The organism is Paenibacillus sp. FSL F4-0100 (assembly GCF_037993005.1).
Lineage (GTDB): Bacteria > Bacillota > Bacilli > Paenibacillales > Paenibacillaceae > Paenibacillus_AQ.
In genome coordinates, this window is the sequence record NZ_CP150303.1 from 15,001 (window position 1) to 72,671 (window position 57,671).

Annotated in this window: 55 protein-coding genes, 2 rRNA genes and 1 riboswitch (2 of these 58 only partly in view); of the genes, 54 read left to right on the forward strand and 3 right to left on the reverse strand. The window is 50.0% G+C overall.

What is annotated here, in order from left to right:
* The 3 genes from MHH48_RS00055 to MHH48_RS00065 all read left to right on the forward strand — a co-directional run.
* Nucleotides 1-1,567, forward strand: a 23S ribosomal RNA gene (locus tag MHH48_RS00055) (it extends 1,364 nt beyond the left edge of the window).
* A 66-nt stretch (nt 1,568-1,633) separates the two neighbouring features.
* Nucleotides 1,634-1,750 (forward strand): 5S ribosomal RNA (gene rrf / locus MHH48_RS00060).
* A 358-nt stretch (nt 1,751-2,108) separates the two neighbouring features.
* Entirely contained in the window at nt 2,109-2,546 is a 438-nt protein-coding gene (locus tag MHH48_RS00065) for a hypothetical protein (RefSeq protein ID WP_076326560.1), read from the forward strand.
* A 98-nt stretch (nt 2,547-2,644) separates the two neighbouring features.
* Here MHH48_RS00065 and MHH48_RS00070 read toward each other — a convergent pair whose 3' ends face one another.
* Nucleotides 2,645-3,166: a hypothetical protein gene (locus tag MHH48_RS00070; protein WP_076326559.1), complete on the reverse strand. Its 522-nt coding sequence runs from the start codon at nt 3,164-3,166 to the stop codon at nt 2,645-2,647.
* 232 nt (nt 3,167-3,398) lie between these two features.
* Here MHH48_RS00070 and MHH48_RS00075 point away from each other — a divergent pair, with 232 nt between their 5' ends.
* The 10 genes from MHH48_RS00075 (at nt 3,399) to rsmI (ending at nt 11,480) form a co-directional block, all read left to right on the forward strand.
* Complete coding sequence (locus tag MHH48_RS00075; RefSeq protein WP_071221101.1) at nt 3,399-3,584, forward strand: sigma factor G inhibitor Gin; 186 nt, start codon at nt 3,399-3,401, stop codon at nt 3,582-3,584.
* 139 nt (nt 3,585-3,723) lie between these two features.
* A complete protein-coding gene (locus MHH48_RS00080; RefSeq protein ID WP_076326558.1) occupies nt 3,724-5,391 on the forward strand; it encodes an aminotransferase class I/II-fold pyridoxal phosphate-dependent enzyme in 1,668 nt (555 codons plus the stop codon).
* Between the two features lie 89 nt (nt 5,392-5,480).
* Nucleotides 5,481-6,125 carry a dTMP kinase gene (gene tmk, locus MHH48_RS00085; protein WP_076326562.1) on the forward strand — a complete coding sequence of 215 codons (645 nt, stop codon included), beginning with the start codon at nt 5,481-5,483 and terminating at the stop codon, nt 6,123-6,125.
* A gap of 64 nt (nt 6,126-6,189) precedes the next feature.
* Entirely contained in the window at nt 6,190-6,519 is a 330-nt protein-coding gene (locus MHH48_RS00090) for a cyclic-di-AMP receptor (protein ID WP_006207400.1), read from the forward strand.
* 335 nt (nt 6,520-6,854) lie between these two features.
* Complete coding sequence (locus MHH48_RS00095) at nt 6,855-7,298, forward strand: YaaR family protein (protein ID WP_076326561.1); 444 nt, start codon at nt 6,855-6,857, stop codon at nt 7,296-7,298.
* Nucleotides 7,299-7,379: 81 nt separating this feature from the next.
* On the forward strand, nt 7,380-8,366 hold the full coding sequence (gene holB, locus MHH48_RS00100) for a DNA polymerase III subunit delta' (protein WP_076326557.1): 987 nt from the start codon (nt 7,380-7,382) through the stop codon (nt 8,364-8,366).
* A 56-nt stretch (nt 8,367-8,422) separates the two neighbouring features.
* Nucleotides 8,423-9,223, forward strand: coding sequence for a stage 0 sporulation family protein (locus MHH48_RS00105; protein ID WP_076326556.1), 801 nt, complete (start codon nt 8,423-8,425; stop codon nt 9,221-9,223).
* 32 nt (nt 9,224-9,255) lie between these two features.
* Nucleotides 9,256-9,624 (forward strand): DNA replication initiation control protein YabA, encoded by a 369-nt coding sequence (yabA, locus tag MHH48_RS00110; RefSeq protein ID WP_076326555.1) that lies wholly within the window; start codon nt 9,256-9,258, stop codon nt 9,622-9,624.
* Nucleotides 9,625-9,825: 201 nt separating this feature from the next.
* A complete protein-coding gene (locus MHH48_RS00115; protein WP_076326554.1) occupies nt 9,826-10,593 on the forward strand; it encodes a tRNA1(Val) (adenine(37)-N6)-methyltransferase in 768 nt (255 codons plus the stop codon).
* On the forward strand, nt 10,590-11,480 hold the full coding sequence (rsmI, locus tag MHH48_RS00120) for a 16S rRNA (cytidine(1402)-2'-O)-methyltransferase (RefSeq protein ID WP_076326553.1): 891 nt from the start codon (nt 10,590-10,592) through the stop codon (nt 11,478-11,480). The genes MHH48_RS00115 and rsmI overlap by 4 nt, the downstream gene beginning before the upstream one ends.
* Before the next feature lie 270 nt (nt 11,481-11,750).
* Here the strand turns inward: rsmI and MHH48_RS00125 are convergent, their stop codons facing one another.
* A complete protein-coding gene (locus MHH48_RS00125; protein WP_006207408.1) occupies nt 11,751-12,005 on the reverse strand; it encodes an AbrB/MazE/SpoVT family DNA-binding domain-containing protein in 255 nt (84 codons plus the stop codon).
* A gap of 322 nt (nt 12,006-12,327) precedes the next feature.
* Here MHH48_RS00125 and MHH48_RS00130 point away from each other — a divergent pair, with 322 nt between their 5' ends.
* The 13 genes from MHH48_RS00130 (at nt 12,328) to MHH48_RS00190 (ending at nt 24,951) form a co-directional block, all read left to right on the forward strand.
* Complete coding sequence (locus MHH48_RS00130) at nt 12,328-13,617, forward strand: HD domain-containing protein (protein WP_076326552.1); 1,290 nt, start codon at nt 12,328-12,330, stop codon at nt 13,615-13,617.
* A gap of 95 nt (nt 13,618-13,712) precedes the next feature.
* Nucleotides 13,713-14,477 (forward strand): TatD family hydrolase, encoded by a 765-nt coding sequence (locus tag MHH48_RS00135; RefSeq protein ID WP_076326551.1) that lies wholly within the window; start codon nt 13,713-13,715, stop codon nt 14,475-14,477.
* Between the two features lie 205 nt (nt 14,478-14,682).
* Nucleotides 14,683-14,897: riboswitch (cyclic di-AMP (ydaO/yuaA leader) on the forward strand.
* A 271-nt stretch (nt 14,898-15,168) separates the two neighbouring features.
* Nucleotides 15,169-16,356: a 3D domain-containing protein gene (locus MHH48_RS00140; protein ID WP_076326550.1), complete on the forward strand. Its 1,188-nt coding sequence runs from the start codon at nt 15,169-15,171 to the stop codon at nt 16,354-16,356.
* Nucleotides 16,357-16,542: 186 nt separating this feature from the next.
* Nucleotides 16,543-17,094: a ribonuclease M5 gene (gene rnmV / locus MHH48_RS00145; protein ID WP_076326549.1), complete on the forward strand. Its 552-nt coding sequence runs from the start codon at nt 16,543-16,545 to the stop codon at nt 17,092-17,094.
* Entirely contained in the window at nt 17,091-17,975 is an 885-nt protein-coding gene (rsmA, locus tag MHH48_RS00150; RefSeq protein WP_076326548.1) for a 16S rRNA (adenine(1518)-N(6)/adenine(1519)-N(6))-dimethyltransferase RsmA, read from the forward strand. Before rnmV ends, rsmA begins: the two co-directional genes overlap by 4 nt.
* Before the next feature lie 113 nt (nt 17,976-18,088).
* On the forward strand, nt 18,089-18,991 hold the full coding sequence (gene yabG, locus MHH48_RS00155; RefSeq protein WP_076326547.1) for a sporulation peptidase YabG: 903 nt from the start codon (nt 18,089-18,091) through the stop codon (nt 18,989-18,991).
* 290 nt (nt 18,992-19,281) lie between these two features.
* Nucleotides 19,282-19,557 carry a Veg family protein gene (locus MHH48_RS00160; protein WP_006207415.1) on the forward strand — a complete coding sequence of 92 codons (276 nt, stop codon included), beginning with the start codon at nt 19,282-19,284 and terminating at the stop codon, nt 19,555-19,557.
* Nucleotides 19,558-19,790: 233 nt separating this feature from the next.
* Nucleotides 19,791-19,973, forward strand: a complete 183-nt coding sequence (locus MHH48_RS00165; protein WP_076326546.1) for a small, acid-soluble spore protein, alpha/beta type — start codon at nt 19,791-19,793, stop codon at nt 19,971-19,973.
* Between the two features lie 178 nt (nt 19,974-20,151).
* Nucleotides 20,152-21,006: a 4-(cytidine 5'-diphospho)-2-C-methyl-D-erythritol kinase gene (ispE, locus tag MHH48_RS00170; protein WP_076326545.1), complete on the forward strand. Its 855-nt coding sequence runs from the start codon at nt 20,152-20,154 to the stop codon at nt 21,004-21,006.
* 109 nt (nt 21,007-21,115) lie between these two features.
* Nucleotides 21,116-21,943, forward strand: coding sequence for a pur operon repressor (gene purR / locus MHH48_RS00175; RefSeq protein WP_071221086.1), 828 nt, complete (start codon nt 21,116-21,118; stop codon nt 21,941-21,943).
* A gap of 183 nt (nt 21,944-22,126) precedes the next feature.
* A complete protein-coding gene (gene spoVG, locus MHH48_RS00180; RefSeq protein WP_006207419.1) occupies nt 22,127-22,411 on the forward strand; it encodes a septation regulator SpoVG in 285 nt (94 codons plus the stop codon).
* A 110-nt stretch (nt 22,412-22,521) separates the two neighbouring features.
* Nucleotides 22,522-23,916, forward strand: a complete 1,395-nt coding sequence (gene glmU, locus MHH48_RS00185) for a bifunctional UDP-N-acetylglucosamine diphosphorylase/glucosamine-1-phosphate N-acetyltransferase GlmU (protein WP_076326544.1) — start codon at nt 22,522-22,524, stop codon at nt 23,914-23,916.
* A gap of 81 nt (nt 23,917-23,997) precedes the next feature.
* Complete coding sequence (locus MHH48_RS00190) at nt 23,998-24,951, forward strand: ribose-phosphate diphosphokinase (protein WP_006207421.1); 954 nt, start codon at nt 23,998-24,000, stop codon at nt 24,949-24,951.
* 153 nt (nt 24,952-25,104) lie between these two features.
* Here the strand turns inward: MHH48_RS00190 and MHH48_RS00195 are convergent, their stop codons facing one another.
* On the reverse strand, nt 25,105-25,305 hold the full coding sequence (locus MHH48_RS00195; RefSeq protein WP_006207422.1) for a hypothetical protein: 201 nt from the start codon (nt 25,303-25,305) through the stop codon (nt 25,105-25,107).
* 106 nt (nt 25,306-25,411) lie between these two features.
* Here MHH48_RS00195 and pth point away from each other — a divergent pair, with 106 nt between their 5' ends.
* The 28 genes from pth to pabA all read left to right on the forward strand — a co-directional run.
* Nucleotides 25,412-25,975: an aminoacyl-tRNA hydrolase gene (pth, locus tag MHH48_RS00200; RefSeq protein WP_076326543.1), complete on the forward strand. Its 564-nt coding sequence runs from the start codon at nt 25,412-25,414 to the stop codon at nt 25,973-25,975.
* Nucleotides 25,976-26,102: 127 nt separating this feature from the next.
* Nucleotides 26,103-26,333 carry an anti-sigma-F factor Fin family protein gene (locus MHH48_RS00205; protein WP_076326542.1) on the forward strand — a complete coding sequence of 77 codons (231 nt, stop codon included), beginning with the start codon at nt 26,103-26,105 and terminating at the stop codon, nt 26,331-26,333.
* Between the two features lie 187 nt (nt 26,334-26,520).
* Complete coding sequence (mfd, locus tag MHH48_RS00210) at nt 26,521-30,048, forward strand: transcription-repair coupling factor (RefSeq protein WP_076326541.1); 3,528 nt, start codon at nt 26,521-26,523, stop codon at nt 30,046-30,048.
* Nucleotides 30,032-31,117, forward strand: a complete 1,086-nt coding sequence (locus MHH48_RS00215; RefSeq protein WP_076326540.1) for a peptidylprolyl isomerase — start codon at nt 30,032-30,034, stop codon at nt 31,115-31,117. The genes mfd and MHH48_RS00215 overlap by 17 nt, the downstream gene beginning before the upstream one ends.
* A gap of 324 nt (nt 31,118-31,441) precedes the next feature.
* Nucleotides 31,442-31,984, forward strand: a complete 543-nt coding sequence (spoVT, locus tag MHH48_RS00220; RefSeq protein ID WP_071221080.1) for a stage V sporulation protein T — start codon at nt 31,442-31,444, stop codon at nt 31,982-31,984.
* A gap of 203 nt (nt 31,985-32,187) precedes the next feature.
* The gene (locus tag MHH48_RS00225; RefSeq protein WP_076326539.1) at nt 32,188-33,867 is read left to right on the forward strand and encodes a polysaccharide biosynthesis protein; all 1,680 of its coding nucleotides are present in this window, start codon (nt 32,188-32,190) and stop codon (nt 33,865-33,867) included.
* Between the two features lie 92 nt (nt 33,868-33,959).
* Entirely contained in the window at nt 33,960-35,474 is a 1,515-nt protein-coding gene (gene mazG, locus MHH48_RS00230; RefSeq protein WP_076326538.1) for a nucleoside triphosphate pyrophosphohydrolase, read from the forward strand.
* Between the two features lie 166 nt (nt 35,475-35,640).
* The gene (locus tag MHH48_RS00235) at nt 35,641-35,913 is read left to right on the forward strand and encodes an HU family DNA-binding protein (protein ID WP_009591918.1); all 273 of its coding nucleotides are present in this window, start codon (nt 35,641-35,643) and stop codon (nt 35,911-35,913) included.
* A complete protein-coding gene (locus MHH48_RS00240; RefSeq protein ID WP_076326537.1) occupies nt 35,913-36,191 on the forward strand; it encodes an RNA-binding S4 domain-containing protein in 279 nt (92 codons plus the stop codon). The genes MHH48_RS00235 and MHH48_RS00240 overlap by 1 nt, the downstream gene beginning before the upstream one ends.
* 217 nt (nt 36,192-36,408) lie before the next feature.
* Complete coding sequence (gene yabP / locus MHH48_RS00245) at nt 36,409-36,690, forward strand: sporulation protein YabP (RefSeq protein WP_009591926.1); 282 nt, start codon at nt 36,409-36,411, stop codon at nt 36,688-36,690.
* Nucleotides 36,687-37,256, forward strand: coding sequence for a spore cortex biosynthesis protein YabQ (yabQ, locus tag MHH48_RS00250; protein ID WP_076326536.1), 570 nt, complete (start codon nt 36,687-36,689; stop codon nt 37,254-37,256). The genes yabP and yabQ overlap by 4 nt, the downstream gene beginning before the upstream one ends.
* Nucleotides 37,257-37,267: 11 nt before the next feature.
* On the forward strand, nt 37,268-37,618 hold the full coding sequence (locus tag MHH48_RS00255) for a septum formation initiator family protein (protein WP_076326535.1): 351 nt from the start codon (nt 37,268-37,270) through the stop codon (nt 37,616-37,618).
* Between the two features lie 114 nt (nt 37,619-37,732).
* A complete protein-coding gene (locus MHH48_RS00260) occupies nt 37,733-38,221 on the forward strand; it encodes a S1 domain-containing RNA-binding protein (protein WP_076326534.1) in 489 nt (162 codons plus the stop codon).
* 345 nt (nt 38,222-38,566) lie between these two features.
* On the forward strand, nt 38,567-41,077 hold the full coding sequence (gene spoIIE, locus MHH48_RS00265; protein ID WP_076326533.1) for a stage II sporulation protein E: 2,511 nt from the start codon (nt 38,567-38,569) through the stop codon (nt 41,075-41,077).
* A gap of 167 nt (nt 41,078-41,244) precedes the next feature.
* Nucleotides 41,245-41,985 carry a vWA domain-containing protein gene (locus MHH48_RS00270; RefSeq protein WP_076326532.1) on the forward strand — a complete coding sequence of 247 codons (741 nt, stop codon included), beginning with the start codon at nt 41,245-41,247 and terminating at the stop codon, nt 41,983-41,985.
* Entirely contained in the window at nt 41,969-42,889 is a 921-nt protein-coding gene (locus tag MHH48_RS00275) for a serine/threonine protein kinase (RefSeq protein WP_076326531.1), read from the forward strand. The genes MHH48_RS00270 and MHH48_RS00275 overlap by 17 nt, the downstream gene beginning before the upstream one ends.
* Nucleotides 42,890-43,297: 408 nt before the next feature.
* Nucleotides 43,298-44,728 carry a tRNA lysidine(34) synthetase TilS gene (gene tilS, locus MHH48_RS00280; RefSeq protein ID WP_076326697.1) on the forward strand — a complete coding sequence of 477 codons (1,431 nt, stop codon included), beginning with the start codon at nt 43,298-43,300 and terminating at the stop codon, nt 44,726-44,728.
* A gap of 68 nt (nt 44,729-44,796) precedes the next feature.
* Complete coding sequence (gene hpt / locus MHH48_RS00285) at nt 44,797-45,336, forward strand: hypoxanthine phosphoribosyltransferase (RefSeq protein WP_076326696.1); 540 nt, start codon at nt 44,797-44,799, stop codon at nt 45,334-45,336.
* A 99-nt stretch (nt 45,337-45,435) separates the two neighbouring features.
* A complete protein-coding gene (gene ftsH, locus MHH48_RS00290; protein ID WP_076326695.1) occupies nt 45,436-47,511 on the forward strand; it encodes an ATP-dependent zinc metalloprotease FtsH in 2,076 nt (691 codons plus the stop codon).
* 229 nt (nt 47,512-47,740) lie between these two features.
* A complete protein-coding gene (gene nadA / locus MHH48_RS00295) occupies nt 47,741-48,679 on the forward strand; it encodes a quinolinate synthase NadA (RefSeq protein ID WP_076326694.1) in 939 nt (312 codons plus the stop codon).
* Nucleotides 48,680-48,717: 38 nt separating this feature from the next.
* Entirely contained in the window at nt 48,718-50,334 is a 1,617-nt protein-coding gene (gene nadB / locus MHH48_RS00300; RefSeq protein ID WP_076326693.1) for an L-aspartate oxidase, read from the forward strand.
* Nucleotides 50,324-51,199 (forward strand): carboxylating nicotinate-nucleotide diphosphorylase, encoded by an 876-nt coding sequence (gene nadC / locus MHH48_RS00305; RefSeq protein WP_076326692.1) that lies wholly within the window; start codon nt 50,324-50,326, stop codon nt 51,197-51,199. Before nadB ends, nadC begins: the two co-directional genes overlap by 11 nt.
* Nucleotides 51,196-51,960 carry a type III pantothenate kinase gene (locus MHH48_RS00310; RefSeq protein WP_076326691.1) on the forward strand — a complete coding sequence of 255 codons (765 nt, stop codon included), beginning with the start codon at nt 51,196-51,198 and terminating at the stop codon, nt 51,958-51,960. The genes nadC and MHH48_RS00310 overlap by 4 nt, the downstream gene beginning before the upstream one ends.
* 57 nt (nt 51,961-52,017) lie before the next feature.
* On the forward strand, nt 52,018-52,902 hold the full coding sequence (hslO, locus tag MHH48_RS00315; protein WP_076326690.1) for an Hsp33 family molecular chaperone HslO: 885 nt from the start codon (nt 52,018-52,020) through the stop codon (nt 52,900-52,902).
* 20 nt (nt 52,903-52,922) lie between these two features.
* Nucleotides 52,923-53,858 (forward strand): peptidyl-prolyl cis-trans isomerase, encoded by a 936-nt coding sequence (locus MHH48_RS00320; protein WP_076326689.1) that lies wholly within the window; start codon nt 52,923-52,925, stop codon nt 53,856-53,858.
* Nucleotides 53,859-54,285: 427 nt separating this feature from the next.
* Complete coding sequence (gene cysK, locus MHH48_RS00325) at nt 54,286-55,221, forward strand: cysteine synthase A (RefSeq protein ID WP_076326688.1); 936 nt, start codon at nt 54,286-54,288, stop codon at nt 55,219-55,221.
* A gap of 270 nt (nt 55,222-55,491) precedes the next feature.
* The gene (locus MHH48_RS00330; RefSeq protein WP_076326687.1) at nt 55,492-57,156 is read left to right on the forward strand and encodes an anthranilate synthase component I family protein; all 1,665 of its coding nucleotides are present in this window, start codon (nt 55,492-55,494) and stop codon (nt 57,154-57,156) included.
* A 1-nt stretch (nt 57,157) separates the two neighbouring features.
* Nucleotides 57,158-57,671: the 5' portion of an aminodeoxychorismate/anthranilate synthase component II gene (pabA, locus tag MHH48_RS00335; RefSeq protein ID WP_076326686.1), read on the forward strand. Its footprint extends 68 nt past the window's final position; 514 of the gene's 582 nt are visible here — the first part of the coding sequence; its start codon is at nt 57,158-57,160; its stop codon lies off the right edge, out of view.

A 57,671-nucleotide genomic window follows, 5' to 3' on the forward strand; every position in this document is an offset into this window, starting at 1 on the left:
GGAAGGCTCGTCCGCTCAGGGTAAGTCGGGACCTAAGGTGAGGCCGAAAGGCGTAATCGAAGGACAACAGGTTGAAATTCCTGTACCACCGTAAACCGTTATGAACGATGGGGTGACGCAGGAGGGTAGTGACGCGGACTGATGGATGTCCGTCCAAGCAGTGAGGCTGATGTGTAGGCAAATCCGCACATCGATAAGGCTGGGCTGTGATGGGGAGTGAAAATTATAGTAGCGAAGGTCATGATCTCACACTGCCAAGAAAAGCCTCTAGTCAGGTGAAGGTGCCCGTACCGCAAACCGACACAGGTAGGCGAGAAGAGAATTCTAAGGCGCGCGGAAGAACTCTCGTTAAGGAACTCGGCAAAATGACCCCGTAACTTCGGGAGAAGGGGTGCCTCGGTAGGGTGAATAGCCCGAGGGGGCCGCAGTGAAAAGGCCCAAGCGACTGTTTAGCAAAAACACAGGTCTGTGCGAAGCCGTAAGGCGAAGTATACGGGCTGACGCCTGCCCGGTGCTGGAAGGTTAAGGGGAGCGGTTAGGGAGTAATCCCGAAGCTGTGAACCGAAGCCCCAGTAAACGGCGGCCGTAACTATAACGGTCCTAAGGTAGCGAAATTCCTTGTCAGGTAAATTCTGACCCGCACGAATGGCGTAACGACTTGGGCGCTGTCTCAACGAGAGATCCGGTGAAATTTTAATACCTGTGAAGATGCAGGTTACCCGCGACAAGACGGAAAGACCCCATGGAGCTTTACTGCAGCTTGATATTGGATTTGGGTACGATCTGTACAGGATAGGTGGGAGCCTTTGAAGCATGAGCGCCAGCTTGTGTGGAGGCGACGTTGGGATACCACCCTGATCGTATCTAGGTTCTAACCTGGTACCGTAATCCGGTACGGGGACAGTGTCAGGCGGGCAGTTTGACTGGGGCGGTCGCCTCCTAAAGAGTAACGGAGGCGCCCCAAGGTTCCCTCAGAATGGTTGGAAATCATTCGAAGAGTGCAAAGGCATAAGGGAGCTTGACTGCGAGACCTACAAGTCGAGCAGGGACGAAAGTCGGGCTTAGTGATCCGGTGGTACCGCATGGAAGGGCCATCGCTCAACGGATAAAAGCTACCCTGGGGATAACAGGCTTATCTCCCCCAAGAGTCCACATCGACGGGGAGGTTTGGCACCTCGATGTCGGCTCATCGCATCCTGGGGCTGAAGTAGGTCCCAAGGGTTGGGCTGTTCGCCCATTAAAGCGGTACGCGAGCTGGGTTCAGAACGTCGTGAGACAGTTCGGTCCCTATCTGTCGTGGGCGTAGGAAATTTGAGAGGAGCTGTCCTTAGTACGAGAGGACCGGGATGGACGTACCGCTGGTGCACCAGTTGTTCCGCCAGGAGCATGGCTGGGTAGCTACGTACGGAAGGGATAAGCGCTGAAAGCATCTAAGCGTGAAGCCCCCCTCAAGATGAGATTTCCCAACTAGTAAGACCCCTTGAAGACCACGAGGTAGATAGGTTGGAGGTGGAAGTGCAGCAATGCATGGAGCTGACCAATACTAATCGGTCGAGGGCTTATCCAAAACATATTTCAATGTGCTGCAAATTCGTTTCGTATCTAGTTTTCAGGTGATCAAGCATCTGAAGCGTTTGGTGGCGATGGCGGAAGGGTTCCACGCGTTCCCATACCGAACACGACCGTTAAGCCTTCCAGCGCCGATGGTACTTGGACCGAAGGGTCCCGGGAGAGTAGGACGTCGCCAAGCGAAAAACCACTGTCGATGTAATCGATGGTGGTTTTTATTTGTTTTTTATGAGATTTTTTTTTGATATTTAGATGAAATGCAGATTTAGAGATTGTCCGACTAAGGATGTATGCTGTAGCGTGATGTCAGCAGCTTCTCTGTTATATAACATAATCATAAAATTGACGTAAACAGATGAAAATTTTGTTACCGATACCATGCCAAAAATCAGTATAATTGAATTAGGCAAAATCGGGTAGTGATTACCGATTTGCGCAGGCTGTAGGAAATAAGGCCTGATTGGAAGGTTCTCCATTAACCAACCAACTACGAATACTCATCTGGAGACCGGTTATTGTGGGGGAAGGAGGACAATTACATGTTGTGTAAACGTGGTCTGCATGTGGCAGAGATGATCTGTGCGGTTACGATATTGTTGATCGGATCCGGATGTGGGGCATCCGCAGAACCAAGCTGGGAAACCTTTGACGGCGCGGCGAATGTGAAGTCATTCCCGGTTCCGAAGGAAGCGAATAAAACGGAGCAAACAACAGGCAATAGTGACTTGGATTATGTACGGTATGCGCTTCCAGGCTTAAAGGGAGACGACAGCATCCCTGAAGCCTACCTGGAAGAGATTGAGTCCTGGGGATGGAAGCAGAAGGAAGTTGAAGATGGCGGTTCTTCGTTAGTATTTGAAAAAGGGAAAAGTATCGTCCACCTATCGGTGCATGACGATTTTCTTATAATTACGGTTCCGAGTCAGCTAAAAAAACAAGCCATACAAGGATTGGAAAGCAATAAAGCCAATGAATAAAGACCTCTTCCCGACTTCGGAATGAGGTCTTTTATTCATTGATGAAACGAAAAATAGGGTTTATAGCGCTATGTAGTGATGGACGCAGAACTCTAATATTATTGCTGGTAGTAGGAGATGTCCTGCTCATTCATTTTCAACATGCCATCTTTACGCTGGCCGCTTAGACGCAGCATGGTATAGCCGCGCGGGAGAAGGAACCACAGATGCCAGACCAGAAGCGTGATGGCAAAAGGCAGCGGTGACCAGAAGGCCATGATAGCGCTTAAGACAATCCCTACCCAACAGGTATAGAACTGCACTAAATTAAATACGCGACGGCTGACGTGTTGATCCGGTATATAACCAAGCCAAGGGAACCTCAGACGGAAGCGCCAACGTTTCCGGTAGCTTGTTCCCAATAGGACGAGCACGGTATGCCCGACGACATATTGGATCCATAACATAAGCGGAAAGGCGATTAGCAGATAGAGCAGGAAATACGGTGACACCCAAAATGTCCCTGCAGCCGCAGCAAGCCAAGGCAGAGTTAAGTAGAGGATGAGCAAGCTTTTGGAAAGTTGGATTTTCTTAATTAATCGATAGTGATAAAAGGTGGCTTGACCATGTGGATCTGCCATTGGGCTATACTGTCCCCCTTTAAGTAGAAGTAAATTACGATAGACGGGAAATTTAAGTCTTTTATGTTTTTATCGGACAAAATCATATTTTTATTAAGCTGAAAAAAAAGGTACAGACACAAGGCCACCAAGGGGTACATATACATAAAGCGTAGACCGATATCCTATGAAAAGGTTTAAAATAATAGAAACTGTGTCATACTAATAGGAAAAGGATCAAGGTGGGATGGTTATGGAAGAATTGACCGAACACGTGTGTATCATATGCAATCAGACGAAGACAGAGGGGATTACCATTGTTTCGCAATTCGTATGTGAGGAATGTGAATCCGAAATCGTTCATACCAGCGCGGAAGATGCCAAATATCATTTTTTCATCCGTCAATTAAAACAAATTGCCATGCCGAAAAATGCATAGGCGCGGGTACACGCGTCAAATGGGCCTGAATAAAAGGCCTTTTTTTGTTTAGAGGGGACTTTCCGTGCTTGGAGATGTAGGCGTAGGTTTCAAATTGCGTTAAAATAGGTTAGAGAATGTAATCCGAAGGGATATATCGATGACTACACATAGAGAGCGTGCCCCACTAGCAGAGGCTATAATGTTGTATCGAGAACGTGGGGCTTCATCTTTTCATGTACCTGGTCATAAAAATGGCAGGGCATATGCGGGAGAAGGTAAGACTACGGAGATGCTGCGAGAGGCCATGCGCATTGATGTGACGGAAATTACCGGAACCGATGATTTATTTCATCCTGAAGGCGTTATTCAGGAAGCGCAGGAACTGGCCGCAGATTGTTTTGGTGCAGAGGAAAGCTTCTTCCTAGTGGGCGGGAGTACAGCCGGCAATTTGGCATTAGTTCTGACGGTTTGCCGTGAACCGGGCGATATCGTGCTTGTACAGCGGAACGTACATAAGTCCGTGTTGAACGGATTGATGCTGGCCGGTGCCAGGGCGGTGTTTCTTCAACCGGAGCTGGACAAGCAGAGCGGTTTAGCCGTTGCTCCCTCTGCAGCTACACTCGTAGCGGCTCTTGAGGCTTATCCAGAGGCCAGGGGGGCGATCATCACGATGCCGAACTACTATGGGATGGGGAGCGACTTAAAGCCGCTAGCGAAAGCTTGCCATGAGTTCGGCATTCCACTACTCGTGGATGAAGCGCATGGAGCTCATTACGGACAGCACCCCCAGTTGCCTATGAACGCTTTGTCATGCGGCGCGGATGGTGTGGTTCAATCCACACACAAGATGTTAGCCGCCATGACGATGGGAGCCATGCTGCATGTACAGGGCGGGCTGCTCGACCGCAGCCTGCTGCGCCAGCGGCTGGCTATGGTGCAGAGCTCCAGCCCCTCGTACCCGCTCATGGCTTCGCTGGACTTGGCGCGGCGCCTGCTGCACAAACAGGGCGCAGACGCCTTCACGGCTGGCCTGGCCGCCGTGAAGGCCTTCCGGCGCGGCCTCGCGAAGCTGCCGCGGTTCGGGCTGCTGCAGCCGCCGCAGCCCAGGGGCCACGCCGCGGGCACAGCCGCAGCGGCGTATACCCGCCAGGACCCGTTCAAGGCGGTCATATATGACCGCACCAGGTCCCTGAGCGGGTATGCACTCCAGCGCGAGCTAGAGGCGCGCGGCTGTGTGCCGGAGATGAGCGACGAGTTGCACGTAGTCTTATTGTTTACGCTGGGATCCACTCGGGAAGATGCGAATCACGTCTTATGGGCTCTTGTGCATATTGTAGAGCAGGGGGAGAAGACAGAAGGGATCGGAACCGAACCAGGCACTACGGCAGAGAGCACGGAATTACTGATCCGGACATTGCGGGATCAGGGGGATTTCATGAGTTATGAGCCGCGAGTAGCCCACAAGAATATGGATTCTATCCATTTCGATGTCGATGCTAATTTGTTAACTGAAGCAAGACCAGTCTCCGATGTTTCCACGTGGAACAATTTGCCCTCGGAGATTCCTTATTCGGCCCCAATTCCTTTCTCACTGAAGCCGATTGACAGGGAGAGGTTAGAATCGGTGCCGTTAGAGGAGAGTGCTGGGCGTAAGGCAGCGGAGATGGTTATTCCCTATCCGCCAGGTATACCGATCTTATACCCAGGTGAAGAAATCTCAGCGGGAATGAAACAGAGGATCCTGGCATTAAGGAATGCAGGGGCGAAATGCCAGGGGATATCCGATCCAGCGCTGCAAACCATTGTCGTTTATAAGGAAACGTGAAGGAAGAGACTCCACTATACGTTGGTAAATATACCGGAGCGTATAATATCGAGCTCCACGATCAACAAATGATGAAAGCAGGATACGCTATGAATAATCGCAGACCACTATTTATTACCATCGAAGGAGGAGACGGATCCGGTAAAACGACTATGATGGGCAGACTCGCCGCTTTTATGCAGAATCATTCGATCCCGTATCTGATTACACGCGAGCCCGGCGGCATTGAGATTGCGGAGAAGATCCGCTCTATTATTCTCGATCCGCAGCATACCGCGATGGATGCACGTACTGAAGCATTGTTGTATGCGGCTGCCCGCCGCCAGCATCTTGTGGAGAAGGTGGAGCCAGCTTTGAGTCAGGGCTTGACTGTGCTGTGTGACCGATTCGTGGACAGCAGTCTGGTTTACCAGGGATATGCACGCGGACTGGGCATGGAGGAAGTATGGAACATCAATCAATTTGCGATCGATACCCGCATGCCGGATCTAACGCTGTTGTTCGATGTGGAGCCGAAGATTAGCATGTCACGGATCACGGCGAATGCAGAACGGGAATTAAATCGGCTGGATATGGAGAACATGGCATTTCACGAGAAGGTTAGGGAAGGCTATCTATTGGTAGCAGAGCGTAATCCGGATCGAATTCGCATTGTAGATGCTTCCAAGACGCCGGCTCAGGTGGAAAGAGAAATGATTCGTCACTTGGAAGACGCGATATTAAAGGATTTTTGAGGTTGTTTGTCAAATAAGTAGTGTTAAGGACATATGATGTCCAAATAAACAAGGAGGGTTTACCATGAAATTGATTGTTGCGATTGTCCAGGATAAAGATAGCAACCGTCTCTCCGCCGCATTGGTCAAAGCTAATTTTCGGGCAACAAAGCTTGCAAGTACAGGCGGCTTCTTGAAGGCGGGGAACACCACTTTTATGATCGGGGTAGACGATTCACAGGTTGAAAGTGTGCTCAGCGTCATTCGCACAAGCTGTAAGGTTCGTGAACAGCTGGTCACTCCGGTAACCCCAATGAGTGGTACAACCGATTCCTACTTGCCGCTTCCGGTCGAAGTACAGGTTGGTGGCGCAACGGTGTTTGTCCTCCCTGTAGAACGATTCGAGCATTTCTAAATTCATTTTCTGGATCTGCGATAGATACGTAACGGATGTTTTTATTGGGATATTTGACGGCTGTGTTCTCCTGTAACCAAAGTCTTCTGAAGCACTTCTGTATCATAATAAAAATAGTTACCGTAGATCGCTGCACTCGGGAGATGCTTTTAATAGATGGATGATCTCGATGGATTCCGGAAAATCACCCAATTCATCGATAATTATCGATGAATTGCTTGACAAGCAAACCATTTCAAGGTACGTTCACGTGAGGCATAGGTTTGTTCGATATGAACGTACCAGGTGCCTCCGTTTTATTAGATGCAAAGAATACGCAACAGGCGGTGGATCAGATGAAAATCAATCCGGGCTTTCGGCCCATGAAAAGTGAACTCACGGTGCCGGATGGCAACGCCAGACCGATTCAGCAGCGATCGTTCTCGGATATGATGCAGCAGCAGGGAGAACGCGCGACCCATGAAGAGTTGAGTCGTCAAATGCGTGAAATTGCAATGCAAGGCGATCGTTTGGCAAAAGTGATGACCGTTCGGGAGCTAAAAGCGTATAAATTGATGGTTCGCCGATTCCTGGAGGAAACGGTTCGTCGCGGTGTGAAAATGAAGGAAACGCGCGGCTGGGACCGCCGGGGACGCGGCAAGCGTTATAATGTAATTGATGAAGTCGATTCTGCGCTGCTCGCGATGGCGGATGAACTGCTGGATACGGAGCAGGGGAGAATTGATCTATTGAACAAGGTTGGAGAAATTCGAGGCATGCTGATCAATCTTGTATTCTAATCGCAAGAAGCAAGGAAGCGGATCGTGATTCATGACTGCTAAGTCTGGAGGATCATGAGGATTGATAGAAAGTGAGGACTTATGTCTTTTAATGATATCGTAGGTCAAGAGACTGCGAAGCAACTGCTGCAAAATGCCTTGCGCCGTAATGCGGTCAGTCATGCCTATCTGTTTAGCGGCCCCCATGGTGCCGGACAGATGCAGACGGCGCTTACGTTTGCCAAGGCATTGTTTTGTACGGAACTTGAAGACGATGCCTGCGGGCAGTGTTTGGAATGCCGCAAGGTAGATCATGGCAATCATCCCGATCTGACGTTGGTTGAGCCTGATGGAGCCAGCATTAAGATCGATCAGATCCGTGATCTTCAGCGTATATTCTCCTATCGATCGGAGAATCGAAATCCCAAAGTCTATATTATTGACCGGGCGGAGAAGATGACCACGCAGGCAGCCAACAGTCTGTTGAAATTTCTGGAGGAACCCCAGGCGCCGGCTGTAGCTATTCTGATTGCCGAGAATGGACAAGCCCTTCTGCCTACCATTCAATCGAGATCCCAGCAGGTTCCGTTCCGGGCTTTGGATCCGCAGATGATGGAGAAGGTTCTTGTAGGGGAAGGTTATCCTGCCGCACTTGTACGCTGCGCAGTTCATCTTTCGTCAGGACTTGATGAGTGCAGGAAAATATTGAGTGAGAATTGGTTTGCAGAAATTAGAAACCTAGTGTTACAATTAGGTAAGGAGTCTTTGAACCGCAGTGGCTCAGCAATTATCACAGCGAGTCAAAAAGTGTTCAAAACCGAGCTCTCTGATCATCTGGACCTATTGTTCAGTATGTTTCATTTATGGTTTAAGGACATGATCCATGTCCAGTATGGAAGGAAAGAGTCTCTCGTTTTCATAGATCAGGCAGAGTATATCTCTGGTCATGCATCAGCCCGCAGCACAGCACAGTGGGTGTCATACATGGATTTGGCCGCAGAGTGTCAGAAGAAGTTACGCTATAATGTCAATGGACAGCTCAGTTTAGAGCAGTTATTGATGGGTTTGGGCGGTAACACTCCGGCGTGAGCACACCCCCAGGCCCGCAGAATGGCCATTATGTACAGGCACAAGGGGGTTTATTTTTGTACAGTGTAGTAGGTGTCCGCTTTAAGAAAGCGGGCAAAATATATTACTTTGATCCGCTCGACCTGCCCGTGGAGAAGGAACAATCCGTCATTGTGGAAACCGCGAGAGGCATTGAGTATGGTCAAGTTGTGATAGGAAAGAAGGAGGTCGGTGAATCGGACGTTGTCCTTCCACTCAAGAAGGTCATTCGGATCGCTGGTGATTCTGATGCCCGTGTGGTTGAAGAGAACAAACAAGCGGCCAAGGATGCATTCACCACCTGTTTAAATAAAATTCGGGATCACGAACTGAAAATGAAGCTGGTTGATGTGGAATTTACGTTTGACCGCAACAAAATCATTTTCTACTTCACGGCCGAAGGCCGTGTGGATTTCCGTGAACTGGTCAAGGATCTGGCCAGTATATTCCGTACAAGAATCGAACTTCGCCAGATTGGAGTTCGTGATGAAGCAAAAATGCTCGGCGGTCTTGGACCTTGCGGACGCGTACTGTGCTGTTCCTCATGGCTTGGTGATTTTGAGCCGGTATCGATCAAGATGGCAAAGGATCAAAGCCTATCGCTCAATCCGACTAAAATTTCCGGGCTATGCGGAAGATTGATGTGCTGCCTGAAGTTTGAGCATGATAATTATGAAAGCGTGAAAGAAGAGCTTCCATCCGCGGGGAAATTGGTCATTACTTCGCTTGGAGAAGGCAAAGTAGTCGGACTGAATGCGGATAAGCGGACGGTTCATGTTCAGCTGTTTGAAATTGGAAAGGTTAAGGAACTTCCAATGGACGACGTTGTCATCAAATAGTCCAATAGAATGTTTATTTTCGGGGTGTAGACTTGGAGAAGAAAAACATTTTTGTGCTCATTCAAGAGTTGGAAACACAGATGGGAAATATACACAGTGAACTGGGTGGACTTAAGCTGGTCATCAAGGAACTGCTGGAAGAGAACCATCGCCTCAGTCTTGAAAATGAACAGCTCCGGAAAATTTTAAAGCGGGAAGTCAATCCGGCAGAATTGGAAAACCCAGTGGCTTTACAACCTCAGCCTCATGTGAAGGATGAGGCACATGAAGATGTGGTCGGCGAGGGGTATGATAACCTGGCTCGGCTGTATCATGAAGGCTTCCACATCTGCAATGTCTATTATGGACATCTGCGGACGGAAGGGGATTGCCTGTTCTGCTTGTCTTTTTTGAATAAATAAGAAGCCGTAGGAGAAACTGCCTACGGTTTTTTTCTAGAATGGAAAGGTTATACTGTAAGGATCGCGATTGAACAAATACCGGCTGCTTGTCATGCAATGTGAAGAGCAGCCTTTTGTGTATTTCATTTTATCAGGTACTATGTAGAGAGCCGATACACCAAAAACGCGTGTTTGGAATTTTGGAGATAAAGGGTTGAAACTATGAAATTGAAAGAAGTGTTATTGCAATCATCCGAGCGGATTGATGATCTGCTCACCCATGAGCTTGGCATCATCCAGAGTGAGGAGGTATTCAGCTTTTCCATGGACGCCGTCCTGCTCGCCAGGTTTGCCAGCATACCGCGCAGGGGCCGTATTTTGGATATGTGCACGGGAAACGGAGTTGTTCCAATCCTGCTGTCGACTCGTACAGGTGCGCTGATCGAGGGGATTGAGATTCAGCCCAGACTTGCGGACATGGCCAGACGGAGCGTCGAGATGAATAATCTCCAGGACCAGATCACGATCCATGAGGGCGATCTGCGGGAACTATACAAGGAACAAGGATATGGAGCGTACGACCTGATTACGGTCAACCCGCCTTATATGCCGATGAATGGCAGCGACTTGAAGCTGAATGAGCACCAGGCGATTGCCAGACATGAAATCCACTGTACGCTTGAGGAAGTGATTGAATCCTGTGCAAAGCTGCTTCGCCAAGGCGGAAAAATGAGCATGGTCCACAAGCCCCTACGACTAGCGGAGATCATCACCTTGATGAGCAAATACCGGATTGAGCCCAAAGTCATCCGATTTGTCCATCCGCGCGTGAATATGGAAGCAAACATGGTGCTTATCGAGGGTATTCGGGACGGGAAGCCGGAGGTTCGGCTGAAGCCCCCGCTGATCGTATATGATGAGCAAGGAAACTACGGACCAGATTTTATGGAAATTTACTATGGAACACATAAGGATGAGACGAAAGAATGAGAAATCTTGTGCAACAGAGTTATGCCGATCAGGGAGAGGGAAGCCCGGGTTCTCTGTATTTGGTGGGAACACCGATTGGTAATTTGGAGGATATGACCTATCGCGCTGTACGCATCCTCCAGGAATGCGATATTATCGCGGCAGAGGATACACGGCAGTCACGCAAGCTGCTGACCCATTTCGAAATTCCGGCTAAGCCGCTGTTTAGTTATCACGAGCATAATAAGGCGGCCAGTGGACCTGAAATTATACGTTATATAATAGAAGGAAAAAATGTGGCACTCGTCAGCGACGCCGGTCTGCCGGCGATTTCGGACCCTGGCAGTGATCTGGTTTCACTTGCGATTGAGGCGGGAATTTCGGTCATTCCGATCCCGGGGGCCAATGCCGCCCTTTCCGCCTTAATCGTGTCGGGTTTGCCGACCGAACGATTCACGTTTATCGGCTTTTTGCCGCGGGAGCGTAAAGATATCATTCAGCAGCTGCAAGCTTTGCAAACGGCGCAGGGAACGCTATTATTTTATGAATCTCCGCATCGCGTGAAAAAGACGCTGGAGATCTTGCAGGAGGTACTGGGAAATCGGAAGGTGACCTTGGCTCGTGAACTGACTAAACGCTATGAGGAATTCTTGCGCGGGAGCATTTCCGAATGCCTGGACTGGCTCACGGAGCATCCGCCGCTGGGGGAATATTGTTTGGTGGTGGAAGCCGGTAGTGCAGAAGAGGAGCTGAAGGAGAAAAATGCCTGGTGGCAGGAGCTTTCGCTGGAGGAGCATGTGGAACATTATGAGCGGGAAGGACTAAGCCGCAAGGATGCCATGAAAAAAACCGCGGGTGATCGCGGTGTATCGAAGAGGGATATCTATAATGCGCTCCTGACGGAATAGTGATAATACTTAACTTGGTGCAGGGGGATAACAAAATAGCCCCACAAAGTGGAGCCTATGCTTCGATGTTTATTCCAAATACTTTGCGGGGACCCCAAAACCAATAAATGAGAATAAAGAATGGCTTACGCTTCGCTGAAAACTTATAAATTCTTTAAACTCAAAAAAAGACCCTCCTGCGGCCGGGTTCATAGCCGAGGAAGGCACCAAGGAGATATGAAAAAGGTTAGAATTAACAAAATGTAATAATGCTATTATATACTAAAAATCTTAATTTGTCACAGGTGTAGGGATTTCCGAGATACATTCATGGCAAACAATTTTACCTTTGAAGTAAGTGACATTCTCAGCGTTACCACAGAAGATGCAGGCAGGCTCATATTTCTTAAGCATGATGCGTTCGCCGTCTACATAAATCTCCAATGCATCTTTCTCACCAATTCCGAGCGTACGGCGTAATTCGATCGGAATGACGACCCGTCCAAGCTCATCGACTTTCCTTACAATTCCTGTTGATTTCATCATAACTTATAAATGCCCCTCTCGCCATAATTTAAAAAAGTCATAATTCGACATAGTTCTAGTTTTTATGTTATTTATAGTACCAACGATTCCCAAAACAGTCAACCTATATTTTTGAAAAATCGGAACCTATTTACGAAAGTATAGTGAATAAAACCCTTATATAGCAACGTAATTACCATAATCGAACCAATTATTGCTGCGAATTTTGATTTGTCGATTTGGAAAGCGCAATTTTCCCTTATTCGACACGGTTCGACATTAGATGTCAAAAGAAGTGTTTATCGGCTAAAACCCAATCGAAACGATAAGGAGTTGAGATGGAATGTATTCACCAATTTCGGAAGAAAAAGTGTTTAAGGATCCCGTCCACAATTATATTCATGTGCAAGACGACATCATCTGGCGATTAATCGATACCCCGGAATTCCAGCGACTCCGCCGGGTTAGACAGCTTGGGACCTCTTTTCTGACCTTTCATGGGGCCGAACACAGCCGATTCTCCCATTCACTGGGAGTCTATGAAATTACGAGAAGAATCATCTCTCAATTCGAACGGAGGGGGTATTCCGATTGGCCTGCCGAGGAAAGGCAAGTTGCGCTCTGCGCGGCTCTGCTGCATGATTTGGGGCATGGCCCTTTCTCTCATTCTATAGAAGAAGCTTTTCATATGAATCACGAGGATTGGACATGCCGGATCCTGCTCGGGGATACTTGCGTCAATCAGGTACTGCGAGAGCTCGGAGCGGATTTCCCCGAGAAAGTGGCTTCCGTGATTAACAAAACCTACGATAAGCCGATTGTGATAAACCTGGTCACTAGTCCGCTGGATGCAGACCGGATGGATTATTTGCTAAGGGATGCGTATTATACGGGAGTTAATTATGGAACGATTGATATTGACCGGATCTTGCGGATGCTGCGGCCATACCGCGATCGGGTCGTTGTGAAGGAATCGGGCATGCACGCCGTGGAGGATTACCTGATGTCACGGTATCAGATGTACTGGCAGGTATATTTTCATCCCGTCACTCGAAGCTCCGAAATCATCCTGCGCCAAATCTTTCGCCGGGCAAAGGAACTGCATGACAGCGGATATGCCTTTCGGTTCATGGTCGAACCGCTTCCTGCGTTGTTTGCGGGCCATATTGACGTGAGTCAATACCTGCGTCTGGATGAAGCCCTGATCCAAACGGCCTTTCTGCAATGGACGGAGGAGGAAGACAAGCTCCTTAGCGAATTATGCGGTCGTTTCATGCACCGAAAGCTCTACAAATATGTAGAAATCGACAATATTGATCTGGAAACCATCGACCGGATACGCCAAGCGTTCCGTGCCGTGGGATTACATCCGGAATATGACCTGGAGATTGATTTTCCAACCGATCTTCCTTATGATAAAGTTCATTCCGATATGCCGCTTAACGAGAAACAGATTCTGCTTCTGGATCGGCATGATGAGCTGAAGGAAATCTCGGAGGTTTCCGATATTGTACGCTCGATCAGCGGTATTCATAAAGGACGGTACCATCTATATTATCCGGAAGAGAAAGTGACTCCGCTGCTGGCTCAGATGCCGGAGAAGATAGCCGATGTTTTCAAGCAACAACATTAACCTAGAGGAATAGTCAAAGCTTGGTACATCTGCAATTTACCCAGCTAATGGAAAATATACGACACAGAAACGACAGGAAGGAGAGTGTGGATCTTATGTTGTTCGACACGCACACTCATATGGACGCTCCCCAATTCGACGAAGACCGGGAGGAAGCAATTCAGCGGGCGCTTGAAGCTGGCGTGACCCGGATGATCAATATCGGATTTAACCGGGAGACGATCCCGACTACGATGAAGCTGGCAGAGACTTATGATTTTATATATGCGGCAGTGGGCTGGCATCCTGTAGATGCGATTACCATGGAGGATCAGGACCTGGATTGGATCGCCTCTTTATGCAGTCATGAGAAAGTGGTGGCTATTGGAGAGATCGGCTTGGACTATTATTGGGATACGTCCCCGAAAGATGTCCAGCACCGGGTCCTTCGACGTCAGATCGGACTTGCCCGGGAACTGAACATGCCGATTGTCATTCATAATCGGGATGCGCATGAAGATATTATCAAAATTTTACGGGAGGAAAAGGCCTCCGAAGTGGGCGGTGTCATGCATTCCTTCTCCGGAAGCTGGGAAACCGCCAAAATATGTCTCGATATGGGATTCCATATTTCATTTGGCGGGCCGATTACCTTCAAGAATGCAAAGCAGCCCAAAGAGGTATTGGCGCAGGTTCCGCTGGATCGATTATTGATCGAAACGGACTCCCCTTACCTGACGCCTCATCCCTTCCGTGGGAAAAGAAATGAGACCGCTTATGTGAAATTGGTGGCGGAGACAGCAGCCGAGATTAGAGGGTTGTCTTATGAGGAATTGGCCCAAATTACCACCAAAAATGCACTGGAACGATTTGGTATTTAACGAAAAAGAGAGCAAAAGCGATGAAAAAGGGAGCAATCGCGATTAATTAAAGTTTTTTAATCAGAAAAGGCGTCAATATTACAATAATTTAACCTTTTACATGAGAAAATGTGGTTGAATGTTGCTTTACAACCTGCATGTAAACAGGATATCATCTTTTCAGTGATAAGAAGCTGCGATGTGCAGATCGTAGCCGAATATTTCATGAACCGTCTCGCTTAATCTCCGGAATTCTGGAGAACGGGGGAACCGATACCGCCGTGCATACTGGTCTGAATGCACGCAGCTGTATTTGATTTCTTTTTCGGGTCTTTGGGGTGAATTTGAAGGATCTCGCCATGAGCGGGTATCCGGATCTAGGGCGTCTCTCTTACGTCCGAACCCGACAGCTAACTCCGTAAGCGAAATAAGAGGGGAAATCTCGTGCATACCATTTCCATGATTCTAATCATCAGGAAGCCACGTTAGAGCCTCTAGTACTCTTGCATTGGCTTTCTTTTATTTTTGAATAATGGAGAAGGGACCATCATACTCTTGGTAAACAAGGGGTGGTGGTATATGGACGAAATGACGGGAATTGACGCAGGGTGTAGATAGATAGCAGGGCGCCTTGTGAGAAAAATTGCTATAGTCACGTCAAATGCATTCATGCGTTTACCTAGACGGCGGGACTATGAAGGAGGATGGAATAGTGGGCATTTTTCAACCTGAAGAAACCCATGAATCACAATCATCCAGCATGTCTTACGCATTGAGATGGAAGCATGACAATTTGCGTCAACTGATGTTGCTCGGTGCCATGGGTGCCGTTACGGTATCACTTCTCATATCGTTGGTCGTACATGATCAGGCAGGCAAGGAGGTTCAGCTTGTCGTCGATGGTCGTGTCACCACAGTAGAAACACGTGGATCATTGCTGCAGGAATTGCTGGAGGAGCAAGCGATCACGTTGAGTCCTCAGGATCAGATTTCGATGCCTTTAAACGGCGCGATCCAGGATGGAGATCGGATCATCATTGAACGGGCAATTCCAGTTAAAGTTACAGTAGGCAGCACAACTAAAACCATATTTACATCCCAGGATACGGTTGATCATGTACTTAAAGAGGCTGGTATTACGATCCAGGGTGAAGATATAGTACAACCGGCACAGAACACGAAGCTGACCAGCAATATGAATATCCATGTCGTTCGCGTCACGAAACAAAAAGTTAAGGAGACGGAAGACCGGGAATTCCGTGTGATCAAAACAGCCGACCCATCGCTTGAAAGAGGGGATAACCGCGTGATTCAGCGGGGCGAGTCCGGTCTCATGGTGAACCATTATGAGAAGGTCTACCACAATGGCAAGCTGGTTTCGAAGACGAAGGTCTCCCAAAAAGTCGAGCGCAGAACGAAGGATAAAATTATTGCCGTAGGCACGAAAAAGGTGGAGAAGCCCGTCATTGTTCAGGCGGCCGCCACCGATGTGAAAGCCACACCGGCCAAATTGTCCGGCACGAAGAAAGTAACAACCGCCAAGGCTGTTGAGAACAACGTGGTTTCTCGGGCAGGCGTTGATTTTAAATACAACAAGGTATTGAACAATGTGTCGATGACGGCGTATTCTTCTGAGCAACAAGGAATCGGTACACGCACTGCATCCGGCACACGCGTTACAGAAGGGCGCACCATCGCCGTTGACCCTAATATCATCCCGATCGGATGGTGGGTCTATATCGAAGGCATTGGCTTCCGTCGTGCAGAAGATACGGGCGGCGCCATCAAAGGCAACAAAATCGATGTTTATTATGATTCACTCAAATCGGCCACGAGTTTCGGCCGGAAGAGCGGCCGCACCGTTTATGTGATCGGTCCGGTTAAACCTGAATTGAACTAGACGCATGAATTCCAATTTACAATGCCATTCTAATGCTATACTATTTAGCTTATAATATATAATGATGAAGAAGAGGGAGTGTTTCCTCTTCTTTTGTTTTGTTAAGAACGGAGTATACAGAGCTAAGATGGTTGAATCTAAAGTTGTACAAGCGTGGCTTTGCTTGGGAAGGAAGAGAACAAACGCATGATTAAAGAAGTGATTGTTGTGGAAGGCAGAGACGATACCGTTGCCATTAAACGGGCCGTAGAAGCGGATACGATCGAAACGGGCGGATCAGCGATCAACAAGCAAATCCTGAAACGCATAGCGCTTGCTCAGGAGCGCAGAGGCGTCATTATATTAACGGATCCTGACCATGCAGGGGAGCGGATCCGCAAAATCCTGGATCAGGGCGTACCCGGCTGTAAGCATGCCTTTATCCCGGAAGCGGATGCTACCCGCAAAGGGGATATCGGCGTGGAGAATGCCTCGCCAGAGGCGATACGGCGTGCGCTGGAGCGGGTCCATACCTCCTTCGAGGGTGGAGAGAGCCTGATTAGTCTGGAGGACATGCTGGAGGCCGGATTATCGGCTCATCCGGAAGCGGCGGCAAGGCGTATGACGATGGGTAATCTGCTGGGGATCGGTTATTGCAATAGCAAGCAGTTCCATAAACGACTGGCCATGTTTCAAATATCACGTGAAGAATTTCTGGCCGCACTTGCACAGTTGGAAGAAGGGGGCGTAAGCCAATGAATCGGATCGAGGATATATCAACACCAAGACGGACGAAGGAGATCATCTCACGGCATGGATTCTCCTTCAAGAAGAGTCTGGGTCAAAACTTTCTTATTGATCAGAATATTCTGTATAAAATTGTGGAAGCTGCAGGACTGGATGAGGATAAGGGAGCCCTTGAGATCGGCCCTGGTATCGGTGCATTAACGGAGAAGCTGGCGCAGACGGCAGGGACCGTCACCGCGGTCGAAATTGATCAGCGCCTGATTCCCATCCTGAGGGAGGTCCTGGAGCCCTATGAGAATGTGAAGGTGCACCATGGAGATGTACTGAAGGTGGATCTTCATGAGCTGTTCCGTCAGGATTTTGCGGGCGTATCGAAGGTAAGTGTGGTTGCGAATCTGCCGTATTATGTGACGACGCCGATTCTCATGAAACTGCTGGAGGAAAAGCTGCCGCTGGAGAATATCGTGGTGATGATTCAGAAAGAAGTGGCAGAGCGGATGGCAGCGGCGCCGGGAAGTAAGGATTATGGCAGCCTTAGCATTGCCGTTCAATATTACAGTGAGCCTAAACTGGTCTGTATTGTGCCGCATACGGTGTTTATTCCGCAGCCGAATGTCGCTTCGGCCGTGATTCGCCTGGCGGTCCGGGAACAGCCTCCTGTTAGTGTAGAAGACGAAGGATTCTTCTTCGAGGTGGTTCAGGCTTCTTTCGCACAGCGGAGGAAGACGATTGCCAACAATCTGAAGAGCCGGTTCTTTCCGGGAGAAGGCCGTGAACGGCTGGAACAGCTGCTGAAGGAAGCGGGCATTGAGCCCTCACGGCGCGGTGAGACCCTTAGTATTGAAGAGTATGCCCGGCTCAGCAACATATTGTACAACGCGGATATTCGTTAATACAGCCATTAGAGAGCCCATAGGGCCCGCGAAGGCCTTAACGCGATAAATTGATGTTTCGCAAGAACCAATAGTCACAGTGGCCCATACCATAGGGTAGGGGTGATGTTGTGATGAACTTGGGAGACTTGGTCGTTCGTAAATCCTACGGCGGCGATGTAACGTTCCGGGTAGAAGGCATGCGGCAAAATAATAATATCGTCATCAAAGGGACAGAATTCCGGTTACTTGCCGATGCTCCCATTGATGATTTGGTCACGGTCCCGCATCCCAACTTAAGCGAACGTACAAAGCAGGCGCAGATCAAAGCCAATGAGTCGCTGGACCGTCTGCAGAAGCACAGACAGGAGCAGAGTGAGCGTCAACTGGCCAGCCTGCGCAATATTGAAGGCGGACAGCTTGCGGAAAAAGGATATTTTGACGTGCCGGGCAAGGTGCTGCATTTGGATGGAGATCCCCAATACCTGAAGAAGAGTTTGACCTTGTACAATCAGCTTCGGGTCCCAGCGGAAGGCCATTATATCAATGAGTCGGGGATGGCCGATTCATTATATCGTCTTCTTCCGCGGGTAAGACCTGATATCGTGGTAATTACAGGTCATGATGGAGTTCTGAAGAGACGACAGCCATACGATTTATATAGCCTGGACAGCTATAAGAATTCACACAACTTCGTCACGGCGATTCAGGTAGCGCGTCAATATGAGCGGAATCTGGATTCCCTGGTCATTGTGGCTGGGGCGTGCCAGTCGCATTTTGAAGCTCTGCTGCAGGCGGGAGCCAATTTTGCCAGCTCGCCAGGGCGAATCCTCATCCATGCGCTGGATCCTGTCTACGTTGCCGCTAAGGCAGCCTATACGTCAGTCAGGGATACCGTCAACATCCATGATGTCGTTCATCATACGATCAGCGGCAGTCAGGGCGTGGGCGGAATCGAGACGAGAGGCAGCTACCGGATCGGTCTGCCAAAGCTGCAGGATTTGTCCACGTTGAAGGTTACGCCTTCGGTCAGTTAGCTCATATTGCGTTCTAAAAGAGGTGTAATAGGCCGTTGTAGAAAGAACAGAGAAGAACCCCACAAGTTGGGGTTTTTTTATTTTTTGTTTCAATTCTTTAAGAAAGTTGTCAAAAAAAATACATAAAGCTTGTCAATTTAGCGCATATTAAAGCAAATGCACACGAGAAATCCAGGGTCAAAAAAAATACGTTGACAATATATTTTTGATGCTGATATAATTAATGTTTTTGAATTGACAAATGACTGAATCTTTTGTATAATGGACAAGGAAAGAGGTGGTCGTCGACAATGGCTAAAAACGCGCTGTTGGAAATCAAACGCAGTCTCGATGCCCATTTAGGGCAAAAAATTACGCTTCGGGCTAACGGTGGCCGTCGGAAGACCGTCGAGCGTACTGGTGTTTTGGAAGAAACGTACCCTTCTGTTTTCATTGTGAAGCTGGATCAAGACCAGCAAACTTTTAAACGTGTGTCCTACAGTTATGCCGATATTCTGACCGAAACCGTGGAAATCATGGTAACCGGTGATGACAACGAGATGCGAATCACCTATATCAAGTCATAACGATATGTCATGAGAGAGCAGTCTCCACTAACAGGGAGGCTGTTTTTTGTTGCCATCGATCCGGGGAATGACAAGCGGGGGTTGAACACATACTAAGGCTGCGCGAGGCCTTCTTCATTCGTTTCATATGCGGTGAAGGAGGTTAGCTTGCAGGGGTTCGTAAAACGCCACTGCAATCGCGCCGGATGCTGTTCATGCCATACTCAATTACATTTTCCAAGGAGGCGGGATTGATGAGCAGGAGAAGACGAAGCATTATGTCCGATCAATTGAAGACCGAATTGGCTAAGGAATTGGGGTTCTACGATACCGTGGAAAAAGAAGGCTGGGGAGGCATTAAGGCCAAGGATGCCGGCAACATGGTAAAGCGGGCGATTGAGCTCGCCGAGCGGGCAGCCAGCAAATCCGATCTGTAAGAGAAAGACCATAATGCGGCAGGGGCTTCCGGTTAAGCGGAAGCCCCTGTTTGTTTACCCCATCAAACGGTCCCATGACTTCAAAGCCTGAGTTTGTTAATATAGAGGCATTAGATGTTTTTCCTCGAATATGTTAAGTTCAAGCATATGGGGAAAAGCTAAGGATAGGTGAACGTTCTTGAAAATATACGAAAAAGCACCGGCCAAAATCAATTTGATGCTGGATGTACTTCATAAACGTCCTGACGGCTTCCATGAGGTAGAGATGGTCATGACGATGATTGACCTCGCCGATCGGCTCGAAATGTCCGAACAGAAGCGGGACACCATCATCATCACCTCACAGGCAGGGTACATACCGCTGGACGAGAAGAATTTGGCCTTTCAGGCAGCAAGACTAATTAAAGAGCGCTATGACGTGAAAAAGGGTGTGCATATTCACCTGGACAAAAAAATTCCCGTTGCCGCTGGACTCGCAGGAGGCAGCAGTGATGCAGCGGCAACACTGCGCGGCTTGAACCGCCTCTGGGGACTGGGTATCCCCCAGGAGGAGCTGCTCGCGCTGGGCGCAGAGCTCGGCTCGGATGTGCCGTTCTGTGTAACCGGCGGCACCGCACTGGCTACAGGGCGCGGCGAGGTACTCACGCCGATCCCAAACCCGCCGCAGTGCTGGGTGATCGTGGCGAAGCCGCCGATCAATGTGTCGACGGCGGAAGTGTACGGCCGTTTGCGCAGCGAGCAGATTCAGCACCATCCATCGGCTGAACGCATGGTCGAGGCGCTTACGCAAGGCAGCTTCCAGCAGATGTGCCAATCGCTGGGTAACGTGCTGGAGGAGGTTACCTTGAAGATGCACCCGGAAGTTCAGCAGCTGAAGGAAGGAATGCTGAAATTGGGAGCTGACGGTGCGCTCATGTCCGGAAGCGGCCCAACGGTCTTCGGTCTCGTCTCCAAGGAATCCAAGGTAGCCCGGATTTACAATGGCCTGCGGGGATTCTGTAAGGAAGTGTATGCCGTTCGCCTACTGACTTAGAAACGGTTATGTTTGACAATTCGGGGTCGAATTTCAAACAAAGTTGTATAAATACGTACAAAGGTGTTATATTTAACATATAATATTCGGATTTAGCGAGGAACCCTAGGTGAAAAAATTAAAACGAAGCGAACGATTGGTCGATATGACCCAATATTTACTATCTAAACCGCATACGCTGATTCCGCTGACAACGTTCGCTGAGCGATATGGAGCAGCCAAGTCATCCATCAGTGAGGATTTGGCAATCATTAAGGACGTGTTCGAGAGCGAGGGGCTTGGAGAGCTTCAGACGCTGGCCGGCGCAGCGGGAGGAGTCCGCTACATTCCGAAGCTGCGCAAAGATCATGCCTTGCGGTTTGCGGAGGAGCTGTGTCAGCAGCTTCAGCAATCGGATCGGATTTTGCCGGGCGGTTATTTGTACATGTCTGATCTGCTCGGACAACCTTCGCTGATGAATGAGGCGGGCAAGATCATTGCCACGGCGTTTGCCGACCGGGATATCGATGTGGTCATGACCGTGGAAACCAAAGGGATTCCGCTGGCCTATGCGACAGCGGCACAATTGAACCTGCCGGTCGTACTAGTTCGCCGGGACCATCAGGTGACGGAAGGATCGGCCGTAAGCATCAATTATGTATCGGGCTCACATAAGAGCATTCATACCATGTCATTATCCCGCCGGGCGCTCAAGGAACGCTCTCGCGTGCTGATCGTGGATGATTTTATGAAGGCAGGCGGGACCATTCAGGGAATGGTCGATCTGCTTGGTGAATTTAATGCAGAAGTCGCAGGTGTCGGTGTGCTGGTAGAGTCAGGAGCGGTGGAAACCGAGGAAAGACTTCTGGAGGACTATATTTCACTAGCCATCTTAAGCGATGTGGACTCCAAAACGAAGAGAATTACCGTAAACCCTGGTAATTACTTCGAAAAATAGAGTCGCGATATTTGTCGATATAATAGCGTTTTCATTCGAATTAGCCCGAAGTCTGTCGAAAATATCACATTCTAAAAAAAATTCCTGTTTTTAGGACATTTTGTATTAGAAAAAAGAAGGATTTATGGTTTGCTGTGTGGAATTATACACCAAGTCTCTGATGGAAAAAGGTGGTGAACACATATGCAAATTACGGATGTCAGACTCCGCCGTGTTAACTCTGAGGGGAGAATGAAGGCAATCGCATCCATTACCATCGATAATGAATTTGTCGTTCACGACATTCGCGTCATCGACGGAAACAATGGAATGTTTGTTGCAATGCCGAGCAAACGCACTCCTGATGGAGAATTCCGCGACATTGCCCATCCCATTTCTTCCGGTACTCGCGAGAAAATTCAATCGGCTGTATTGGCCGAGTATGAGCGAGCGGCTACTGAAGAAGAAGTGATTGAAGAAGGCGCTTAAGATTTACAATTGGGGTTCAAGGAAAAGAGAGCCATACCTGTGGCTCTCTTTTCTTTTTTTGTAGAATGATATATATTCAGTAGTGAGTTCAAGAGGAGGAGGCATGGCCCTTGAAAAGATTTGCTATTGTGCTCGCCGCTGGGCAGGGCAAACGTATGAAATCCAAACTATATAAAGTGCTGCATCCTGTTTGTGGCAAGCCGATGGTCGGACATGTATTGCAAACTGTACAGCAGGTAAACTGTGAACGCAGTGTTGTGGTCGTAGGCCATGGTGCGGAAACGGTTCGCGCTTATCTGCAAGACGCAGCCGAGTATGTACTGCAGGAGCAGCAGCTCGGAACGGGTCACGCTGTGAAGCAAGCCAAGGAATTACTTGGTGGCGAAGAAGGATCCACGATTGTCATTTGTGGGGATACTCCGCTGGTGACGTCCGAGACACTGGAAAATCTTTTGAAGCTTCATGAAAGCAACAATGCGGCCGCTACGGTGCTTACCGCGCATATGGATAACCCGAAAGGCTACGGCCGGGTCATTCGAGGCGAGGATGGCAGCGCACTTCGGATTGTTGAGCAGAAGGATTGCAGTCCGGAAGAGGACGCAGTCACTGAAATTAACACCGGTACCTATTGTTTTGACAATAAAAAGCTATTCGCTGCACTGGATAATGTAACCAACCAGAATGCGCAGCAGGAATATTACCTGACCGATTGCGTCGGCATTTTGAAACAAGCCGGCGAGACCGTGCTTGCTTATCAGACCGATGATTACGCGGAATCGATTGGCGTTAACGATCGCCTAGCGCTGTCGGAAGCTGAAGGCTTCATGAGAGAGCGCATCAACCGCAAGCACATGTTGAACGGTGTTACGATCATTGACCCGGCTTCAACCTATATCGGAGCTGATGTTAAGATTGGTTCAGATACAGTGCTTTATCCCGGTACCGTCCTGAAAGGGAATACAGTGATCGGTGAAGATTGCGTGATCGGACCGGATACCGATATCGAGGACTCTGTTATCGCGGATGGCGCAAGCGTCAAACATTCTGTGCTCAGCAGCGCTGAAGTCGGCACCCGGACCTCCGTAGGACCGTTTGCTTATCTTCGTCCAGGCGCCAAGCTGGGGGATGATGTAAAGGTGGGCGACTTCGTCGAAGTGAAGAACGCCACGATTGACAACGGCTCTAAAGTATCCCATCTCAGTTATGTTGGTGATGCCAAAGTCGGCAAAAACGTTAATATCGGCTGTGGTGCGATTACAGTCAACTATGATGGTTATAATAAGTCCATTACCGAAATTGAAGATGATGCATTTATCGGCAGTAATGTGAATTTGATTGCACCGGTGAAGGTGGGCAAGGGCGCATTCGTTGTTGCAGGCTCTACCATTACGCATTCCGTTTCGGACAATGATCTGGCCATCGCCAGACAGCGTCAGGAGAACAAGCCAGGGTACGCAGAGGAGATCCGGGCACGCGCCATCGCCAAGAAGAACAAGAAATCGTAATTATCCCTGCTTCCTTAACCAAGATATGAAGCGGTGATCGGATACCTAATTCAACGAACCAGCACGGAGGGTTTTTATTCTATGACTTATCTTGATTCTAAATTAAAAATATTCACGTGTAATTCCAATCCTAAACTTGCCCATCAGATCGCTGATTATATCGGCATTCCGATGGGGGAATCGCATACAACCAGCTTTAGCGACGGCGAGATTCAAGTAAAGCTCTCCGAAAGCGTACGGGGCTGCCATGTTTATATTGTGCAGTCCACTTGTTTGCCGGTGAATGATAACCTGATGGAGCTGCTGGTTATGGTGGATGCGCTCAAGCGGGCATCCGCGAAGAGCATCAACGTGGTTATTCCGTATTACGGATATGCCCGTCAAGACCGCAAAGCGCGTTCGCGGGATCCGATCACCGCTAAGCTGGTTGCGAACCTGATCGAAAAAGCAGGAGCTCATCGCGTCATTACGATGGACCTGCATGCGATGCAGATTCAGGGATTTTTCGATATTCCGGTGGATCATCTGCTCGGCGTACCGATTCTTGCCCAATATTTCCGTTCAAAGCAGATCGAGAACCCGGTCGTTGTATCTCCGGATCACGGCGGTGTGGTTCGCGCGAGAAAGCTTGCTGATTTCCTGAATGCGCCGCTGGCGATTATCGATAAACGCCGACCGGAGCCGAACGTCAGTGAAGTCATGAACATTATCGGGAATATCGAAGGCAAGACCGCTATTCTGATTGATGACATTATCGATACCGCCGGTACGATTGTGCTGGGTGCCAATGCGTTGATGGAAGGCGGCGTGAAGGAAGTCTACGCGTGCTGTACACATCCGGTTCTCTCGGGCCCTGCCCATGAGCGACTGGAAAACTCCCCGCTGAAGGAAGTTGTTGTAACAGACACCATTCCGATCACCAATCCGAACCCGAGCAGCAAGCTGACGGTGTTGTCGGTTGCTCCGTTGATGGGTGAAGCCATCATCCGGGTTCATGAGGAATTGTCGATTAGTAAATTGTTTGAAATAGAATAATAAACCGTGTAAAGGCAGGGTTACATCTCCTCATGAGGAGATGTAACCCTTGTCGGCTATAACGACTTTGCCGTTTTGGTTAGCAAAAAGCAGAGGAACAGTCGGGAAGAAAACGTTTTCATAAGTCCAGCCTGTTAATAGAGATCAAGCTTGTTAATATCCGGGCCTAGAGATAAAAGTGAACGTACTCCGGTTGTACAGCGTTCCCTCAAGCTCGACAAAGTAGGCGTCGACTGCCGTGATCAGACCCACGTCTATGTGACAACCCAGTTCATAGACTTGAACAGGGATGCCATGCTTCATATGGTATTGAAAATGGCTGTGGTGCGTTAATTTCTGTTCGAAAGCTTTCAATGCCGATTCACCTTCTTATGAGGCATAACGCCGATAGGTTTTGTTCATATTGTACTCAGAAATGCGCAAAGAAGAAAGTATAAATCGTGAAAGGAATCAACCTGTGATGAAATGGATTGTCGGACTGGGCAACCCCGGTTCAAATTATGAGAAGACACGCCATAATGTTGGATTCATGGCGCTGGATGCACTGGCAGAGCGACACGGTATGAAGTTCAACCAGAATAAATGCAAATCGGTCATCGCCGAAGGGATGATTGGCGGCACCAAAACCGTCCTGATCAAACCGATGACGTTCATGAATCTTTCGGGCGAGGCCGTGCGTGCTTATATGGATTATTATAAAGTGAGTCTTGAGGACATGATTGTGGTCTATGATGATTTGGATACCGTGGTCGGTAAGATCCGCCTGCGGTATCAGGGCAGTGCCGGAGGACATAATGGCATTAAATCCATTATTCAGCATACCGGGACTCAGAGCTTCAACCGTGTTCGTATGGGCATATCGAGGCCTGAGCCGGGTTATGCGATTGTGGATTATGTGCTCGGTACTTTTCCGAAGAAGGAACGCGAACAGCTGCAGAGCATGGTAGAGGAGACCTGTGACGCGCTGGAATTCAGTCTGGATCATACCTTTGAACAGACGATGGCGAAGTTTAACAAGTCTTAGAAAAGCATCATAGAATGGAAGTATCCAAAGAGATGATTCCTAAGTCATAGGCAACCGTAACATCGAAGTCTTAAACGAGGAAAATCCGGGCATACTGAAGGTATACACGACCTTCAGGAGGCATATGATGGCGATAACCTATGTTTGCAGACATTGTCGGGCGTTTCAGGGCCGCATCGATTCCAATTACGTATCCGAAGCTCGTCTCGGATTTGATTCCTTGACCCCTGAGGAACGCAAGGATATAATAGCCTATGATTTTAACGGAGAAATGATAGTCCGGGTAACCTGCGATCATTGCAGAGAAGCCCTCGAAGCCAATCCGGAACTTAGCCTTTTGGCAAATCCCCTGCAATGAGCGTATAATGGGGTACACGACGTTTTTTTTGGTAGAAGACATACAGCGGCAGGCTTTGCCGCTGCTCTAGCCTTGGCAGTTTTGCTCAAGGCTTCTTTTCGGTTATAATTTTTTGGCAATCGTCTAAAATTCCATGAGAAATAGAGTCTAGGAAATTCATTTCTTTTGCATAAGAGAGGTGCCCCTTTTGTTACAAGCACTTATTGATGTATTTTCGAAGGATTCGGACTTCAAATCCATAACCGCTGGCGTCCAAGCCGGCATGAGGGAGCAATTGATCTCCGGTCTTTCTGGGTCGTCCAGGCAGATCTTAATGGCCGCATTGCACCAGGACCAGCAGCGACCGCTGCTCGTTGTCACTCATAATATGTTTTCAGCCCAGAAAATTGCGGATGATTTACAGGAAGCGCTCTCACCGGACCAAGTATTGTTATACCCGGCGAATGAACTGGTAGCGGCCGAGTCGGCCGTTTCAAGCCCCGAGACTCTGGCGCAGCGGATTGATGTACTCGTCCGTTGTGCCAGAGGCTTCCGGGGTATTGTCGTTGCGCCATTTTCCGGCGTGCGTCGTCTGCTTCCAGCTCCTGAAGTGATGTCTGATGCACGAATTGTACTTCATGACGGCGGGACACTCGTGCTGGATTCCTTCCTGAACCAGATGATCGAGATGGGATATGAACGGGTGGAGCGCGTCGAGAGCCGCGGCGAGATGAGTGTTCGCGGCGGTATCATCGATTTTTATCCGATGACAACGACCATGGCGTACCGCGTCGAACTGTTTGATGAAGATATCGACTCAATTCGTACCTTCGACCCGGCAGATCAGCGCTCGATTGACAAGGTCCGGGAAGTCACCATTACACCATGCAAGGAAATTATTGCAGATTCAGAGCGGCTAAGCCGTACAGCGGATACGGTGGTCCGTCTGCTGGAGACGCAGCTCGAGCGCATGAGTGATCGTCAGGCCAAGCTCCGTCTGCGGGATGAAATACACCGGGAAGTTGAGATGCTGCGCGAGCGGATATATTTCCCTGAAATCTATAAATATATCTCCCTGTTGTATCCGGAGAAGACCAATCTATATGATTACATGCCGAAGGATACGATTCTGATTATGGATGAGCCTGCTCGTCTGTTAGAAACAGCCAAGCAGCTGGAGCGGGATGAAGCGGAATGGAATTTGCATCTGATGCAGAATGGCAAATCGCTGCCGGATCTGCCGCTTTCACTGGATACGGAAGAACTGATCTATCAGCATCCCTATCAAAGTCTACTGATCTCGATCTTCCTGCGTCAGGTGCCAAGAATGCAGCCGCAGAATATCGTCAATGTGATTACGCGCGGCATGCAGGATTTCCATGGCCAGATGAACGTGCTCAAGGCTGAGATGGAGCGCTGGAAGAAGTCGGGTGTTCAGGTCATGATGCTGGCAGGCGATGCGGAGCGGATGGACCGCATGCGGCGGGTACTGCTGGACTATGGCATTGAAGAACCGGTTATGTTTGAGGGGCATCTGCAGAATGGCTTCGAGATGCCTTCGGTTCATGCTGCCATTATTACAGAGAGCGAAATGTTCTCCTCGAAGCAGCGCAAAACACGCAAAACCACAAAGAATATGGACAACGCCGAGCGCATCAAGAGCTATACGGAGCTCAAAGTCGGCGATTATGTGGTGCATCAAAACCACGGTATCGGGAAATATATGGGGATCGGGACGCTCGAAATCAACGGAATCCATAAGGACTACATGCATATTCTGTATGCCGGGGGCGATAAGCTGTCCGTTCCGATTGAGCAGATCGATCTCATCCAGAAATATGTCGGTTCGGAAGACAAGGAGCCGAAGGTTTACAAGCTGGGCGGAAATGAATGGACGCGGGTTAAGAACAAGGTTCGCTCTTCCGTTCAGGATATCGCCGACGATCTGATCAAGCTGTATGCCGAACGTCAGACTGCGCCTGGGTACGGATTTGAGAAAGATACGTCGGAGCAGCAGGAATTCGAGGACATGTTCCCATATGATGAAACACCTGATCAGCTTCGAGCGATTACCGAAATCAAAAAAGACATGGAGCAGAACCGGCCGATGGATCGGCTGCTGTGCGGTGATGTCGGTTACGGGAAAACGGAAGTGGCCGTTCGCGCTGCGTTTAAAGCAGCGATCGAAGGGAAGCAGGTTGCGGTGCTAGTACCGACGACGATTTTGGCCCAACAGCATTACGAGACGTTTCGGGAGCGTTTTGCCAATTATCCGATCAACATTCAGGTGCTGAGCCGTTTTCGGAGCCGTAAGGAGCAGAATGAGACGATCAAGAAAGTAAAGCAGGGCTCTGTCGATATTTTGATCGGGACGCACCGATTGCTGTCGCAGGATATTGTGTTCAAGGATCTGGGACTGCTGATTGTGGATGAAGAGCAGCGGTTTGGCGTTACGCATAAGGAGAAATTGAAGAAGCTGAAGACCAATGTCGACGTACTGACGCTGACGGCAACGCCGATTCCGCGTACGCTGCATATGTCGATGCTCGGCGTTCGGGATTTGTCCGTGATCGAGACACCGCCGGAGAACCGTTTTCCAGTGCAGACTTATGTCGTAGAGCATAGCCAGACCCTGGTGCGGGAAGCCATCGAGCGAGAGCTGGCCCGGGGCGGTCAAGTTTACTATCTCTACAATCGGGTTCAGGGCATTCAGGAGATGGCAGCCCAGATATCCATGCTGGTACCGGAGGCCCGAGTGGGTGTGGGACACGGGCAAATGTCGGAAACGGAACTGGAGAAGACCATTCTCGACTTCCTGGACGGCGAACACGACGTATTGGTTAGTACGAGCATTATTGAGACGGGTGTGGATATCCCGAATGTAAATACGCTTATCGTGCATGATGCGGACAAAATGGGCCTCTCCCAGCTGTATCAGCTGCGCGGACGCGTCGGACGTTCCAACCGGATCGCTTATGCTTATTTCACGTACCAGCGGGATAAGGTGCTGACCGAAGTGGCCGAGAAGCGGCTTCAGTCCATTAAAGAATTTACGGAGCTTGGCTCCGGATTCAAGATTGCGATGCGGGACCTGTCGATTCGCGGCGCGGGCAATCTGCTCGGAGCGGAGCAGCATGGCTTTATTGCTTCCGTCGGGTTCGACCTGTATTCACAGATGCTGGCGGAGGAGATACAAAAACGCAAAGTCAGCATGCTGGGCGAGCCGCCATTGCCATCGAAGGACTGGAACACTTCCATCGATCTGGGGATTGATGCTTACTTGCCGTCAGATTACATTTATGACAGCATCCAGAAGATCGAAATTTATAAAAAAGTGGCTATCGTTTCGTCTATCGACGAATCGGCGGAGCTTGAGGATGAACTGCTTGACCGCTTTGGCGAGCTGCCGCTTGCGGTAAGTAACCTGCTTGCTGTATCCCGCTTGAAGGTATATGGTCGTACGTACGGGATCGACTCCATTATCCAGCGCGGCGACGATGTGCTGCTGCAGTTTTATGAAGGGCAGGATAAGACGGTTGATACAGCAGGACTTGCGCAAATTGGAAATATGTTCGAAAGACGTGTACAATTTGAACAAGGGCCGACGATGGCCATTCGAATCAAAGGCAAGGGACTTTCCGATCAACAACTGTTAGAATTGCTGGAGCAATTCCTGGAGGCCGCAAAAGGGCCATTCAACCTGAAGGGAGAACTACAAAATGCCGTCAAGAAATAACAAGGCATGGAAGACGTTTATGGTATCCATCACAGCAGTGCTATCCATGTCGATGATCGCTGCGTGCGGAAACGACAAGACTAAGGGAACCGAAAATGATAATAGCAAAGTTATTGTCAAATATAAGGGTGGAGAGATTACCGAGAAGGAATTTGATCTGGAACAGCGCATGATTCAGTTCATGTCCCCGGAATACGCCCAATTTTTACAAATGGATGAATTTAAAGAGTATTTGGCGAAACAGGGGGTAGCCTATGAATACCTGTACGCCAAAGCTGACGATAAAGCGAAGGAAGCTGCCGGGAAGCAAGCGGACGATTTGTTAAAGCAGCAGAAGAGCGGAATGGGCGAGGAGCAGTTTAAAGCTGCTCTAGAATCGCAGAAATTGACGGAAGACGATCTCAAAAATTATATGCTTCGCGTCATGACCGTTATGGAATATGAGAAGAATCAGGTAACCGAAGAGAATATCAAGAAGGAATTCGAGGCGAACAAGAAGGATTACACCAACATTAGCGTTCGTCATGTCCTGATTGGTTTTAAGGATGCGGAAGGCAAGGAAAGAGCGGAAGGCGAGGCGCTCAAAATTGCCAAGGAAGTACAGTCCAAGCTGAATAAAGGCGAGGACTTTGCTGCGGTCGCTAAGAAATACTCCGAGGATCCGGGCTCCAAGAACAGCGGAGGCCTGTATGAGAACAAACCGGCAGGCACTTGGGTACCGCAGTTCAAGGAAAAGGCGCTGACGCTTGAGCTTAATAAGATCAGCGATCCGGTAGAAACTGACTACGGTTACCATGTCATGAAAGTAGAGAAGCGCGAGGAAGTGTCTTACGACAAGCTGCCTGCCGATCAGAAGGAAGGCATTCGTAATGAACTTGCCTCGGCGAAGATCGACAACTTTATGCAGAATGAGCTCAACGACCTGATTGAGAGCATGAATCTTCCGAAGAGTGAGAACGCGGACAAGCCTGCCGAAGGCACAGGAGACCAGAAGAAAGACGGTACCACTGACAAACCTGCGGAAGGCGATCAAACACCGGATGCAGGCAAGGAAGACACGGGTAAATAAGCCCGCAGACAAGGTCCGGGCAATTGATATTGTAATGCGCTGCGGGTAATGCTGTTACGGCTAGCGCATGATCAAATGGTGGGATCTTCGAGTCCATAACGTGCGAAATCGCGCGTTATGGATTTTTTCTCCCCTGACATCCGTCTCTTTCGAATGATATTTATTTTTGGATTTCGCAACCAACAGAGGGTAGATGATGTATAAGGAATTGGGAATGGATGAATACTATGGTCAGACATTAACTCTTATATACCTGGGGACATCCTCTTCCCGAATGGAACAGTAGTTGAAAAATCTTCTTATGAAAGTGGGGCAACAAGTGACATGAAAGCTACTGGTATCGTCCGCCGTATTGATGACCTCGGGCGCGTGGTCATTCCAAAAGAAATTAGACGCACACTGCGGATTCGCGAAGGTGACCCGCTGGAAATTTTCGTTGACCGGGATGGAGAAGTCATTCTGAAGAAATATTCACCGATCGGTGAATTGGGCGATTTTGCGAAGGAATACGCAGAGTCCCTTTATGAGAGCACAGGTCACATCACGATCATATCGGACCGTGATACATTTATCGCCGTAGCAGGCGGCTCCAAGAAGGAGTATTTGGACAAGCCGATCGGCAACCTTCTGGAAAACTGCATGGAAAATCGCAAGACGGTGCTGGAAAGCAACAGTGGTACGTATGAGATCAGCAAAGACAATCCTGAAACTTTATCCGCTTTTGTCGCTGCGCCTATCATTGCTGGAGGAGACCCGATTGGCAGTGTTGTGCTGCTGAACAAGGACGAATCCGTGAACATGGGTGAGATGGAAGTGAAGATGTCTGAAACCGCCGCAGGCTTCCTCGGCAAGCAAATGGAACAATAAGACAAGGACATGAATCCTTGGATGAAGACTCCCGCTGAACGTTGATCACAGGGTCAATCGGCAGCTGGGAGTTTTTGTTGTCCGGTTTCTCTTTTTTGTACCCCTCTCCCGCCCTTGGTTATAATGGAGGTACACATGGCAGCATCTGCGCAGATGTTTGGTCTGTGATACGAAAAAAAGAAACTAGGGGATTGGAAGAGGATATGAAACCAGATCAAACAGGGGCAAGGCTTCTACAGGGAGCGTTTATTCTCAGTGCGGCCGCGCTTCTGTCCAAGCTGATTGGCACATTGCAAAAAATACCGCTGCAAAATATGGGTGGGGATGCCGTCTTTGGCATCTACAATACGGTTTATCCGTTCTATATGATGATCATTACGATAGCGGCGGTTGGCTTCCCCGCGGCGGTCTCCAAATATGTGGCAGAATATGAGGCCGAAGGGCGCACTGAGGACGGCCATCGCCTGCTGCGCCTGTCTTCCGTCTCGTTGGTGCTGTTCGGTCTATTTCTCGGCTTCCTGATGTATGTCTGTGCTCCGTGGATCGGGATGTGGATCGGAAGCAGTCAGGTTGTGCCCGCCCTCCGCGCAGGTGCGTTGGCGCTGGCATTCGTGCCTTGGATGTCAGTCCTGCGCGGTTATTTTCAAGGGCTGCACAATATGGTGCCAACGGCAATCTCCCAGATTACGGAGCAGGTTGTCCGTGTTGGGGTCATGATTGTGCTGCTGCTCTACATGATCCGTGCCGGTGCCGATCCCGACGTAATTGCCGCCGGAGCGCTGCTCGGATCTGCTGCCGGTGGCGCCGCCGGTCTATTGGTGATGGGACTATACTGGCGCAAGCATGTCCGGTCAACTCGGGGTGAAATACAAGGAGAAGTAAGTCAAGGATTCGGAGCGGCGGGTATGAACGAAACGGGGATGCGTGCCGATGTAACTAGAGAGGGAGCGGGTGTTCTACTTGGCCGCCTGCTTGCTTATGGAATCCCCGTCTGTCTTAGTCTGCTCGCTGTTCCACTGATTGGACTGGTGGATACCTTCACGGTGCCCCGTTTATTGACATCCGGTGGACTGGGCGAAGCAACGGCCATGGCGGAGTTTGGGGTCTATAACCGCGGATTGCCGCTTGTCCAGTTGGTTACGATGCTGGCTACTTCGTTGTCGGTTCTGTTTATCCCTGCGCTGGCGGAGGCCAAGTTCAAAGGAGAGTCCGCCCGGGTTGCAAGCCAAACCCGCATGGCCCTCCGTTGGTTTTGGCTGATTGGAATGACGGCCTCCGTAGGCCTGGCAGTGCTGGCTGAGCCGATTAACGTCATGCTGTACGAGGATGCTGCTGGGACGGTGACGATGCAGGTGATTGCCTTTACGGCTGCTGGGGGTACGCTAAGCACGATTACGGCTGCGCTGCTTCAAGGGATCGGTATGGTCAAAGCACCGGCGGTTCATCTGCTGGCTGCGGCTGGGCTCAAGCTGCTGCTCAACCTGCTGTTGGTGCCGCAGTTCGGCATTACCGGCGCAGCCATCGCCGGCGTGGCTGCGCATCTGACCGCCGCCGCGCTCAACCTCGCGCTGCTCTCGCGAAGCGCTGGCGCCCGCCTTGACGTCGGCGGCATGTTCGCAAGGACGCTGCCGGTCCTCGCTGCGGTGGCACTGGCCGCCTGGGGCGCAGGTGAGGCAGCCGGCGGCATCTTGGCGGCTGCCGGCCTCGCCCCGGGCCGCCTCACCCACGCGGCTGCGAGCCTGAGCGGCGTCGCGGCTGGCTGCGGCGCCTTCCTTATCGGCGCCGCACTCACGAAGCTCCTCACCGAGGAGGAGCTTCGGATGCTGCCAAAGGTCGGAAGACCGCTGGCGGCCTTCTTGCGGGCCCTGCGAGTGCTGCGCTGACCCGGGCTGACGTGAGATGTTTGATCTTCTGTGATATAGTAGTGTACGATAATGACGTCGACAAGGCGGACGAAGACGAAAGGAAGTAGCGTATGAGTGCATCCATTACGGTGGTCGGCTTGGGTTCTGGCAACCCAGATCGATTGACGATAGGTATCATAAAAACCATGCAGCGGGCATCGAAGGTGTATGTGCGTACATTATCTCATCCCGTCATCGCTGCGTTGAATGAGTTCCAGATTCACCCGGAATCGTTTGACCATGTGTATGAAGCGCATGACACCTTTCCCGAGGTGTACGAATCCATTGCATCCGCGCTAATCAACTTGGCTAAGGCTGCTGAGGATGATCGTGAGCTTGTCTACGCGGTGCCCGGGCATCCGATGGTAGCGGAGGCAACGGTTCGGTTATTACGGGAACGCTGCCCGGGAGAGCATGTGACGCTTACGGTGCTCGGCGGTGAGAGCTTTCTGGACGAGGCCTTCGTTCGCCTTGGTTTCGATCCCATTGAGGGCTTCCAGCTTCTCGATGCGGCTGAGCTACGTGCAAGTGTCATCCAGCCGCAGCTCCATACCCTGATCGGCCAGGTGTATGACATGTTTACCGCTTCGGAAGTTAAACTGGCGCTGATGGAACTGTATCCGGACGAATATCCGGTCATTGTCGGCCATGCGCTGGGCGTTGAGGGCGAGGAAGTGATCCAGCGCGTGCCGCTCTACGAGCTTGATCGCATCGACGGGTATGGGAATCTTTCGCTGGTCTACGTACCCCGAAGCGATGACAGCCTGCTTCGACAGCGAACGTTTGCCAGACTCCATGAGATCGTTGGCATTCTGCGCAGTCCTGAGGGCTGTCCATGGGACCGTGAGCAGACCCATGAATCCATCCGCAAAAATCTGATCGAAGAAACCTATGAGGTATTAGAGACGATTGATGAGGATGATCCTGAGCATATGCAGGAAGAACTCGGGGATCTGCTGCTTCAGATTATGCTGCATTCTCAGATGGAAGAGGAGCTCGGTACCTTTACGGTGTATGATGTCATTCAAGCGTTGAATGACAAGTTGATCTTCCGTCACCCGCATGTCTTTGGCGAGAGCAGCGCCAAAGATGCGGAATCTGCCCTGCAGAACTGGGAGCAGATGAAAGCGGAAGAGAAGCGCCGCAAAGGGCTCTCCCCAGAGAAAGCTTCGGCACTGGATGGCATTCCGCGGGATCTTCCCGCCTTGATGAAGGCGTACAAGCTCCAGAAGAAAGCATCCAAGGTTGGTTTCGATTGGGATAATATCGAGGGCGTGTTCCAGAAGATTGAAGAGGAACTCGGTGAACTGAGGCAGGCGGTGACCGAGGGCCAGTCTGATGAGGATACAGCGCTTGAGCTCGGCGATCTGCTGTTCGCGGTCTCCAATGCGGCAAGATTTATTGGGGCGGACCCGGAAGAGGCGCTTTCGAGAACGAACCGGAAGTTTGTCAGTCGCTTCAGCTACATAGAGGAGCAGCTTGCCGCCCAGGGGAAAACCTTGCAGGAAAGTACCCTGGACGAGATGGAAGCCCTATGGCAGGCAGCTAAATCGGGATCGACACAAAGCGGCGGTATCGATGTGTGAAAAAGGCAACTTTTCACGTAAAAAATAAAAAAATAGGGATTTGCGGCAGGAATTCCGCAAGGCATCCAGAATAATCATTAATGGTGAAATCTTGCAGATTGCAAGGCGGTTTAACCGAATAACCGTAAAATCTTATATTTTTCTGATAATTGGGAGGATTTAATTCATGAACAAAACAGATCTGATCAACAACATTTCCGGTAAAAGTGGATTGACAAAAAAAGACGTAGAGAACGTCTTGAACGGCTTCCTTGGTGAAATTACTGAAGCTTTGGCTAATGGCGATAAAGTTCAATTGATCGGCTTTGGTACATTCGAGACTCGCAAGCGCGCTGGACGTACAGGCCGCAACCCGCAAACAGGTAACACAATCGAAATTCCAGAATCCAACGTTCCTGCGTTCAAGGCAGGTAACAAGCTTAAAGAAGCCGTAAAATAATGCGTGTCGATAAATTCCTGAAAGTATCGAGGTTAATCAAGCGGCGTACCGTAGCGAAAGATGTATCGGATCAAGGTCGGGTACTGATCAATGGCCGTGAGGCCAAGCCGAGCAGCACGGTTAAATTGGGCGACGAGATCACCGTCCAATTTGGTCAGAAGCTGGTGACCGTCCGGGTCGAGCGTCTTACCGAGACAACCCGTAAAGATGAGGCGACCAGCCTCTATACCTTGGTCAAGGAAGAACCGATCGTTAAAGATCGCGGATTGGACTGGTAATCAGCCGAGCCGTTCCATCAAACGTCCCTCTCACCATATGGTGTGGGGGACGTTTTTTATGTTTATCATGGGTGTATAAACGTTGGACCTCCCGCTCTCGTTCTTTCTCCGTGCATTCCTTGCAGCATCACGATCATTCCTGAAGCGGTTGCTCTTCTTCCGGTTCTAAAGGCAGGCGCCTTCCCATAAGCTATTGTTAAAAGGAGGGGTACATGCCATGATCGACCAAGGGAAGGGCAAGTTTCATGACCTGCGGATGCAGAACCGGAAGCTGCTGGACATTACGGGTGTCCAAAATGTGGAGAGCTTTGACAGTGAAGAATTTCTGCTTCAAACCGAGCTTGGGCATCTCACCATTCGGGGGCAAAATTTACATATTAAAAATCTCAGCCTGGAAGAGGGGCTTTTGTCGATTGAAGGTCAGGTGCATTCACTGATTTATTTGAATCCCGGTTCGCAGACCAAGAACAAGAGTCTGCTAGGTAAGCTGTTTAAATGAACCCCAGCGTACAATGGATCACGCTGCTCTGGATGCTCTTCTCCGGAGCAGCGATGGGAGTCGCCTTCGACAGCTACCGGGTGCTGGCAGGGCAGCTCCGTTTCCCGCAATGGTCCAAGCATACCCTGGACTTCCTTTACTGGATTGCGGCAGCCTTCTTCATTTTTCGCATGTTGTATGTGACCAATGACGGTCAACTGCGTTTTTATGTCTTTGTGGGCCTGTTTATAGGGGTTTGGATCTATTTTTTATTATGGAGTGTCATAACCCAGCGTTTTGTGGTAATGTTAATTCAAGTGACAAAAGGCTTGTTGTCATTTTTGTACAAGCTGTTCCGTATCTTATTGTGGAATCCGATCAGAGGAATCCTGATGCTCATCTTAGGATTGTTAAGGTTTCTATGGAAGTTTCTCCTGTCGCTGTTGCGTTTAGTCCTTAAATGCCTCATGCCTTTTTGCCGACTCTTGAAATGGATGCTGAGACCGATCACATCCAGAGTCAGGCTGCCGGCATGGTTCAAGCAATTCGCGGACAAGGTTATCAAGGCGTGGAAGCGCTGGTTTTAGGAGGTATGGTCATGGGAAGATTTGCTGATCCATCGAAGCAGGCTCCCCAACAAACCAAGACAAAGAACAAAGGCGCACGCCGGCGTAAAAGAATGTTTGTGGCGATGATGGCGCTGTTTTTGATCTGGACAGGTTCAACGCTCTGGTCCCAGAATGACCGCATCCGTAATCAGAACGAAGCGCTAGCTCAAAAGCAAGAGGATTATAAGTCCGTTGAACAGTCGCTAATCCAGATTACTCATGAAGTGGAGCGATTGAAGGACCCTGAATATATCGGGCAGATTGCCCGCAAGAAGTTTGGACTGTATCTGCCAAATGAGACGCCGATCATTCAGCCCCAAAATTCGGGCGAAGAGCCGTAATTAGGCATGACAGACGTCTGTTGACCTTGTTTAGGTCATTATCGTATAATCAAATCACCGCAGCGCGATTTATAAATCGGACTGTATATTTTTAAGGGAGGATCATTTTATTCTATGGCAATTGAAGTGGGCACCAAGTTAGAGGGCAAGGTGACAGGCATAACGCATTTTGGAGCATTTGTGGATCTGTCAGGAGGTGTCACGGGTCTCGTTCACATCTCGGAGATCGCCGACAACTACGTTAAGGATGTCAACGATCATTTGAAGATCAACGATGTCGTTACCGTGAAGGTGATTAATGTCGACAAGGACGGCAAGATCGGTCTTTCGATCAAGCAGGCTGTCGACAAGCCGGCTTCCGAAAGTCGTCCACCCCGCGCACCGAGACCGGAACGCAGTGGCGGCGGCGGAGAACGATTCGGAGGTGGCGCTGGTGGAGGATTCAACCGTGAACGCGGTGGACGCCCGTTTAAGCCTGCGGCCAACAAGCCTTCATTTGAGGATAAAATGTCACGCTTCCTGAAAGACAGTGAAGAACGAATCTCTTCGCTTAAGAAGAATACGGAAGGCAAACGCGGTGGACGCGGAGCCAAACGTATGTAATTCGATAAAATATAAACTGACCGCAGAGGGAAACCGCCTTCTGCGGTTTTTTTGTCGTTGTATCCAAGGGTACGACAGGTTCCTACGCAATTTACGGCGCTTCCGTGTGGAATGAGCACGGGATGTCTGCCTCAATTCGGGAAATGATCTGCAAGAATGCTCCAGGTTTGAGGCGTGTAAACACCGCTGGGCGTGGGGGATCAAGGCTCTTTTCCCGAACGTTCGCAAGGCCCGTTGATTTTGTCGGAAATTTCTTTGGGGCTTGTCCGGTGTTCTGACAAACTTTCCTGAACAGGGGTTTTATAATGGGACCAACAAATTCGTGAAGAATGGGGTGCCAGCGTAATGGATAAAAGAAATCTGGTGATGTTTCCGGGTACTGAGGCAGTTAAAGGGGGAGCGGGTTCCATTCGTGCCCGTGTAACAGAACGGTTAGGGCAGCTGCCTTTTCTACAGCGTCCCATCCACTTCCTGGCCGCTAAGAAGTGGATGATCCTGCTAACCTTCATGGGTTTTCTGCTCGGACGAGCGATGATTCTGGGAGAGCTGTCTCCATTTGCAATCGCTTATTTTGCAGTCATTGCCTTTATGCGCCGTGATTATTTGCTGCCGGTAGGCGCCGCTATCGTTGCAGGAAGTTTATTTGCGTCCTTTCCGGTGGCATGGATGGTACCGGCAGAAATCTTGATCTTTTACTTTATGATGCGGGGATTGGAGACCTATGATCGGGCAGAATTGTCGTATGCACCGCTGATGGTATTTGTCTCCACCTTCTTCGTGAATCTGTTCAGTGTTCTCATCGGACCAAGCATTACCTGGTATTCCATGATGATGCTCACCTTGAATGCCGTGCTCAGCTTTGTCCTGACATTGGTCTTTATTCAAGCGATTCCCGTGCTGACGCTTCGTAAAAAAACGCATGCTCTTCGAAATGAAGAAATTCTATGTATTATCATTTTGCTGGCGTCGGTCATGACAGGTGCCGTTGGCTGGACGATACAATCTCTGTCGGTAGAGCATGTCTTATCCCGATACTTAATTCTGCTGTTTGCCCTAGTCGGGGGAGCTCCGCTAGGCGCCTCGGTTGGCGTAGTAACGGGCCTCATCCTCAGTCTTGCCAACATTTCGGCATTCTCCCAGATGAGTTTGCTCGCCTTTTCCGGGATGCTCGCAGGTATGCTGAAGGAAGGGAAGAAAGGCGGTGTTTCGCTGGGAATGCTGCTGGGGGCAACTATTCTCTCCATCTATTTCAGCAATCCTGGAGAAGTGATGATCTCCACTTGGGAAACCTGCGCGGCTATCGTGTTATTCCTCATTACGCCCAAGAGCGTGATGCAGGCTATAGGCAAATATGTGCCTGGCACGCAGGATCATACCCGTTCACAGCATGAATACGCCAAGCGGGTCAGGGATCTTACAGCGGACCGTGTGACCCAATTCTCCCGGGTGTTCCGGCAGCTCTCGCAAAGCTTCGGACAGACGTCCGGGGTTATACAGCCTCCGGGCAAACAAACGGAGGAGATGAATCATTTCATGAATGCCGTGGCGGAGGGAAGCTGTGCCACATGCTTTAAACGGAATCAGTGCTGGGATATGAAGTTTTACCAGACTTATAAATATATGACCGATATGATGACCTCGATCGAGGAGAATCCTGAGATGGAAGCAGACGATCTGCCGCCGGAATGGAGCCGGATCTGTGCCAAGAAGGAGGAGGTGCTTGGCATCCTCAAGCAGCAGTATCATCTTTACCAACATGATATGCAGTGGAAACGCCAAATATACGATAGCCGTCATCTGGTAGCGGAACAATTATCCGGGGTTTCGCAGGTCATGGAAGACTTGGCCCGAGAGATCAAGCGGGAAAGCCAGACCATGCACATTCAAGAAGAACAGATTCGGGAAGCGCTTCAGCAGCTGGGCTTATCGGTTCAAGGCATCGATATCATCAGTTTGGATTCCGGGCAGGTCGAGATTGAGATCATTCATGCATACACCCGGGGTTATGACGAATGCAGGAAGATTATCGGACCGCTGCTGTCCGACATTCTCGGGGAGCATATCGCCGTAATGGAAGAGACCTTGATCCATCCAAGAGATGGATTGGCCACCGTGCGATTCGGCTCAGCGAAAACATATGAAATTATGACGGGCGTAGCCGCAGCGGCTAAGGGAGGGGATATTTTATCAGGTGACAGCTTCAGTACGGTCGAGCTGGGCAACGGGACGTTTGCGGTAGCGCTTAGTGATGGTATGGGCAACGGGGAAAGGGCACGGCTCGAGAGCAGCTCGGCTCTGAATATATTAGAACAGCTGCTTCAATCCGGGATGGATGAGAAGCTGGCAATCAAATCGGTCAACTCGATTCTAATGCTGCGCTCGCCGGATGAAATCTATGCCACGGTCGATATGGCCCTAATCGATCAATATACGGCTCAGACCACCTTTATGAAGATCGGTTCGACGCCAAGCTTTATCAAACGAGGCAATGATGTCATACCGGTCTCGGCCAGCAATCTTCCGATTGGGATCATTCAGGATATCGAAGTGGACCTAGTCTCATTACAGCTGCAGGCCGGTGATGTTCTCATTATGATGACGGATGGCATATATGATGCGCCGGGTTATGCGGTAAACAAGGAGCTATGGATGAAACGAATGATTCAGGAAGTGAACAGTGAGGATCCGCAGGAAATTGCCGATTGTTTGTTGGAGAAGGTGATTCGTTACCAGCAGAATCAAATTCATGATGATATGACGGTGGTGGTCGGGCGTGTGGATCACTTTCATCCGGAATGGTCGAATGTGCATGTTCCGGGCTTTGCCCGAATGGAGCGGCCGCGAACGGTTAGCTGATGCGTTAGATAAATCAAGCGATTACCCGGGAAATGGAGGCCCCCGGAGATGGTAAATCTTTTTACGTCTATTCTTCCTATATATCGTTTGAACTCTCTTGAATGTGGAAATGATAGAGATAGAAGTCAAATCGATAGGAATGGATGAGACGGAGGCGATCATTTATTATGAAGCAAATTCTACTGATTACGGACGGGTGCTCTAACGTTGGGGCCAGTCCAGTTCTGGCCGCAGCCCATGCGCTCCAGGATGGTATTGTTGTGAATGTGGTGGGGGTTCTTGATTACGGGACGATCGGTGAGCTAGGGGGATTGGAAATTCAGGAGATAGCCAAAGCGGGAGGAGGCATACACCGGATCGTAGGCACACCGCAGCTGGCGCAGACGATACAGATGATGACTCGGAAAACGGTGGTTCAGACGATCCAACAAGCGGTAAATAAGGAGATACAGCATATTCTGGGGGGCGGGTCGCTGGAGGAGCTTCCGCCGGACAAGCGTTCGCAGGTCGTGGAAGTGGTGGATGAGCTGGCTGAGACATCATCACTGCAGGTCGCGCTGTTAATCGATGCAAGTGCAAGTATGAAACCCAAGCTGGCTGCCGTTGAGGAAGCGATACGTGATTTGATGCTGAGTTTGAAAGCGCGCGCAGGCTCAAGCGAATTGTCCGTATTCCATTTTCCTGGAAAACACAGCGGCGAGGATATCGTGATGGACGTGAATTGGACCTCAGATCTTGACGGCGCCCGGGGAATGTTCAGCCGCCTGCAGATGAGAGGGGCGACGCCGACTGGACCTGCCTTGTTAAAGGTGATTGAATTTTACCGATATGGTACACTAGAAGGTAATCAATCATGGCAGGGTCATTCCAGCCAAGAGGAAGGGATGCTCGGTGACTACGTTGTCTAACCCGGGTTATCCGCCAGGAACCGTAATTAAAGGCAAGTGGCGGAACAGCCGGTACATCGTGGAACGTATGCTCGGCAAAGGGGCTAACGGCAAGGTGTATCTGGTTCACCGGGCAGGAGTACGGGGGCGTTATGCTTTGAAAGTAGGGTATGACGCTCTGGATCTTCAATCCGAAATTAATGTGCTGAATGCGTTAAAAGAACAGATGCCGGACCCGTATCTCGTGGAGGCGGACGATCATCATGACGGCAGTGGCGAAGTGTCCTTCTATGTTATGCGTTACATTGAGGGGAGTCCGCTGCATCATTTTATTCGCAAACGCGGTGCCGACTGGATCGGATTGATCGGACTGAAGCTGCTCGAGAAGCTGTCCGTTCTGCATGCATCCGGTTATGCATTCGGTGATTTGAAGCCGGATAATGTGATGGTCTCGGCATACGGTAGAGTGGAACTGATCGATTACGGAGGCGTCAGCCCTTTCGGACGCAGCGTAAAGCAGTTTACGGAATGGTATGATCGGGGATACTGGAATGCCGGAAGCCGGACTGGCGACGTAACCTATGATTTGTTCTCGTTTGCCGTGATGTGTATCGGCCTGCTGGATGAGAAATCATTACGGGAGGCGTCTTGTCAGCTTCCCCAGACCCGTAGTGTTGCAGATCTGCAGCTGGTGCTGCGAAGAAACCTTGTGTTCAAACCATACGCTGTTTGGCTGAACAAGGCTTTATCGGGGGATTTCGCGGATTCACGGGAAGCGTTGAACGAGTGGAGAAAACGAATATACGAAGGTTCGGGCAGGAACGTGCGTCCTAATCCAGGACGAACTCCGCGTTGGCTGAAGAACGCGTTTGGTTTATCGTTAGTAATCATGGCCCTTGCTGTTTATTTTTTCTTCCGCTCATGAAGTTGTTACCTTGTTACTGGGAGTTCATAAAGGTGCGAGTTCAAAAAGGTCGGTTTTCAGCACCGAAGCTTATGCTCCCGATGTGCGTTTTTTCAAAACGCTTCAGTTGGATGAAGCTAGGGACGTCAGGAGTGGAGCGTACGCTTGGGTACGTGAGCACCTGAAATGTTTCCGCAGGAAACATACTTCGAAAGCATCTGCTTAGGCCCGGCTGAATTCAAGCCGAGTGGCTTCCTGATTCACTTCGTGTTAGATATAGAATTTATGAGTTATCAGTGGAACTGATGAAATTCTATATCGCAAGAAAACCTACCTATGCATCGCGGTCGCTCATCCTTGAAGTGGCCTCGATAGGGGTTTTCTTATCAAAAGCGGGCTTTTTGAACAACCTCTAAAGGGGACCTGGAAGTGAAACAGGATTATTTACGAACATTCGTCAACCATGTCGAGCGTACAGCCGCAGAGTTTGATCTGTGGTCAGAAGGCGATAGCATCGTGGTCGCTGTTTCCGGCGGGCCTGATTCCGTTGCGCTCCTGCACGTGCTGCATGAAATTTCTTTGCACCGGACACCGCTCCGATTGATCTGCGCCCATGTGCATCATGGGTTTCGGAAAGAGTCGGACCAAGAGGCGGAGATGGTGCGTGAACTGGCGGAGCGGCTCGGACTTCCATTTGAAACGGCGTTCATCGATATTCCTGCTTATATGGAAGAGAGCGGTAAGGGTGGGCAGGAGGCTGCAAGAGAGAAGCGTTATGAATTTTTGCTGCAAACGGCTCATAAATACAATGCGCGCTCCGTGGCTCTGGCTCATCATGCTGACGACCAAGCCGAGACGGTACTCATGAGGCTTCTGCGTGGAAGCGGCTTGTCCGGACTTGCCGGAATAAAATTTAAGCGCACGGAAAAAAAAGTGGAACTTATCCGCCCGTTCCTTCGTATGTACAAGGCGGATATCGTAGAGCTGTGCCACGAATGCGGTTTCCAGTATGCGGTGGATGATAGCAATCTACAGACGAAGTACCGCCGTAATGCGATTCGCCTGGAAGTATTGCCTTTTCTGGAACGATATAATGGGCAGTTCTCCTCCTCACTCAATCAGCTGGCCGAAATAGTCCAGCAGGAGGATGATTTTGTGGAGCTTGAAGCTGCGAAGCAATTTCGGAGTATGGTACAGGAGAACGATGGGAGGCTCGCTTTCGACGCGCCTTCCTTTTTGGGCTTACATGTCGCTTTACAACGGCGTTTGATTAAACTAATATTAAATTACCTGCCCTCAGACCAGGAAAACACCGATTTTGTCAAGATTGAAACGGTGCGCCATGGCATTCTTAACGATCAGCGAAGCAACTGGCGTCTGGATCTGGGTGACGGCATTACCTGTGTTCGTGAGTATGGAGTGATCCAGTTTTGGCCTAAGCCTCCGAATGAACAGGGACAGTACATATACATTCTTGATTCTCCTGATGTTTCGCAGCAGTATGTTAAGGAAATCGGAAAAATGCTGAAATTGTCGTCAATGACAGGAAGCGAAAGCCGGAACGGCTCCAGACCATCAGCCTTTGTGGCGGATTTTGATGCGGATGAGCTGAGGTTTCCCTTAACCTTGCGTAACAGACAGCCGGGGGACAAGATGAAGATCATGGGATTAAACGGAAGCAAAAAGGTGAAAGATATTCTCATTGATGAGAAAATCCCACCGTCTGTCCGTGCCCGGATTCCTATTCTTTGTGACGGTTCTGGCAGCATCGTGTGGATTCCAGGTGTACGACGTTCCGTTCACGCCGCTTGCGGGCGGCACACATCACGAGTTCTCCGGATGGAGCTATCGGATGCTTAAGGCAAGTGTAAAACGAAGAATGGCCCGTTTCACGCTTTCATAGTATAAACGTAGGAGGTCCACTTAAGTTGCAGAATGACATTCAGGAAATACTCATCAGTGAAGAAGAGATTCACGCAAAGATTAAGGAACTTGGTTCCAAACTCAGCGCCGAATATGTGGGACGCAATCCACTCGTTATTTGCGTTCTTAAAGGTGCATTTATTTTTATGGCCGACTTGGTTAAATCCATAACAGTACCTCTTGAGTTGGATTTCATGGCTGTATCCAGTTATGGGGCATCAACCAAATCCTCCGGCGTGGTGAAGATCATTAAAGATCTGGACGCATCCGTTGAAGGCAGGGATGTGCTGATTGTGGAGGATATTATCGACAGCGGTCTTACGCTGAGCCATTTGATTGAGCTTTTGAAGAGCCGCAAGGCAAACTCGGTGCGCGTTGTCACGCTGTTTGACAAGCCGGCACGCCGTACGGTGGATTTGCAGGCCGATTACACCGGATTCGTGCTACCGGATGCTTTTGTTGTCGGATACGGGCTCGATTATGCCGAGCATTACCGGAACCTCCCCTACATCGGGATTTTGAAGCCGGAAATCTACAGCAGTTAAACCGCGGCAATGGGCTGCTATCACAGTTCAGGGCCCTTTGTTGAGATGGCCAGACAGGCTGTGGTAAAATATCTTATGTGTCTTGAGAGGAGGTAGGGGATGAGTCGGTTCATCCGGAATTCTGGTTTTTATTTGATTCTATTTTTAGTCGTGGTGGGCATAGTACAATTCGTTACTAATGGCGGCGAGCAAGCCGATGCCCCTAGTTATAATCAACTGCGGCAGGAAGTCAAAGCTAACAACATAGAGGAAATGACGGTACAATTTGACGGTTACGCTTATCTGGTGACCGGTAAGTATAGGGAGATTTCCGAAGAGAAAAAATCGGAGAATTTCTCAACCTATATTCCTGCCACGGATGCAGCGATGCAAGAGCTGACTGCAGCCAGTGACAGCAACAACGTCAAACTGTCCGTGCAGCCAATGGAAGGCCAAAGCATTTGGCTGACATTGCTTTCATCCTTTATTCCGCTCATCATTATGTTTGTTCTGTTCTTCTTCCTGTTTAATCAGGCCCAAGGCGGCGGCGGCAAAGTGATGAACTTTGGTAAGAGCAAAGCCCGCTTATATAATGAAGAGAAGAAACGGATTACATTTGAGGATGTAGCCGGAGCAGATGAAGAGAAGCAGGAACTTGTTGAAGTTGTTGACTTCTTGAAAGATCCGCGCAAGTTTAACACGGTTGGCGCTCGCATTCCGAAGGGCGTTCTGCTTGTCGGTCCTCCGGGAACAGGTAAGACGCTCCTGGCTCGTGCCGTTGCTGGTGAAGCAGGAGTGCCATTCTTTAGTATTTCCGGTTCCGACTTTGTTGAGATGTTTGTCGGTGTCGGTGCTTCTCGTGTACGTGACTTGTTCGAGAACGCGAAGAAGAATGCACCATGTATCATCTTTATTGATGAGATTGATGCTGTGGGTCGTCAGCGTGGCGCCGGACTTGGCGGCGGTCATGACGAGCGTGAGCAGACACTCAACCAGTTGCTGGTTGAAATGGACGGTTTCGGAGCGAACGAAGGCATTATCATCGTTGCTGCGACCAACCGCCCGGACATTTTGGACCCGGCGCTTCTTCGTCCGGGACGTTTTGACCGTCAGATTACCGTGGATCGCCCGGATGTGAAGGGCCGTGAAGCCGTACTGAAGGTTCATGCACGCAACAAACCATTGACGAAGGATGTTAAACTTGACATCATCGCCAAACGTACAACCGGTTTTACAGGCGCCGATCTGGAGAATCTCCTGAACGAGGCTGCCTTGCTTGCGGCTCGCCGCAACCGTAAAGATATCTCCATGCGAGAAGTGGATGAGGCGATTGACCGTGTTATCGTCGGTACGGAGAAACGCAGCCGCGTGATCAGTGATCGCGAGAAACGTATCGTAGCTTACCATGAAGCAGGTCACACCATTGTGGGTTACTTCCTTGAGCATGCGGATACGGTGCACAAGGTAACGATTATTCCTCGTGGCCGTGCCGGTGGATATGTCATCATGATGCCGAAGGAAGATCGGATGCTCGTGACGAAGCAGGAATTGCTGGATCGCGTAACCGGTTTGCTCGGCGGCCGTGTTGCTGAGGAACTGTTCATTGGTGAAATCGGAACCGGAGCATATAGTGACTTCCAACAAGCGACGGGCATTATCCGCAGCATGGTTGTGGAATACGGTATGAGTGAGAAGCTCGGACCGATGCAGTTCGGTACATCCCAAGGACAAGTGTTCCTTGGACGTGATATCGGACATGAGCAGAACTATAGTGATCGAATCGCTTATGAGATCGATCAGGAAATGCAGCGATTTATTAATGATTGCTATGAGAAATGTAAAGAGATCCTGAATAAACATGCTAAAGAGGTTCACCTGATTGCGAACACGCTCCTCGAGATGGAAACGCTGGAGCTTGAGCAAATCAAGAATCTCATTGAGACCGGATCAGCTGAAGGCAACGGCAGTGGCGACGGTGAAGGAGAAGGTTCTACCGAGAATGGTGAACCGATCATCGACAACATTGGCGACGTGAAAGTTCGTATCCAAGGGAAAGAAGACGGCGAGCAGCCGACTTCCACGGAAGAAATTCCGAACAACCCGATGGATTCGAATGATCCAGGGCCGGAGCGAAAAGATTCCGAGCGCAAGGATCCTCCAGGCGGATCGGACAACGGTAACAGCAGCTTAACGTAATATTCGCTGATAAAACATCGAATACCGAATAAAATTGAAGAACCGGAGAACGATAATTCGTTTTCCGGTTCTTTTTGTGCTTTCTATCACATTGACAGGGGGCAGAACGAACGTGTACATTAGTTGTTAAATAAGGATGCGCATCCTTTCACAAAGGTGGAAACCATCCTGAAAGTCACATGGTCATCAGCGGCGAACCGCCGGACTACATAAAGGGAGAGGGTCGATCATGGAAGCTTTGGCACTGGAGCGTAAAGCAGAACAGAACCGTGAACTGCGTGAGCGGTTAATGCAATTGAAGAAGGAACGTAATGCAATCATTTTGGCTCATTATTATCAACGGGACGAAATACAAGAGGTCGCTGATTTCAGGGGGGATTCCTTCCTGCTCGCGCAGAAGGCAGCACAAACCGATGCTGAGGTCATCGTATTTTGCGGTGTGCATTTTATGGGCGAGAGCGCTAAAATTCTGGCACCGGGCAAGACGGTTCTTATACCGGATGAGCGGGCTGGCTGCCCTATGGCGGATATGGTGAACGTGGACGGACTTCGGAAGCTGAAAGCGCAGCATCCGAATGCGAAAGTGGTCACATACATCAATTCATCGGCTGAGATCAAAGCCGAAACGGATATCTGCTGTACGTCATCCAATGCCGTTAAAGTGATTCAGTCGGTGGATTCGGATGAAATTATATGGGTGCCTGATAAAAACCTGGGACATTATGTTCAGCAGCATACCGACAAGAAGCTTATTATCTGGGAAGGGTATTGCAACACGCATGACATGCTGACGGTTAAGGATGTTGTCGAGATGAAGGCCAAATATCCTCATGCGGAATTTGTGGTGCACCCGGAATGCCGTCCTGAGGTTGTTGCGATGGGCGATTTTGTAGGGAGTACCACCGCTATCCTAGAATATTGCAAAAATTCATCTTCCAAGGAGTTTATTGTAGGCACAGAGGATGGAACCGGATATCAGCTTCGATTGGATAGCCCGGATAAATCGTTCCACTTCGCTACGAAGTTCCTGGTGTGTCCGAATATGAAAGTGAATAACCTCAAAAAGCTGGTTAAAGCGTTGGAAACGATGAAGCCGCAAATTTATGTGCCGCCGGTCGTTGCAGAGAAAGCCAGAACTTCATTAGAGCGCATGTTACAAGTTAAGTAGCATGCGCTACTCTTTCGTGAAAAGACAGGTGAGGCATCGTGATACCGCAGTATTTAATTGATTTTGAGCTGAACGATCTTCCGGTCATTGAGACGGATGCCATCGTGATCGGTTCAGGCATTGCGGGTTTATATACGGCGATCATGGCAAGCGCGACTCAGAATGTGCTATTGATTACGAAGAAATCGCTGCTTGAAAGCAACACGCGTTATGCACAGGGAGGGATTGCAGCCGTAACAGCCGAGGATGACTCTCCGGCCTACCACCGGCAGGACACCCTCCTGGCAGGGGCGGGCCTATGTTCTTCAACCGCGGTGGATGTGCTTGTCAACGAGGGCCCGGTCGGTGTTCAAGAGCTGATTCGGCTCGGTACGATGTTTGATGTGGAGAATGGCGAGCTCGCACTCACTCAAGAAGGCGCGCACAGTCATCGCCGGATCCTTCATGCCAACGGGGATGCAACCGGATATGAAATCGTGCGTGCCCTTTCCATTCAGGTTGAAATGCTTCACAATGTAGAGGTGTGGGACGATCATTTTGTCATTGACCTGATTACCGAGCAGGGAGAGTGTCATGGCGTTTTAGTACAGATGCCGGACGGCAAACGGGTATTCGTACGTGGACGGGCGACGGTGATGTGTTCCGGCGGCGCCGGTCAATTGTACCGGTATACGACCAATCCGGAGGTTGCCACAGCGGATGGCGTTGCCATGGCTTATCGGGCAGGCGCAGAAATTCGGGATATGGAATTTATACAGTTCCACCCGACGGCGCTTAGTTATCCGGGTGCGCCCCGATTCCTTATATCAGAGGCGGTTCGGGGTGAAGGTGCCGTTCTTCGGAATATACGAGGGGAACGGTTCATGCCCAAATACCATGAATTGCTGGAGCTGGCGCCACGGGATATTGTAGCACGGGCCATTGTCAGTGAGATGGAAGGAACGGGGTCTACCTTTGTTTATCTGGATATTACCCATGAGTCGCCGGAGATGGTCAAACATCGATTCCCAACGATTTATGAAACCTGCATGCAATATGGACTCGATTTATCGTCAGATTGGATTCCGGTCTCCCCGGCTGCGCATTATATGATGGGGGGCATCAAAACCAATCTGCATGGCGAGAGCAGCGTGAAGCGTTTATTTGCTTGCGGGGAGGTATCGTCTACCGGTGTTCACGGGGCGAACCGTTTGGCCAGCAATTCGCTGTCGGAGGCAATTGTGTACGGCAGTCGTATTGTCGAGCGCATTAAGAGTCTGCCGGAACCCTCAGGAGATCCACTTCATGTATCATTCCATCTCGGTCGCAAGGACGCCCCGTCCCAGGCAATGGTGGAAAAGCGCTTGAAGCTTCAGAAGGTGATGGTACGTTATGCAGGACTTCGGAGAAATCGGGATACTCTATTAAGAGCAGCAGAAGAGCTCGGCCGTCAGCTGCCATTGTTCCATTCGATGCTTTCCAAGCGTGAGGAATACGAGTTTGCCAACATGCTCACAGCATCCTTACTCGTGGTGCAGGGTGCGCTGGGTCGTGAAGAAAGCCGGGGAGCCCACTACCGTGAGGATTTCCCGGAGCGGAATGACAGCGTATGGCAGAAACATATTGTCCATACACGGGATCAAGAAATGACGGAGGAATTAAGCGATGATGTTTAACGGATACAACGATGGCCTTCTCCAGAGTATACGGACCTGGCTGCAAGAGGATATTGGGTCGGGGGACATTACGACTCTCACCACCATTGAGCCGGGTCATGAATCCAAGGGGGTTATCCATGCCAAGGAGGCTGGAATCGTGGCAGGGATGCCGGTAGCAGAGCTGGTATTCGAAACGGTTGATCCGTCGCTGACGTTTACGGCATTGGTTCGGGATGGGGACGAGGTTGAAAAGGGAACGGTTCTCGCTGAGGTGGAAGGAAGCACTCATCGTATTTTGACAGGCGAGCGTCTCGCTTTGAATTTGCTTCAGCGTATGTCGGGTATTGCAACAAGAACACGTTCTTTTGTAGATGTACTCGAGGGATTGCCGACAAGATTGGTGGATACCCGCAAAACGACACCAGGCCACCGAATGCTCGAGAAGTATGCTGTTCGGGTTGGCGGCGGCGCGAACCATCGTTTCGGTCTGTACGATGCCGTTATGATTAAGGATAATCACATTAAGGGTGCAGGAGGAATCGCGCAAGCGGTCAGCCGGGCAAGAGCCCATATTCCACATACCATGACGATAGAAGTTGAAACCGAGAGCTTGGCGCAGGTGGAGGAAGCACTGGCTGCAGGCGCAGATATTATTATGCTGGATAACATGAGTCATGACATGATGGCGGAGTCTGTTCGAAGAATCAAGGCCAAGGCGCCTCATGTGCGGGTCGAAGCATCGGGGAACGTGACGCTGGAGACCGTACGCGGGATTGCCGAGACCGGGGTCGACGTGATATCCGTTGGTCGGCTTACTTATTCTTTCCATAGTCTCGATATCAGTCTGGATCTGAATGCGAAGAAAGGAGGGACAGAAGGTTGATTCTAGTTGTGGATGTAGGGAATACCAATATTGTACTGGGTGTGTATCAGGGGAAGAAGCTGCTGCATGATTTTCGAATCAGTACATCGCGTCAGTCCACCGTGGATGAATACGGTGTACTGATTCACAATTTGTTTCAAATGTCCAATATATTGGTAAGCCAAATAGAAGGCGTAATTGTTTCTTCCGTAGTTCCTCCTCTTGTACGTGTGGTCGAGGAGATGTGCAATAAATATATTGGCAAGGCGCCCCTGATTGTAGGACCGGGGATCAAAACAGGACTGAATCTGCGGTATGAGAATCCGCGCGAGGTTGGCGCTGACCGGATCGTGAATGCAGTAGCAGCCGTCGAGCAGTACGGGGGGCCGCTGATTGTGGTGGATTTCGGTACGGCGACGACGTTTGATTGCATTGATGAGGCAGGCAATTATCTTGGCGGAGTGATTGTGCCTGGTATTGGCATTGCTACTGAGGCTTTGGTACAGCGTGCTTCCAAGCTTCCTCGCGTAGAGCTCGAAAAGCCGAAAAAAGTAATTGGGCGCAATACCGTACATGCCATGCAGGCCGGTATCGTTTTTGGTTATGCGGGACAGGTTGATGGCCTGGTCAAGCGTATAAAAGCCGAGATGGGTACGGACAATGTTAGGGTTATCGCTACCGGGGGAATGGCCGAGCTGATTGCCAGCGAAACGGAGTCCATTGAAGAGATTTCTCCCCTTCTGACATTAGAAGGCTTGCGTATTATTTATGAGCGTAACTAGAACCGCTATAAAACCGTTAGATATTACAAACAACTAGAAAGACAAGGAGGCCTCAAGATGGGTAATCAAAAAGACCGTTTGCTGCGGGGAACAGCATTAAACGGGAAAGTACGGACATTTGCCGTTCGGACAACCGATTTGGTTGAAGAGCTTCGCCAAAGACATGATACGTTTCCTGTCGTCACAGCCGCTTTGGGCCGCACCGTGTCAGCAGCAGCGATGATGGGAGCTATGCTGAAAGGAGACGAGCGTCTTAGCATTCAAGTGCGAGGCGACGGACCGATCGGTTTGATTGCGGCGGAGAGTAATGCCAACGGCGAGGTCCGCGGATATGTCAAAAATCCGCATGTGGAGCTGACGAATATCCGTCCGGGTAAGATGGATGTTGCCGCTGCTGTAGGGAACACCGGCCATATTGATGTGATCAAGGATTTCGGGTTGAAGGAGCCTTACCGTGGCAGTGTACCGATTATTTCGGGCGAGCTCGCTGAAGACTTCACATACTATTTTGCCGTATCCGAACAGACCAACTCGGCGGTAAGCCTGGGTGTGCTGGTTTCACCGGATTACTCCGTGGCAAATGCGGGCGGCTTCATCGTTCAGCTTCTCCCTGGCGTTACCGAGGATGAGATTACGGAGCTGGAGCTTGCGCTGAGTAAGATTCCACCGATCACCGAGATGCTGGAAGAAGGACTGGAACTGGAAGACATCCTGAAACGAGTAGTTCCGGATGTGACCATTTTGGAGGAAATGGACGTGTACTTCAGCTGTGACTGCTCGCATGAGCGGGTGGAGCGCGCTTTGATCAGCTTGGGGCAGGAAGAGCTTGAGCAGATGATCGAAGAGGATGGCAAGGCCGAAGTTTCTTGTCATTTTTGCAATGAAAAATATACGTTCGATAGAGAACAGCTAAAATCCGTGCTAGAGCGGGCCAAATCTTAACGTTGGGATGAGCGACCGTGATGACGAGACAAGAGAAGGGATTGTGGGCGACCGTCATTGTCTTGACAGCATGCGTATTGGGTATGGGCGCCTGGATGCTGTTTTCCGGGAATTTATCGCAAGAGGCTTCACCACCTTGGAAAGATGGCTCCCAACCAGTTGCATCCATCCAGGACAGGGCGATTACCGAAGACGAGTGGGTTGACGAGCTAAAGAAACGTTATGGCCGCGAAATGCTGATGACCATGCTGAATCGGCACGCCGTGGCTCTGGAGGCCAAAGCGAAGGATATTGATGTTATGCCGGCGGAAGTCGATGCAGAAATCGAAGTCATGAGCCACAGCTACGGTTCTAAGGAACGTTTCTTATCGGAAATGGAAGATCAGCTTGGCATTACGGAGAGTGAATTAAAGACAGAGACGATGTATCGGCTGCTGCTTGAGAAAATTGCGACTTCCGACGTACACATCGAAGAGCAGCAGATCGATTCGTATCTGGAACAGTACCCTGACCAATTTCGCCCCAAGAAGCAGTTGAGTTTATCCATGATCGAGGTCGCTTCGGAAGATGAGGCAGAACGGGTCATGGATCGGCTGGAGAATGGAGAAGCTTTTGCGGATCTCGCGGCTCAGGTATCTCTCGATGAGTATACTCGCGAAGACGGCGGGCAGATCGGCTTGGTCGAGGAGGATGATCCCTTCTTGCCGCCGGCACTGCTGGATGCAGCTTCAACGCTTGAGCCCGGGGATATTGCGGGACCGATCTCACTCACAGACACCTATGCCATTGTTTATGTGAAGGAAATTATCGAGCCTCAGGCCCCGAGCGAGGAAAGTGTCCGCGAGGCGGTTCGTAAGCAGCTGGCCCTAGAGCAGTCGGTGTCTTTATCCGAACTGGAGCGTCAGCTTCGCGAGAAATACGAGGCCCGGATTAGCGCTGGTACGGTCACGTTGTAAATAGAAGAAGAACATGGAGAAAGCTCGCTGTGGCGGAGTAAGATGTGGCTGCAGGAGCTTTTTTTGCGTTGAAGGTTGCAAAAGGTTTTATTCACTGAGGAATGGTGGCTTTCTGAGCGTGCATGGCTAGAGACGAATTCGCGTTTCCTCGTTCGGGAGGCGGAGGAAAATCCACCTAGAAATGTTGATTTTCGAGGTGTGGGATATTGACAATGACACGTAACGTTGTTAAGATGAAGGTATAAAAACCTACCTTTTTACTCGGATATCAGCAACCTCAATAATCAAGAATTAGAGTCTATATGCTGGCTCTGCTTTTCTTTCAACATCCAGACACCACAAATTTAATGATTCGACATTAGAATGTATAACACCATTATGGATTTACTAGTTTATTCAGATTCATATTTAGAGGAGGGCTTCATTCATGGCAAAAGTCGTAAACAATGTGACAGAATTAATCGGTGGAACTCCACTCGTCCGTTTGAACCGGATCGTACCGGAGGATAGCGCAGAGATTTATCTGAAGCTGGAATACCAGAACCCGGGTGCAAGCGTTAAAGACCGGATCGCGATCAGCATTGTGGAAGAAGCGGAGAAGGACGGGCGTTTGAAGCCGGGCGATACCATTATTGAAGCAACAAGCGGTAATACCGGTATTGGTCTAGCTATGGTGGCAGCTGCCAAAGGCTACAAAGCGGTTATCGTTATGCCTGAAACCATGAGCTTGGAGCGCCGCAACCTGCTGCGTGCCTATGGCGCGGAACTGGTACTGACACCGGGATCGGAAGGAATGAACGGTGCGGTTAAGAAGGCGGAAGAAATTCTGAAGGAAAATGCCGGATTCTTTATGGCCGATCAATTCAATAACCAAGCCAACGTGAAAATCCACCGTGAAACAACAGGTCCGGAAATCGTTGAAGCGATCCAATCCATCGGCGGTTCCTTGGATGCGTTCGTGGCAGGTATCGGAACAGGCGGAACGATTACAGGGGCGGGCGAAGTGCTGAAAGAGCAATTCCCTGATATTAAGGTCATTGCAGTTGAGCCTGCTGCATCGCCAATCCTTGCCGGAGGCAAACCAGGTCCTCACAAAATCCAGGGCATTGGCGCAAACTTCATTCCCGAAATTTTGAACCAAGAAGTCTACGATGAAATCGTTCATGTTGAGAATGATGATGCCTTTGAAACCTCCCGCCGTGTGGCGAAGGAAGAAGGCGTTCTTGGCGGTATTTCCTCTGGTGCGGCTGTATATGCGGCATTGAAGGTTGCCAAAGAGCTTGGTAAAGGCAAGCGGGTGGTAGCCGTGATCCCAAGTAATGGAGAACGTTACCTGAGCACGCCGCTATATAACTTCGAGTAACGAGTAAGATGATATTGTAATATGCGCGCATGGTCTCACCTCATCTGTGTGAAATAATGCGTGACAAGGAAGGAGCCTTCAATGTGTTTTTATAGCATTGAGGGCTTTTTGCGTATACTAGTCCCTAAGATAACGCTTTATTGGAATCCACGGGATGACCGCTCCAAAAATTATTGTTGGACGAGCTTCTATTTAGGGTTTTCAAGAGAAGCGGGATACAGTATACTGACAGGCAACAGTAAGGCTTTTGATGACTAAGGGAGGATCGGCATGGAGAGAAGAGTGGAGCTGGCCCAGTGGCAGGCATGGGCTAAAGAGGGCTGGTCCGTCGTTCCCTATCTGGTTCAATATAAAGGAGCAACAAGAGGGTTACCCCTGTCATGGAGACATGCATGGAAAGCGGCATCGCCGTATGCCTTTGTGCTGGAGAGCGGTAAGGGTGGACGCTATACGTATCTTGGATTGCGGCCAGTGTCCATTCTGCAGGGGAAGGGAAGCTATGGAGAGATCATAGAGCTGTCGGGGGATTCGCGAACGCAGGTAACGGGAAAGCCGCTGCATCTGTTAGAGCAGTGGATGAAAGAATGGCGGGCTCCCCGTGTTCCGGGCTGGCCGGACTTTCGCGGAGGCTGCGCCGGTTTTCTAAGCTACGATGTAATCCGATCGATTGAGCAGCTCCCCAAGATGGCCAAAGATGAGCCGGGGTTCCTGGATTATATGTGGATGCGCATGGAAGAGATCTGGATCTATGATCATACAGATGACAGCATCTACTGTTCGGTACATGTCCCTCTGCCTTGGGCATTCGGGACCGGGGAAGTTTCGGAGGAAAAGGCGGCATCCGGTGCTTCTGTTGATGCATCCAGAGGTTCGGTGCTTTCAACCGATCAAGAGAAGCTATTGCAGGAGTTATATGATCGGGCTGTCGTAAGGGCTGAATCGATGCTGTTCCAATGGAATCAAATGTTCGGAACAGTCGTAGGGAACGGCTCGGAGTCCGAAGATGAGCACGTACGGCAGGAACGATGGAAGAAAGCGCAAGAGCTGTCAGGGCCGAATGTCGAGATTTGGGATCGGCTGGAGATTGATTTTACGCAGGAAGCGTTCGAGCAGGCGGTACGCTCGATTCAAGAATATATTCGGCAGGGTGATGTATTTCAGGTCAATTTGTCTCTGCGCCGTCATTTGCAACTGCATGCGGACCCCGCGGATATTTATGAGTGGCTGCGTATCCTGAATCCGTCGCCGTATATGGGGTATTTATCCTCGCCGGGCTTCAGCTTGGCTAGCGGCTCACCGGAATTGCTGGTGAAGCTGGATGGCGATGTCGTATCTGCACGACCGATTGCGGGAACTCGGCGCCGGGGAAGCAATCCGGAAGAGGATGCGGCAATGGAAGCGGAACTGCTTGGCAGCGAGAAAGAACGGGCGGAGCATATTATGCTGGTCGATTTGGAGCGTAATGACATTGGCCGCATTGCCGCATACGGAACCGTGCATGTTCCGGAGCTGATGACTGTCGAGAGGTACTCTCACGTGATGCATCTGGTGTCGCAAGTAGAAGGGCGGATTGCAGAGGGCAACCATGCACATGATGTCATTGCGGCAGCGTTCCCCGGCGGTACCATTACAGGCGCACCCAAAATCCGGACCATGGAGATCATCGAAGAGCTGGAGCCCGTGACGCGGGGACCCTATACCGGCTCCATGGGCTGGATCGATTATAATGGTGATATGGAGCTCAACATTATTATTCGGACCCTCGCCGTGAAGGATGGGGTCGGCTATATTCAGACGGGTGCGGGGATTGTCATTGACTCCGATCCGTACCGGGAATACAGGGAGTGTCATAACAAGGCAAAGGCTTTGATTGCTGCACTGATATGCAGTGAAGAAGAAGCGGCAGTGTTGTCCGCGAATATAGGGGGGAACTAATATGATACTTGTCATCGACAATTATGATTCGTTTACGTATAACCTGGTTCAATATTTGGGTGAGCTCGGCGAGGAAGTGAAGGTTTACCGGAATGATGAGATCGACATCGCTGGCATCGAGGCATTGGCCCCGGACCATATCCTGATATCTCCGGGACCGTGCACGCCGAATGAAGCCGGCATCAGTCTGGATGTGATTTCGCATTTCAAGGGTGTGATTCCGATCTTCGGCGTCTGCCTCGGCCATCAGGCGATCGGGCAAGCCTTTGGTGGCAACGTGATTCGTGCGGAGCGCCTGATGCACGGGAAAACATCCGCGATCCAGCATACGGGCGGCTCGGTCTTCGAAGGCTTACCGGTTCCGTTCACCGCAACGCGCTATCACTCGCTGATCGTTGAGAAGGAAACTTTGCCGGATGAGCTGGAGATTACCGCCTGGACCGAAGAGGGCGAAATCATGGGTCTTCGGCATAAACATTATCCCATAGAAGGGGTGCAGTTCCATCCGGAATCCA

Excerpts from the sequence above, each read along its gene's own strand:
- MHH48_RS00065 (WP_076326560.1), top strand. The coding sequence starts at position 2,109 with ATGTTGTGTAAACGTGGTCTGCATGTGGCAGAGATGATCTGTGCGGTT.
- MHH48_RS00070 (WP_076326559.1), bottom strand. The coding sequence starts at position 3,166 with ATGGCAGATCCACATGGTCAAGCCACCTTTTATCACTATCGATTAATT.
- MHH48_RS00075 (WP_071221101.1), top strand. The coding sequence starts at position 3,399 with ATGGAAGAATTGACCGAACACGTGTGTATCATATGCAATCAGACGAAG.
- MHH48_RS00080 (WP_076326558.1), top strand. The coding sequence starts at position 3,724 with ATGACTACACATAGAGAGCGTGCCCCACTAGCAGAGGCTATAATGTTG.
- tmk (WP_076326562.1), top strand. The coding sequence starts at position 5,481 with ATGAATAATCGCAGACCACTATTTATTACCATCGAAGGAGGAGACGGA.
- MHH48_RS00090 (WP_006207400.1), top strand. The coding sequence starts at position 6,190 with ATGAAATTGATTGTTGCGATTGTCCAGGATAAAGATAGCAACCGTCTC.
- MHH48_RS00095 (WP_076326561.1), top strand. The coding sequence starts at position 6,855 with ATGAAAATCAATCCGGGCTTTCGGCCCATGAAAAGTGAACTCACGGTG.
- holB (WP_076326557.1), top strand. The coding sequence starts at position 7,380 with ATGTCTTTTAATGATATCGTAGGTCAAGAGACTGCGAAGCAACTGCTG.
- MHH48_RS00115 (WP_076326554.1), top strand. The coding sequence starts at position 9,826 with ATGAAATTGAAAGAAGTGTTATTGCAATCATCCGAGCGGATTGATGAT.
- rsmI (WP_076326553.1), top strand. The coding sequence starts at position 10,590 with ATGAGAAATCTTGTGCAACAGAGTTATGCCGATCAGGGAGAGGGAAGC.
- MHH48_RS00125 (WP_006207408.1), bottom strand. The coding sequence starts at position 12,005 with ATGATGAAATCAACAGGAATTGTAAGGAAAGTCGATGAGCTTGGACGG.
- MHH48_RS00130 (WP_076326552.1), top strand. The coding sequence starts at position 12,328 with ATGTATTCACCAATTTCGGAAGAAAAAGTGTTTAAGGATCCCGTCCAC.
- MHH48_RS00135 (WP_076326551.1), top strand. The coding sequence starts at position 13,713 with ATGTTGTTCGACACGCACACTCATATGGACGCTCCCCAATTCGACGAA.
- rnmV (WP_076326549.1), top strand. The coding sequence starts at position 16,543 with ATGATTAAAGAAGTGATTGTTGTGGAAGGCAGAGACGATACCGTTGCC.
- rsmA (WP_076326548.1), top strand. The coding sequence starts at position 17,091 with ATGAATCGGATCGAGGATATATCAACACCAAGACGGACGAAGGAGATC.
- yabG (WP_076326547.1), top strand. The coding sequence starts at position 18,089 with ATGAACTTGGGAGACTTGGTCGTTCGTAAATCCTACGGCGGCGATGTA.
- MHH48_RS00160 (WP_006207415.1), top strand. The coding sequence starts at position 19,282 with ATGGCTAAAAACGCGCTGTTGGAAATCAAACGCAGTCTCGATGCCCAT.
- MHH48_RS00165 (WP_076326546.1), top strand. The coding sequence starts at position 19,791 with ATGAGCAGGAGAAGACGAAGCATTATGTCCGATCAATTGAAGACCGAA.
- spoVG (WP_006207419.1), top strand. The coding sequence starts at position 22,127 with ATGCAAATTACGGATGTCAGACTCCGCCGTGTTAACTCTGAGGGGAGA.
- MHH48_RS00190 (WP_006207421.1), top strand. The coding sequence starts at position 23,998 with ATGACTTATCTTGATTCTAAATTAAAAATATTCACGTGTAATTCCAAT.
- pth (WP_076326543.1), top strand. The coding sequence starts at position 25,412 with ATGAAATGGATTGTCGGACTGGGCAACCCCGGTTCAAATTATGAGAAG.
- MHH48_RS00205 (WP_076326542.1), top strand. The coding sequence starts at position 26,103 with ATGGCGATAACCTATGTTTGCAGACATTGTCGGGCGTTTCAGGGCCGC.
- MHH48_RS00215 (WP_076326540.1), top strand. The coding sequence starts at position 30,032 with ATGCCGTCAAGAAATAACAAGGCATGGAAGACGTTTATGGTATCCATC.
- spoVT (WP_071221080.1), top strand. The coding sequence starts at position 31,442 with ATGAAAGCTACTGGTATCGTCCGCCGTATTGATGACCTCGGGCGCGTG.
- MHH48_RS00225 (WP_076326539.1), top strand. The coding sequence starts at position 32,188 with ATGAAACCAGATCAAACAGGGGCAAGGCTTCTACAGGGAGCGTTTATT.
- mazG (WP_076326538.1), top strand. The coding sequence starts at position 33,960 with ATGAGTGCATCCATTACGGTGGTCGGCTTGGGTTCTGGCAACCCAGAT.
- MHH48_RS00235 (WP_009591918.1), top strand. The coding sequence starts at position 35,641 with ATGAACAAAACAGATCTGATCAACAACATTTCCGGTAAAAGTGGATTG.
- MHH48_RS00240 (WP_076326537.1), top strand. The coding sequence starts at position 35,913 with ATGCGTGTCGATAAATTCCTGAAAGTATCGAGGTTAATCAAGCGGCGT.
- yabP (WP_009591926.1), top strand. The coding sequence starts at position 36,409 with ATGATCGACCAAGGGAAGGGCAAGTTTCATGACCTGCGGATGCAGAAC.
- yabQ (WP_076326536.1), top strand. The coding sequence starts at position 36,687 with ATGAACCCCAGCGTACAATGGATCACGCTGCTCTGGATGCTCTTCTCC.
- MHH48_RS00255 (WP_076326535.1), top strand. The coding sequence starts at position 37,268 with ATGGGAAGATTTGCTGATCCATCGAAGCAGGCTCCCCAACAAACCAAG.
- MHH48_RS00260 (WP_076326534.1), top strand. The coding sequence starts at position 37,733 with ATGGCAATTGAAGTGGGCACCAAGTTAGAGGGCAAGGTGACAGGCATA.
- spoIIE (WP_076326533.1), top strand. The coding sequence starts at position 38,567 with ATGGATAAAAGAAATCTGGTGATGTTTCCGGGTACTGAGGCAGTTAAA.
- MHH48_RS00270 (WP_076326532.1), top strand. The coding sequence starts at position 41,245 with ATGAAGCAAATTCTACTGATTACGGACGGGTGCTCTAACGTTGGGGCC.
- ftsH (WP_076326695.1), top strand. The coding sequence starts at position 45,436 with ATGAGTCGGTTCATCCGGAATTCTGGTTTTTATTTGATTCTATTTTTA.
- nadA (WP_076326694.1), top strand. The coding sequence starts at position 47,741 with ATGGAAGCTTTGGCACTGGAGCGTAAAGCAGAACAGAACCGTGAACTG.
- nadC (WP_076326692.1), top strand. The coding sequence starts at position 50,324 with ATGATGTTTAACGGATACAACGATGGCCTTCTCCAGAGTATACGGACC.
- hslO (WP_076326690.1), top strand. The coding sequence starts at position 52,018 with ATGGGTAATCAAAAAGACCGTTTGCTGCGGGGAACAGCATTAAACGGG.
- MHH48_RS00320 (WP_076326689.1), top strand. The coding sequence starts at position 52,923 with ATGACGAGACAAGAGAAGGGATTGTGGGCGACCGTCATTGTCTTGACA.
- cysK (WP_076326688.1), top strand. The coding sequence starts at position 54,286 with ATGGCAAAAGTCGTAAACAATGTGACAGAATTAATCGGTGGAACTCCA.
- MHH48_RS00330 (WP_076326687.1), top strand. The coding sequence starts at position 55,492 with ATGGAGAGAAGAGTGGAGCTGGCCCAGTGGCAGGCATGGGCTAAAGAG.